This window comes from Pseudomonas sp. PB101 (assembly GCF_009764265.1).
In the GTDB taxonomy this organism is placed as follows: Bacteria; Pseudomonadota; Gammaproteobacteria; order Pseudomonadales; family Pseudomonadaceae; genus Aquipseudomonas.
This window is the reverse complement of record NZ_RWIR01000067.1, coordinates 1-57,671: the sequence shown is the minus strand read 5'-3', so window position 1 is coordinate 57,671 and position 57,671 is coordinate 1. Positions and strand designations below refer to the sequence as shown.

Here is a 57,671-nt window from a genome sequence, read left to right as displayed (position 1 = left end):
TGACGCTCATGCGCGGTGAAGTGCTGGCATTGACCGGCGAGAACGGTGCAGGCAAAAGCACGCTGTCGAAGATCATTGGCGGACTGGTGACGCCGACCACCGGCCGGATGCAGTTTCAGGGGCAGGACTATCAACCGGGTAGCCGGGCTCAGGCTGAGGCGCTGGGTGTCCGCATGGTCATGCAGGAACTCAATCTGCTGCCGACCCTGTCGGTGGCGGAAAACCTGTTCCTGCACAACCTGCCCAACAATGCCGGCTGGATCAGTCGCAAGCAGTTGCGCAAGGCGGCCATCGCGGCCATGGCCCAGGTCGGGCTCGACGCCATTGACCCGGACACCCTGGTCGGCGAACTGGGCATCGGTCATCAGCAAATGGTGGAGATCGCCCGCAACCTGATCGGCGATTGTCATGTGCTGATTCTCGACGAGCCGACGGCGATGCTCACTGCGCGCGAAGTCGAAATGCTGTTCGAACAGATCACCCGCCTGCAGGCTCGCGGCGTATCGATCATCTACATCTCCCATCGCCTCGAAGAACTGGCGCGGGTCGCGCAGCGCATTGCCGTGTTGCGCGACGGCAACCTGGTCTGTGTCGAGCCGATGGCCAACTACAACAGTGAGCAACTGGTTACCTTGATGGTTGGTCGCGAGCTCGGCGAACACATCGATATGGGCGCTCGCGCGATCGGCGCGCCGGTGTTGACGGTCAAGGGGCTGAGCCGTGCCGACAAGGTTCGCGACGTGTCGTTCGAAGTCCGTGCTGGCGAGATTTTCGGCATTTCCGGTCTGATCGGCGCGGGTCGCACCGAATTGCTGCGCCTGATCTTCGGCGCCGATATCGCCGACAGCGGCACGATTGCCCTGGGCTCGCCGGCGCAAGTCGTCAGCATCCGTTCACCGGTGGATGCAGTGGGTCACGGCATCGCGATGATCACCGAGGACCGCAAGGGCGAAGGCCTTTTGTTGACCCAGTCGATCGGGGCCAATATTGCCTTGGGCAACATGCCCGGCATCTCCAGCGGCGGTTTCGTCGACAACCGGGAGGAGGGCGCCCTGGCCCAGCGTCAGATCGACGCCATGCGCATTCGCAGTTCCGGGCCGGTCCAGTTGGTGTCCGAGCTGTCCGGTGGCAATCAGCAGAAAGTCGTCATCGGTCGTTGGCTGGAGCGCGACTGCTCGGTGCTGCTGTTCGACGAGCCGACCCGCGGCATCGACATCGGCGCCAAGTTCGATATCTACAACCTGCTCGGTGAGTTGACCCGCAAGGGCAAGGCGCTGGTGGTGGTCTCCAGTGACCTGCGCGAGCTGATGCTGATCTGCGACCGGATCGGCGTGCTGTCGGCAGGCAGCCTGATCGATACGTTCGAGCGTGACCGCTGGACCCAGGATGAGTTGCTCGCCGCTGCTTTTGCCGGCTACCAAAAACGTGATGCGCAGCTCTTTGAAGCCGCGCCTAGGGATCTTCCATGAAAACCGCTTCTTCCGCCGGCCTGCGCAGTGGCAACTTCTACGGCCTGGGCACCTATCTGGGCCTGGCCGGTGCCTTGTTGGCGATGATCGTGCTGTTCTCGGTGCTGAGCAGTCACTTCCTGTCCTACGACACGTTCAGCACCCTGGCCAACCAGATTCCGGACCTGATGGTGCTGGCGGTCGGCATGACCTTTGTGTTGATCATCGGCGGCATCGACCTGTCGGTGGGTTCGGTGCTGGCGCTGGCGGCGTCGACCGTGAGCGTGGCGATTCTCGGCTGGGGCTGGAGTGTCCTGCCGGCGGCGCTGCTGGGCATGGCCGTCGCGGCGTTGGCCGGTACCGTCACCGGTTCGATCACGGTGGCGTGGCGGATCCCGTCGTTCATCGTGTCCCTGGGCGTGCTGGAAATGGCGCGCGGGGTGGCGTATCAGATGACCGGTTCGCGTACGGCCTACATCGGCGATGCGTTCGCCTGGCTGTCCAATCCGATCGCCTTGGGCATTTCACCGTCATTCATCATTGCCTTGCTGATCATTTTCATCGCCCAGGCCGTGTTGACCCGCACGGTGTTCGGTCGCTACCTGATCGGTATCGGCACCAACGAGGAGGCCGTGCGACTGGCGGGGATCAATCCCAAGCCATACAAAATCCTGGTGTTCAGCCTGATGGGATTGCTGGCCGGTGTGGCTGCGTTGTTCCAGATTTCTCGCCTGGAAGCCGCCGACCCGAATGCCGGTTCCGGCCTTGAGCTGCAGGTGATCGCCGCCGTGGTGATCGGCGGCACCAGCCTGATGGGTGGCCGCGGTTCGGTGATCAGCACGTTTTTTGGCGTCCTGATCATTTCCGTGTTGGCCGCGGGGCTGGCGCAGATCGGGGCGAGCGAACCGACCAAGCGCATCATTACCGGCGCGGTGATCGTGGTGGCGGTGGTGCTGGACACTTATCGCAGTCAACGCGCAAGCCGGCGGACCTGAGTCATGGCGACGATCAAAGATGTGGCAGCCCTTGCTGGCATCTCCTACACGACGGTTTCCCATGTGGTGAACAAGACCCGCCCGGTCAGTGAAGAAGTGCGGATCAAGGTCGAGGCGGCGATCAAGACCCTCGACTACGTCCCCAGCGCCGTGGCCCGTTCACTCAAGGCCAAGACCACCGCGACCATCGGCCTGTTGGTGCCCAACAGCCTCAACCCGTATTTCGCTGAACTGGCCCGGGGCATCGAGGATTACTGCGAGCGAAACGGTTACTGCGTGATCCTGTGCAACTCCGACGACAACCCGGACAAACAGCGCAGCTACCTGCGTGTGCTGCTGGAAAAACGCATCGACGGCCTGATCGTCGCCTCGGCCGGCGGCGACAGTGGCCTGGTACAAGGTCTGAAGGGCGTCCGTACGCCCATGGTGATCGTCGACCGCGGGCTGGACGGTGTCGACGCGGACCTGGTGCGCATCGACCATGAGTACGGCGCGTATCTGGCGACCCGGCACCTGCTGGAGCTGGGGCACCGGGACATCGCCACGATCAGCGGGCCGGAAAACACCAGTGTGGCGCAGATGCGTCTGGCGGGTTATCGCCGGGCGTTGAAGGAGGCGGGCATCGACGTCTCTTCCGAGCGCATGCTGGAAAGCGATTTCACCAGCACCGGCGGCTACAGCGCTGCCGCGATTCTGCTGGAAGGCAATCCGCCCACCGCTATTTTTGCCGCCAACGACATGATCGGCATCGGCGTGCTGCGGGCCGCCGCCGAGCGCAATATTCGCGTACCGAGCGAGTTGTCGGTGATCGGCTTCGACGATATCCAGATGAGTCGGTATGTCTACCCATCGTTGACCACGGTCGGGCAATCGATCCTGCAACTCGGCGAAATGGCCGCTGAAGTGCTTTTGCGGCGAATCGCCACGCCGGGCCTGGCGACCGATCAGCGCATCGTGACGCCGAGTATCGTCATACGTGAATCGACGGCGCCGCTGGCCGGCGTGTTTGCCCAGTTCCGCTGAAAACAGATAGCCAGCGTCCAAACAGAATCGTGAGTAGCAATGTATGTCAGCAAAAGTAGTGGTAATAGGCAGCTTGAACATGGACCTGGTAACCCGGGCGCCACGCTTGCCCAAGGGCGGTGAAACGCTGATCGGTCAGTCGTTTACCACTGTTTCCGGCGGCAAGGGCGCCAATCAGGCCGTGGCTGCGGCGCGACTGGGAGCCCGGGTGTCGATGATCGGCTGCGTGGGCAGCGACGCTTATGGCGAGGCGCTGCGCGGGGCGCTGCTGGCCGAACGGATTGATTGCCAGGCGGTGAGCACCGTTGACGGCTCCAGCGGCGTGGCGTTGATTGTGGTCGACGACAGCAGTCAGAACGCCATCGTGATCGTCCCCGGCGCCAACGGTGCATTGACCGCTGAAGCCATTGACCGTTTTGATTCGTTGATACAGGCGGCGGACGTACTCATCTGTCAGCTGGAAGTGCCCGATGCTTCCGTCGGCCATGCGCTCAAGCGCGGTCGCGAACTGGGCAAGAAGGTCATCCTCAATCCGGCACCGGCCAGCCGCCCGCTGCCACCGGACTGGTATGCGTCGATCGATTACCTGATTCCCAACGAGAGTGAGGCATCGGCCCTGACGGGGTTGGTGGTGGACTCCCTGGAAACCGCACAAGCCGCAGCGACCCGGCTGATTGCCATGGGTGCCGGCAAGGTGATCATCACCCTCGGTGCGCAAGGCTCGCTGTTTGCCGATGGCCAGCGCTTCGAGCATTTTCCTGCGCCCGTGGTAAAGGCTGTCGACACCACGGCGGCGGGCGATACCTTCGTCGGAGGTTTCGCTGCAGCGCTGGCCGGGGGTGAAGATGAAGTGCAGGCAATCCGTTTCGGGCAGGTGGCTGCGGCGCTGTCGGTCACCCGTGCCGGTGCGCAACCGTCGATTCCCGTTTTGAGCGAAGTGCAGGCGTTTAAAACCCCATGAAAAAGACACCCTTGCTCAACGTCGCGTTGTCGCGGCTGATTGCCTCATTGGGGCATGGCGACATGGTCGTCATCGGGGACGCCGGTTTGCCGGTTCCTCCAGGCGTTGAATTGATCGACCTGGCCTTGACCCATGGCGTCCCGGATTTTGTCAGCACCTTGAAGGTGGTGCTCAGCGAGATGCAGGTCGAAAGCCATGTGCTGGCGCAGGAAATCTTCGATAAAAAGCCCTCGGCCCTGACTGCACTGGATGAGCTGGACGGTGACGGCGCACTGGGTCGGCGTGAGGTGCTCACCCACGAACAGTTCAAGGTACTGAGCCGACAAGCGAGGGCGATCGTTCGTACAGGCGAGTGCCAACCGTACTGCAACATTGTGCTGGTCGCCGGCGTAACGTTTTGACTGGCTATCCGCGTTTTGATGTCCCATGCACAAGGAGTGCGCGATGTATCGCTATGCCCAGAAACTGCACCAACTACTCCGGAGTCTGCTGATTTTGTCCCTGATTACCGCAACGAGTGCCCAGGCAGCACAAAAGATCGACCTGATCATCGATACCGATCCAGGGGCTGATGACGTCGTCGCCCTGTTGTTCGCCCTGGCATCGCCGGATGAGCTGAATGTTCGCGCGCTGACTACCGTTGCCGGCAACGTTCGCCTGGACAAGACCTCGCGCAATGCGCGGCTGGCCCGGGAGTGGGCGGGGCGCGAAGAGGTTCCTGTCTATGCGGGGGCGCCGCGACCCCTGATGCGCACACCCATCTACGCCGAGGACATTCATGGCAAGGAAGGGTTGTCGGGCATTGCCGTGCATGAGCCCAGGAAGGGGCTGACGAAGGGCAGCGCTATCACCTATCTGATCGATACCCTGAAATCTGCCGAGCCCCACAGCATTACCATCGCCATGCTTGGCCCGCAGACCAACCTGGCCCTGGCGCTGATCCAGGAGCCGGGTATCGTCCAGGGCATCAAGGAAGTGGTGGTCATGGGTGGCGCGCACTTCAATGGCGGCAACATCACGCCGGTGGCCGAGTTCAACCTGTTCGCCGACCCGCAAGCGGCCGAAGTGGTGCTCAAGAGCGGTGTGAAGCTGACCTACCTGCCTCTGGATGTGACCCACAAGATCCTTACCAGCGAAGCGCGCCTACAACAGATTGCCGCGCTCAATAACAATGCCAGCCGGTTGGTGAGCGACATTCTCAATGAGTACATCAAGGGCGACATGGAGCACTACGGCATTCCAGGTGGTCCGGTGCATGACGCCACGGTGGTCGCTTACCTGCTCAAGCCGCAATTGTTCAGCGGTCGTTCGGTCAACGTGGTGGTCGACAGCCGCGAAGGACCGACCTTTGGACAAACCATCGTCGACTGGTACGACGGCTTGAATGCGCCAAAGAACGCCTTTTGGGTGGAAAGCGGCGACGCCCAGGGCTTCTTCGACCTGTTGACCGAGCGTCTGGCCCGACTGAAATAAGCGTCAGGCGCCCGCGTGCGGGGTTTACTCCCGCGCGCTGACGGCTTCGGCCTTTTGATCCGACAGATGTTTTTCGAAAATCTGCTCGATGAACGATTGCGCGGCTTCGGTTCCAATATCCCTGACCAGCAGGTCGATACCGATGATGGCCAGTTCTTCCGTGCTGCCTGGACTGTAGGAGCTGTGGCCGTCCTGCCACTTGGCCTTGATGTCGGCGTCGATGCTTACGGTGGTCATGATGGCACTCGTGCGGTCGGGGAGATCGGAGTGCCGAGTTAACCATTTTGCGGGGCTTTTGACACGCCGACTTAGGCAGCAAAGGAGCGCTATGCGACACTTGGTCCCTGACGAATATTCAAGGAATGCGCTGTGCAGATCGATTTGAGCTCTCCAGATGGCCTGACCCTCGAGGCTGTGCGTCAGTTACTGGCCGGCGCCAGTGACGATGAGCACACTCAGTTGCGAGTCACCAAGGCAGGCATTGCCTATATTTCCTCGGGTGTCGTGGGCGGTACGGATATCGACGGCTTGTTGTTTCGTCTCGAAACCTGGGCCAAGGGCTCCGGTTATGTCGGGCGTGTCGCGGCCAGCGATGAGGTCTGGGTCATGCAGATTTTCAACGCCCTGAAAGAGAACTGGCCCAATCCGCCCTACGACTATATCGACGTCTATTGAGCGCCGTTCATATTCAGTCACGATTCAGTGGTCAGGGGGAGGGCGGCGTTCAGGCAAAATCGCGGATCGTGCGGATGCCGGGCAGGGCGCCAGCACTGCCTGTGAAACCAAACGCCAGTCTGGTAGTCGCACGATCTCTGCTTAATTATTGAATAAGGAGGCTTCATGCCTTGGAAGCTCGCGTCATTGGGTACTTTGCTGGCCGTTGCCACGCTGGCCGGTTGCAGCACTACCCCTACGGAGTCGGCAACCCCTGATGTTGCGACGACTGACACGGGGCACAGCCGCTGTGAAGCAAAGGCTGCCGAGTTCACCCTCGGCAAACAGGCATCGCCGCAACTGCTGGAGCAGGCGCGTAGCCGTGCAGGAGCGCAAAGCGCACGGTTCCTGCTGCCAACCGATATGGTGACGCTGGAGTACCGTTCCGATCGCCTGAACCTGAACACCGATGCCAACAAGGTGGTCACCCGCGTCAACTGTGGCTGATCCCGGGCTTTTGTTTCACCCATAAAAAACCCCGTCACATGGACGGGGTTTTTTTAGCGCGCCGGGAAATTACTCTGGGCGAACTTGAGCAGCTTGCATACCCTTTTGGCCTTTCTCAGCCACGAAGGAAACAGTCTGGCCTTCTTTCAGGCTTTTGAAACCGTCGCTTTCGATAGCTTTGAAGTGTACGAACAGGTCGTCACCGCCACCTTGAGGAGTGATGAAGCCGAAGCCTTTTTCATCGTTGAACCATTTAACGGTGCCGGTTTGGCGATTAGACATGGTGTATCTCCAAGAAACATATATTTTCAGTAGTACTGTGCTGCTCAGGCCAACTGGGCACACCCGGGTATCATAGTCGAAATGTTCGGTTTGGGAGCCCCCCGGGCGCGTTGTTTGCCGATCAGTCGTGGTTTCTTTATCTCTTGAAATGGCTGGAAGCCCCGTTTTATAAGGCTCTCAGCCGAAAGTAAAGACGATAAAAAAAGCTGTAAAACCTGCATCAATTGTACGAAATGACCCGTTTTGGGCGCTTTTTAACAGTATTTCAGGGGCTCAAAGCGCGGGGCCGGGCTTATTTTTGCTCTTTGTTGGTGGCCTTGCAGGCGGCAATTTTCCCCATTGCCTCCTTCTGCAACGCTTGACTGGCAGTACCATTCATCAACGCCGAAATATCGGCGGCAGGGTACGATTTGATGGCATCGGCACCGCAGGCGCAGTGGGATTTCGCTGCTGGCGTGCCAATCTTCTCGGCAGCGGCAGGCACGCACTGAGCCATGTATTTCTCTCGTTCGCCTTTCGGCCATTCTGCATGGGCGGCCAGCGGCAGCAGGAGAATGACGGGGGTGACTACTGCGAACAAACGATTCAGACGCATGCTGAGATACTCCTTGTGGGTCAAATATCTTGATATCTGAGGGCGACAGTGCGCTTCAAGTTCAGCACTGTTGCATAAAAACAGCCAATTTACCCTGCGGCAAAACCTGCGCACCTTGGCAACCGTTCATCTGTGCTAGCATGCGTGGCTCGAGCGTTTGCGGGCTCCGACGGACCTTCAGTCCCGGAAGCGGCAGATGCACGATTAACCCTGATTTGAATCCCAGTCACTCTGGTTCGGTTTTCCGGTTGGCCGCAAGGCTCCTGCCGCTGTAAGGCAGGCGTTCGTCATTGAATGGCCTGGACCGGATCTTGTACTGGCTCATCCCAACCCACGTGACCTTTGGTAGGGGTCACCACTAGGAGAGGAGGCGCCATGCCAACTATTACTCTTCCCGACGGCAGTCAACGTTCATTCGATCACCCGGTTTCCGTAGCCGAGGTCGCCGCATCCATTGGTGCAGGCCTGGCCAAGGCCACCGTTGCCGGTAAGGTCAATGGCAAGCTGGTCGACGCCAGCGACATCATCGACAGCGACGCGTCGCTGCAAATCATCACGCCAAAGGATGAAGAGGGGCTGGAGATCATTCGCCACTCTTGCGCCCACCTGGTTGGCCACGCGGTCAAGCAGCTGTACCCGACTGCCAAAATGGTGATCGGTCCGGTCATCGATGAAGGTTTTTATTACGACATCGCCTTCGAGCGTCCTTTCACTCCGGACGACCTGGCCGCCATCGAACAGCGCATGCAGCAGCTGATCGAAAAAGATTACGACGTGATCAAGAAAGTCACTCCGCGCGCCGAAGTGATCGAAGTGTTCAAGGCCCGTGGCGAAGACTACAAGTTGCGCCTGGTCGAGGACATGCCGAACGAGCAGGCCATGGGCCTGTACTATCACGAAGAATACGTCGACATGTGCCGCGGTCCGCACGTGCCGAACACGCGCTTCCTGAAATCCTTCAAGCTGACCAAGCTGTCCGGCGCCTACTGGCGTGGCGATGCCAAGAACGAGCAGTTGCAGCGCGTCTACGGCACCGCATGGGCGGACAAGAAGCAACTGGCCGCTTATATCCAGCGCATTGAAGAAGCCGAAAAGCGCGACCACCGCAAGATCGGCAAGCGCCTGGGCCTGTTCCACACCCAGGAAGAGTCGCCGGGCATGGTGTTCTGGCACCCGAACGGCTGGACTTTGTACCAGGTGCTCGAGCAGTACATGCGCAAGGTTCAGCGCGACAACGGCTATCTCGAAATCAAGACGCCGCAAGTCGTTGACCGCAGCCTGTGGGAGAAATCCGGGCACTGGGCCAACTACGCCGACAACATGTTCACCACTCAGTCGGAAAACCGCGACTACGCGATCAAGCCGATGAACTGCCCTTGCCATGTGCAGGTGTTCAACCAGGGCCTGAAAAGCTACCGCGAGTTGCCGATGCGCCTGGCCGAATTCGGTGCCTGCCACCGTAACGAGCCTTCGGGTGCCTTGCACGGCATCATGCGCGTGCGTGCATTCACTCAGGACGATGCCCACATCTTCTGCACCGAAGAGCAGATGCAGGCCGAGTCCGCAGCGTTTATCAAGCTGACCATGGACGTTTATGCCGACTTCGGCTTTAAAGACGTCGAGATGAAGCTGTCCACTCGTCCGGAAAAACGCGTCGGTTCCGACGAGCTGTGGGATCGCGCCGAAGCAGCACTGGCCGCAGCCCTTGATAGTGCGGGCCTGCCGTACGATCTGCAGCCGGGTGAGGGCGCCTTCTACGGTCCGAAGATCGAATTCTCGCTGAAAGATTGTCTTGGTCGGGTCTGGCAGTGTGGTACCCTGCAGCTCGATTTTAACCTGCCAGTACGTCTGGGAGCCGAATACGTCTCCGAAGACAACAGTCGCAAGCACCCGGTGATGTTGCACCGGGCGATCCTCGGGTCCTTCGAACGTTTCGTCGGAATCCTGATCGAGCACTACGAGGGTGCATTCCCGGCGTGGCTTGCTCCGACCCAGGCAGTGGTGATGAATATCACCGACAAACAAGCGGATTTCGCCGCCGAGGTTGAAAAAACCCTCAACGAAAGCGGATTCCGTGCCAAGTCTGACTTGAGAAATGAAAAAATCGGCTTTAAAATCCGCGAGCATACTTTGCTCAAGGTTCCTTATCTCTTGGTTATCGGAGATCGGGAAGTCGAGATGCAGACTGTCGCTGTGCGTACTCGTGAAGGTGCTGACCTGGGCTCGATGCCCGTCGCCCAGTTCGCTGAGTTTCTCGCGCAAGCGGTTTCCCGGCGTGGTCGCCCAGATTCGGAGTAATTATTATTAAGCGTGAAATGAGACAAGATAAACGAGCTGCACCGAAAGCCCCGATCAACGAGAATATCTCGGCCCGCGAGGTTCGGTTAATTGGTGCTGAAGGTGAACAGCTTGGGATTGTGTCAATTGAAGACGCGCTTCTTAAGGCTGAAGAGGCCAAGCTGGATCTGGTGGAGATTTCCGCCGATGCAGTACCACCTGTTTGCAAACTGATGGACTACGGCAAATCGATCTTCGAAAAGAAGAAACAGGTTGCTGCGGCCAAGAAAAACCAGAAGCAGATCCAGGTTAAAGAAATCAAGTTTCGTCCAGGGACGGAGGAAGGGGATTACCAGGTAAAACTGCGCAACCTGGTACGTTTCCTGAGTGATGGGGACAGGGCCAAGGTATCCTTGCGATTCCGCGGCCGTGAGATGGCCCACCAGGAGCTGGGGATGGAACTCCTCAAGCGAGTTGAAGGTGACTTGCTCGAGTACGGTTCGGTCGAACAGCATCCTAAGATGGAAGGACGCCAGCTGATCATGGTCATCGCCCCGAAAAAGAAGAAGTAATCAACAGGGCACGGCAGGCCTTCTGATTATGTTTATCAACTGAATGCGGAGTATCCGAACATGCCAAAAATGAAGACCAAAAGTGGTGCTGCTAAGCGGTTTCTGAAAACTGCTAACGGTATCAAGCACAAGCACGCTTTCAAGAGCCACATCCTGACTAAAATGTCGACCAAGCGTAAGCGTCAACTGCGCGGTAGCAGCTTGCTGCATCCGTCTGACGTGGCAAAAGTCGAGCGCATGCTGCGCCTTCGTTAATTTTAGTCAAGAATAGAGGAAGTAACTCATGGCTCGTGTAAAGCGTGGCGTCATTGCCCGTAAGCGTCACAAAAAAATTCTGAAACTTGCTAAAGGCTACTACGGCGCACGCTCCCGCGTATTCCGTGTTGCCAAGCAAGCGGTAATCAAGGCAGGCCAATACGCCTACCGTGACCGTCGTCAGAAAAAACGTCAGTTCCGCGCTCTGTGGATCGCTCGTATCAACGCTGGTGCTCGTATCAACGGTCTGTCCTACAGCCGTTTCATCGCCGGCCTGAAAAAAGCGTCCATCGAGATCGACCGTAAGGTTCTGGCTGATCTGGCAGTGAACGAAAAAGCGGCGTTTGCTGCGATTGTCGAGAAAGCTAAAGCCACCTTGGCTTAAGTACCCCCGACAGTCACCCGGCCTCGCATCTGTGGGGCCAGGTGTTAAACGTCATAAATAGGGGAAGAGCCTTCAAGCTCTTCCCCTATTTTGTATCTGGAGTCTGTACATGGAAAACCTGGATGCGCTCGTCTCTCAAGCTCTAGAGGCTGTGCAAAGCGCTGAAGATATCAATGCCCTGGAGCAAATCCGGGTTCACTACCTTGGCAAGAAGGGTGAATTGACTCAGGTGATGAAGACCCTGGGGAATTTGCCGGCAGAAGAGCGTCCGCAAGTCGGTGCGCTGATCAACGTTGCCAAGGAGCGTGTCACAGAAGTCCTCAATGCGCGCAAGGCATTGTTTGAAGAAGCCGATCTGGCTGCCAAACTCTCCGCCGAGTCCATTGACGTGACCCTGCCTGGCCGTGGTCAGACCTCCGGTGGTCTGCATCCGGTTACCCGCACTCTGGAACGCGTCGAACAGTTCTTCACCCGCATTGGCTACGGCATCTCCGAAGGCCCTGAGGTCGAAGACGACTATCACAACTTCGAAGCGCTCAACATCCCAGGCCATCACCCGGCCCGGTCGATGCATGACACCTTCTATTTCAATGCGAACATGTTGTTGCGCACCCATACCTCGCCGGTACAGGTCCGCACCATGGAGTCCAAGCAGCCGCCGATCCGCATCGTCTGCCCAGGCCGCGTATACCGCAGCGACTCCGATATCACCCACTCGCCGATGTTCCACCAGGTCGAAGGCCTGCTGGTCGATCGCGACATCAATTTCGCCGACCTCAAAGGCACCATCGAAGAGTTCCTGCGGGTGTTCTTCGAAAAAGAACTGGCTGTGCGTTTCCGTCCTTCGTACTTCCCGTTCACCGAGCCATCCGCTGAAGTCGACATGGAATGCGTGATGTGCAGCGGTAAAGGCTGCCGCGTCTGCAAGCAGACCGGCTGGCTGGAAGTGATGGGCTGCGGCATGGTTCACCCGAACGTGTTGCGCATGTCCGGGATCGACCCGGAAGAGTTCTCGGGCTTTGCCTTCGGCATGGGCGTTGAGCGTCTGGCCATGCTGCGTTACGGCGTGAACGACTTGCGTCTGTTCTTCGACAACGACTTGCGGTTCCTCGCGCAATTTCGCTAGTCGTAACGAATTCTTAGGAGAGCAGGATGAAATTCAGTGAACAATGGCTGCGTGGCTGGGTTAGCCCGCAGGTAAGTCGCGACGAGCTGGTTGCTCGTCTGTCGATGGCCGGTCTTGAGGTCGATAGCGTTACGCCGGCCGCCGGTGTTTTCAGTGGCGTGGTGGTTGGCGAGGTGCTGAGCACCGAGCAGCACCCGGACGCCGACAAGCTGCGCGTGTGCCAGGTCAGCAACGGCTCGGAAACCTTCCAGGTGGTTTGCGGTGCGCCAAATGTGCGCCCGGGCCTGAAGATTCCTTTCGCCATGATCGGCGCCGAGCTGCCAGGCGACTTCAAGATCAAGAAGGCCAAGCTGCGTGGCGTCGAGTCCAACGGCATGCTGTGCTCGCAATCCGAGCTGCAGGTCGGTGAAGGCAACGACGGTCTGATGGAACTGCCGGCCGATGCGCCAGTGGGCGAAGATTTCCGCGTTTATCTGGATCTGGAAGACGCCAGCATCGAGGTCGACCTGACCCCGAACCGTGGTGACTGCCTGTCCCTGGCCGGTCTGGCCCGTGAAGTCGGCGCGCTGTACGCCGCTCCAGTGGTCCGTCCGGTGGTGGCTTCGGTGCCTGCCGCGCACGACGAAGTGCGTTCGGTAGAAGTGCTGGCACCGGCCGCGTGCCCACGTTATCTGGGTCGTGTGATTCGTAACGTCGACCTGTCCAAGCCGACGCCGCTGTGGATGGTTGAGCGCCTGCGCCGTGCAGACGTACGCAGCATCGACGCTGCCGTCGACATCACCAACTACGTGATGCTGGAGCTGGGTCAGCCACTGCACGCTTTCGATCTCGCCGAAATCAATGGTGGCATCCGCGTACGCATGGCTGAAGACGGCGAGAAGCTGGTGCTGCTCGACGGTCAGGAAGTCAGCCTGCGTAGCGATACCCTGGTGATTGCCGACCACTCCCGTGCACTGGCCATCGCCGGCGTCATGGGTGGCGAGCACAGCGGTGTGTCCGCGACCACCCGCGACGTGTTCCTGGAAAGCGCCTTCTTCGACCAGATCGCCGTAGCCGGCAAGGCCCGTTCCTATGGCCTGCACACCGATGCATCGCATCGCTATGAGCGTGGCGTGGATTGGCAGCTGGCCCGCGAAGCCATGGAGCGCGCGACTGGCTTGCTGCTGGACATCACCGGTGGTGAAGCGGGTCCGATCATCGAGACCGTCAGCGAACAGCATCTGCCGAAAATTGCTCCGGTCACCCTGCGTGCCCAGCGCATTACCCAGATGCTGGGCATGGAAATGGATTCGGCTGAAGTGGAGCGTCTGCTCAACGCTTTGGGCCTGGCCATTACTGCCGACGGGGCAGGGCAGTGGCGTGTAGAAGTGCCAAGCCATCGCTTCGATATCAGCCTGGAAGTCGACCTCATCGAAGAACTGGCACGCCTGTACGGCTACAACCGCTTGCCGGTTCGTTACCCGCAAGCGCGCCTGGCGCCGCAAGCCAAGGCAGAGGCGCGTAGCGATCTGCCAGAACTGCGCCGCCTGCTGGTTGCCCGTGGTTATCAGGAAGCGATTACCTACAGCTTCATCGATCCGAAACAGTTCGAACTGTTCAATCCGGGTGTTGAGCCGTTGCTGCTCGCCAACCCGATCTCCAACGACATGGCGGCCATGCGTTCGTCCTTGTGGCCGGGCCTGGTCAAGGCGCTTCAGCACAACCTGAATCGCCAGCAGGATCGCGTCCGTCTGTTCGAAAGCGGCCTGCGTTTCGTTGGCCAGCTTGAAGGCCTGAAACAAGAGCCGATGCTGGCCGGTGTGGTTTGCGGCAGCCGCCTGCCGGAAGGCTGGGCGCAAGGTCGCGACACCGTCGACTTCTTCGACGTCAAGGCTGACGTGGAAGCGGTGCTCGGCTTCGCCGGTGCCCTGGATGCATTCACTTTCGTACCGGGCAAACATCCGGCGCTGCACCCGGGTCAAACCGCGCGCATCGAACGTGACGGTCGTCTGGTCGGCTTCATTGGCGCGATCCACCCCGAATTGTCGAAAACCCTCGGTCTCGACCGTCCGGTCTTCGTTTTCGAGTTGGTTCTGGCTGAAGTGGCGTCGGGCAAAATGCCGAAATTCCACGAGTTATCGCGCTTTCCTGAAGTGCGTCGTGACCTTGCACTGATTGCGCACAAAGACGTTGCAGCCACGGCTGTACTGGACGTAATCCGTGAAAATGCAGGCGAATGGCTGACAGACCTCAGGCTATTTGACGTGTATCAGGGTAAAGGCATTGATCCTGATAGAAAAAGCCTTGCAGTCGGCTTGACCTGGCAGCATCCATCGCGCACTCTTAATGACGATGAGGTGAATACCGCAACGCAAAACATCCTCACCTCGCTCGAACAAAGGTTGAACGCCACGTTAAGGAAGTGACGTATGGGGGCTCTGACGAAAGCTGAGATGGCGGAACGTCTGTATGAAGAGCTGGGCCTGAACAAACGGGAGGCCAAGGAATTGGTCGAACTGTTTTTTGAAGAAATCAGGCACGCTCTTGAAGACAACGAACAAGTCAAATTGTCCGGTTTCGGCAATTTCGACCTTCGGGACAAACGCCAGCGGCCTGGCCGCAATCCGAAAACGGGGGAAGAAATCCCGATCACGGCTCGCCGTGTGGTCACCTTTCGTCCAGGGCAGAAGTTGAAGGCCCGAGTTGAGGCTTATGCTGGAACCAAGTCATAACGACGAGCTCCCCGTCATCCCGGGCAAACGCTACTTCACCATTGGTGAAGTCAGCGAGCTGTGTGCGGTAAAACCACACGTGCTGCGCTACTGGGAGCAGGAGTTTCCTCAGCTCAACCCTGTCAAACGCCGCGGAAACCGCCGGTATTATCAGCGCCAGGACGTGCTGATGATCCGGCAGATCCGCGCGCTTCTTTACGATCAGGGGTTCACCATCGGCGGAGCGCGCCTGCGCTTGTCCGGTGATGAAGCCAAAGACGACACAACCCAATACAAACAAATGATCCGCCAGATGATCGCCGAGCTCGAAGATGTGCTGGTGGTACTCAAGAAATAAATTCCTGCTTTTAAATACTTCCAGTTTTCAAAAGCTTGCGATATATTCTTGAGCGTTCCTCGAGGTGAGGAACAAGTTACACGCCTAGTCGGGGCGTAGCGCAGTCCGGTAGCGCACTAGCATGGGGTGCTAGGGGTCGAGTGTTCGAATCACTCCGTCCCGACCATATAATTCAAGGGGTTGCGAGATTTATTCTCGCGACCCCTTTTTGTTTTCAGGCGTTTTTACCCCTACAAAACCACTGGCTCTGGGTGGAATCCTCACCTCTTCCGGAGGAGATGGACGCAAGATTTCTGTGTGTCAATGCCCCCCGCAAACCGAACGAAAGCCCACCCCCCCATTGAGGGTAGCCACCGCAACCGTAGCGCTCGGTAAGCTATTGCCGATGCGCGGTATACGGATTTTTTGCGAACGGAGTGGCAATGAAAAACAACAAAAACCTACAGGCGCCCCCGGAGCGTCCGGCTATCGGCATGCCTCGCGTACTGCGTGCGCAGCAGCCGGATCGCGAGGCTCGTGCGTTCTTGCGCCTGGCTAACATTTCCAGCAGCCTGCGTCCGGCGGAGGATTACTCGTTGCCCAGGCTGCGCCAGGGCTGGCGATTGGCGGCGCTTGCGCTGGGGCGCAATCCGCCGGTGAGATCAGTGACTGAACAAATGATCGACGGGCCGGGCGGCGCAATCGCTTTGCGCATCTTCAAACCTGACAATGCCACGCAACCGCAGCCTGCATTCATGTGGTTTTTCGGCGGTGGTTTCATCATTGGCGATCTGGATACAGCCGATGGAATCTGCCGCAGCATTGCTCTGGCGGCCAACTGCATAGTGATCGCCGTGCGCTATCGTCTCGCGCCGGAACACGATTTGTCTGCGGGCCGTGCTGATGCGCTCGCCGCGCTTGAGTGGGTGGCTAAAAATGGCGAGCAACTAGGGGTCGATACGACTCGCCTGGCCATCGGTGGCGATTCTGCAGGCGGCAATCTCTGTGCGGCTGTCGCCCAGGAAAGCCTGCGCCGCGGCGGCCCGGTACTGAGCCTGCAAGTGCTGGTTTACCCGGCGACCGAGTTGGTGGACAGATTCCCTTCCTACGTGGAGAACGCTTACGGGCGTACGCTCCTGACCGATCATGCGATGCAATGGATCGAGCGAACCCTGGCCCCTTCGCTCGACACCCTGGACTTGCTTGACCCTTGGTATTCGCCACGCCGCAACCCCGATATGCACGACCTGGCGCCGGCCGTTATCGTCAGTGCCGGTTTCGACCCGATCCGCGACGATGGCCTGGACTATGCCGCGCGCCTGCGCGCTGATGATGTGCCGGTGGAACTATTGCACTACAGGGGCCAGTTCCATGGATTCCTCAATTTCGATTCGGTCAACGGTGCCAGCCGCGATGCGCTGCAGCGCATCGGCGATGCACTGAAGGGGGCATTCGCGCGACAACCGGCTGCGGACAGGACGATTGAAATCGCCGACAGACTGCCGCGCAAGCACTCGCGTCTGCGTTGCACTGCCGATGAACTGGCGACTTCTACGCTGACCACCTGGGTCGTGACCGAACGGTGGGGCATCGTCTTGTTACGCCTGCTGTCGCCAAAGGCGAGCAAAGTCTGCGGCCTGTTGATCAAACCCTGGTTCTTGCCCACCGCGATGATGCGGCGCAAAGCCATTTCCGGTCTTGATCGAATGGCTGCGCGGCAAACCTGGCCAACAGAAAAAAACTGCATTGTGAATCCTTGATCGAGGAAAACGTCATGGCATTACCTGATCCGTTCAAACTGTATCGTGAAGCTATCACCCGGTTCGAAAACGGCGTCAATGCCTTGGCCGCACGTCATTTGGATTCAAGGGAAGTGGGTCTCGTGATCGATCAGTATGCGAGGGTCTCGCTCGGCTTGCAGCACCTGTCGCAGACATCGCTCGAGCGTCTGTACAAGCATCTGGACGTTCCCAGCCGTGGCGAAGTCGACGCCCTTGCCGCCTCTCTGCGGCGGGTCGAGGACAAGCTCGACCAATTGCTTCCAGCTGCCACCTGCACGCAAATTGCACCTCGCCCCCCACGCACACGACGTCAACGAGCCGAACCATTACCGGCACCCCGCAAAGCGGTCTCCAAAAGAGAAAAAAAGGAAGGGAGCAAAGATGCCTCAGCCGAATGACAACAAGGTCTGCGACTTGCCGTTGGCTAACAGGCTGCGCTCCGAGCTCTGCATGATGGTCAAGCGCGGTCTCAAGGGCCTCGAGTATCTCGGCACGCCGCCGCCGGCCGTAGGCCTGTCGCCCAAGACCCTGCTGCACCGTCGCGGCACCTTGTGCCTCTACCATTATCACGCCACAGCGGACGAGATTTACCGCGTGCCGCTGTTGTTCGTCATGGCGACGACCAGCAAGGCTGCCATTTTCGACCTGACAAAGGGGCAGAGCCTGATCGAGTTTCTGCTCGCCCGGGGGTACGACGTCTATGTCATGGACTGGATCGCGCCGAGCCGGGAAGAGTCTCACCTGAAGCTCGAACACTATGTGCTCGACTTCATTCCCGATTGCATCCGCCGAGTACAAAAAGACACGGGCGTGGAAGACGTCACGCTGATCGGCTATTGCATGGGCGGTGTCCTGGCGACGCTTTACGCCGCACTGCATCCCGGTGGCCCGCTGAAAAACCTGGTCTGTTTCACCACGCCCATCGACTGGACGAAGATGCCCCTGGCCAAACAACGGCACATCAACATCGAGCGCTTGATCGATGCGACCGGCCTTGTCCCGCCAGAGACCATCATCAAGGCGATCGAGCTGCATCGCCCCGCAGGCCGAATTGCCGGCCAGGCTCGTCTTTGGGACAACATGTGGAACGACGACTACGTCAGGGGCTACCGCATGATGGCGCGTTTCAACGACGAGACCTTGCCGCTTCCCGGTGAGTACTTGCGGCAGCTTCATCTGGAGCTGGGGCAAAGAAACTCATTGTACGAAGGCGGCATGCGCATCGGTGGCCAGGAGGTTGATCTGAAAAATATCGAAGTCTCGCTGCTGCACGTCATCGCGCAATACGACTCCCTGGTGCCGCCGGACTGCGCGCAGCCCCTGGTGGCTCGCGTGGGTTCGCGTGACAAGGAAGAACTGATGCTGCCGGGCGGTCATGTCAGCCTGGTGGCGGGGCCGGCCGCGGTGAAGCGGATGTGGCCCAGGCTCGAGCAATGGTTGGGCGAGCGTTCAGTATGAACCCCCGAGGCAAGGGCAGCGCACGCGTGAAATTGTGAGGCGGATGCCTGCAGCTGGCCAGATTGTGGAGCGCGTGGGCGGGGAGGGGGGGTAATTCCCCCCTTCAGGGAGTGGGGCGGTTGTGGTGCCGTGCGCCTAGTGTCTTGGGTCGCAGCGAACAGTCTCCCTATAACAAAAGAGAACCCTGAGATGCCCGGACCTTTGGCAGGTGTGAAAGTAGTTGAAATGAATGCGATCGGCCCTGCGCCGTTCGCCGCCATGATGCTGGCGGACATGGGCGCGGAAGTCATTCGCGTCGACCGTCATACGGCCGGCTTTCTCAATGCCGATGGCAGCCTGCTCGGGCGCGGACGCCGCAGCATTGCGATTGATCCGCGTAAACCCGGCGCCACTGAAGTGTTGTTGCAACTGATCGACGGCGCCGACGTGCTGATCGAAGGCTTCCGTCCCGGCGTGATGGAGCGCCTTGGCCTGGGGCCGGAGGTCTGCCTTGAACGTAATCCGAGGTTGATCTACGGGCGCATGACCGGTTGGGGCCAGACGGGGCCACTGGCACATGCGGCAGGGCATGACCTAAATTACATTGCGCTGTCTGGCGTACTCAACGCCATGGGCCATGCCGACCGGCCACCGACTCCGCCGCTGCATCTGGTGGGCGACATGGGGGGCGGGGCGATGTTTTTGCTCACAGGCATTCTGGCCGGGCTGTTCGAGGCGCAGAAATCCGGCCTGGGGCAGATCGTGGACGCAGCCATCTGTGACGGCGCGACGTTGCTCGGCAGCATGTATTACGACTGGCGCCATCAGGGGCAGTGGGACGACCAGCGCCAGAGCAACATGCTCGATGGCGGCGCGCCTTTCTATGGTTGCTACACCTGCGCCGACGGAAAATTCGTGTCTATTGGCAGCATCGAACCGCAGTTCTATCAATTGTTGCTGGAGCTGTGTGGTATCGACGATGCGGATTTCAAGCAGCAATGGCAGAAGCAGGACTGGCCGGTGCTTCGCCAGAAGCTCGAGGCGCTGTTCATGACTCGAACCCGCGATGCCTGGAGCCAACTGCTGGAAGGTACGGATGTGTGCTTTGCTCCCGTGCTGGATTTCAGCGAAGCCTTTACCCACCCGCACAACCGCGCTCGTGGCCTGTTCATGGAAACCGCCGGCGTATTGCACCCGGCACCCGCTCCCCGCTTGAGTCGTACACCCGTGGAGGCGGGAAGGGTCGTAAAGAACGGCGAAAACACCCTCGAAATCCTTGAGCAACTCGGTTTCAGCAGTGGGCAGATCGATGAACTGCGCAACGTCGGCGCGATTGTTTGAGGGCGAATGCCGATTGCCTGCCAAGCCCCCCTTCCGTGGGGGGGGAGGTCACACCGATCATTCTTCTACCGTGGCTGCCAGTGGGTTAGCCGAGCTGTTCTTTCCCACTTTCAGCCGAATGTGAGGAGTAGATCAGTGGACATTCAATTCACCCCTGCCGAATTGGCTTTCCGAGAGGAAGTGCGGGCATTTTTACGTGACAGATTGCCGGCCGATATCGCCGCGCGTGGCCGCCACGGCAAGCGTTTCAACAAAGAAGACCAGGTCACCTGGATGCGCCTGCTCAATGAGCGGGGATGGTTGGCCGCCAGTTGGCCTGTGGAGTATGGCGGTACGGGTTGGGGCGCGGTGGAGAAACACATTTTCGATGAGGAATGTTCCGCATTCGGCGCTCCTTGGGTCGTACCGTTTGGCGTCAACATGGTCGCCCCGGTGATCATCAAGTTCGGTACGCCTGAACAAAAGGCGCGCTTCCTGCCACGCATTCTCAGCACCGAGGACTGGTGGTGCCAGGGCTATTCCGAGCCGGGCGCCGGTTCTGACCTGGCCGCTGTCAAGACCCGCGCCGTACGTGATGGCGACCACTACGTGGTCAATGGCCAGAAGACCTGGACCACCCTGGCCCATTATGCCGACTGGATCTTTTGCCTGGTGCGCACCGACCCTGAGGCCCAACAACAGCGCGGCATCAGTTTCCTGTTGATCGACATGAAGTCCCCGGGCATTACCGTTCGCCCGATCATCACCCTCGATGGTGAGCATGAAGTCAACGAAGTGTTCTTCGACAACGTACGCGTGCCGGTGGAAAACCTGGTCGGTGAGGAGAACAAGGGCTGGACCTGCGCCAAGTACTTGCTCACCCACGAGCGCACCAGCATTGCCGGCATCGGCCAGGCCAAGCAGATGCTGGCGCGGCTCAAGCGCATCGCCAGCCAGGAACAGCGCGACGGCCTGCCATTGATCGATGACATCCAGTTGCGCATGCAGATCGTCGAGCTGGAAATCCAGCTGATGGCTATCGAAATGAGCAACCTGCGCATTGTTGCCGCCGCCCGGGACGGCGGGGTGCCGGGCACTGAAAGCTCGTTCCTGAAGATCAAGGGCAGTGAAATCCGCCAGGCCATCACGTACCTGATGAGCAAGGTCCTGGGCCCCTATGCCATGCCCTTCGTGGAAGAGGAGCTGGGCTATGGCAAGCAGGCAGACCTGTACCGCGACTACAGCACCACGCCTGCCAGCCAATATCTGGATATGCGCAAGACTTCGGTCTACGGCGGTTCCAACGAAATCCAGAAGAACATCATCGCCAAGATGATTCTAGAGCTGTAAGGGGAATAGCGATCATGGACTTCAAACTATCCGAAGAGCAGCAAATGCTGCAGGACACCGCCGCTCGCCTGGTGCGTGATAACTATGCGTTCGAAGCGCGCGAGCAATTCGCCAAGAGCGAGCTGGGCTACAGCGTTGCCTTCTGGCGGCAGTTGGGGGAGTTGGGCCTGACCGCGGTGCCATTCGCCGAGGACTTGGGTGGCTTTGATGGCAGCGGCGTGGAGACGCTGCTGATCATGACCGAACTGGGGCGTGGTCTGTGTCTGGAACCCTACCTTCATTCGGTCATCTTCGCCGGTGGTCTGCTGACCCAGTCAGGCACTGACGAGCAACGCAACGAATTGCTGCCGGCGGTTGCCAGTGGGCAATTGCAATTGGCGGTGGCCGTCGATGAGCCGACCAGTCATTACCAGTTGCACGATGTACGCACCCGCGCCGACGCCGAGGATGGAGGCTGGCGTCTCAACGGGCGTAAATCGGTGGTGGTCGCCGGGCATAGCGCCGGGTTGATTGTCGTGTCTGCGCGAACCGCAGGCAGCGATCGTGACGAAACCGGCATCAGCCTGTTCCTGCTCGATCCGCGTGCGCCGGGAGTCAGCCGCCGCGCCTATCCGACCATGGATGGCCGCAATGCGTGCGAACTGTACCTGGACGATGTTTTCGTCAGTGCTGCCAGTGTGCTCGGTGAGCCCGGCCAGGCTCTGGCCGCGCTGCGTTATCAGCAGGGCCGGGCGATCGCTGCGCAGTGCGCCGAAGCCGTGGGCAGCATGGAAGCGGTGTGCGACCTGACCCTCGATTATCTCAAGACCCGCCAGCAGTTCGGCCAGGTGATCGGCAAGTTCCAGGCGCTTCAACACCGCATGGTGGACATGCGCATCGAACTGGACCAGGCCACCTCCATGGCCATCCTTGCCGCGTGTGCAGCCGATGCGCCAGACAGTGACCAGCGCAGCCGAACGCTGGCGGCCGCCAAGGTCTTGATCGTGCGCGCCGCCCGTTTTATCGCCGAGCAGGGTATTCAGCTGCACGGTGGCATCGGCTTGACCTGGGAATATGTGCTGTCGCACCACGCCAAGCACTTGCTGATGCTCAGCCATCAGTTCGGCAACGATGACCACCACCTCAAGGCCTACAGCCGGTTGCTGCAGGTCGACTGAGAAACGACGGCAATGTCCGTATTGATTTTCCCCTATCAGGGCCTTCGGGCCCTTTTTTTCGGGAAAAGCGGCCGTTACGGGCGAACCGTGTATCACCAAAAGGGGAAGAAATTGAGCCGTAGCATTTCCACACTGACGGGCATGGGTTGCAGACTTGATGGCGGCATGTTGTTCGGAAATACGCCGCGCGTGCTCTGGGCGGACTGGATGAAGCCCGCTCACGACAACACAGTAGAGATTTCTGCGCGGGTACTGTTGGTGCAAGAGCAAGGCAAAAACATCCTGGTCATGGCCGGAGCTGAAAATCTTCTGGCGCCGCTTGCGCGCAACTGCGGTTGCCAACCGCAGACACCGGGTTTGCTGGAAAGCCTGGCGCGGCGCGGGCTGAAAGAAGGCGACATCGATTCGGTAGTGTTGACACATGTGCATGCGCACCTCTCCAGGGACATGAGTGAACGGGTCAGGGAGGGCGATATGCCGCGCCTGTTGTTCCCGCGAGCGCGGTATGTGTGCGGCGAGCGACATTGGCACCGCGCACGCCGCCCGCACCCGCGGGATCGGGAAATGTTCGTCGCACCTTTGGTGCATGGGCTGGAGAGCAGTGGGCGTTTGACCCTGGTCGATAGCACTCGATGTGAGTCACTCGGCGATGACTGGTGTTTTCACATAAACGATGGATTTACCCCGGGTCAGCTGTTGCCGGAAATTCAGCTGCCAGGAGGTCCGGTGGTTTTCTGCGGTGACCTGATTCCCGGGACGCATTGGCTTGATCTTGAGGTGACCAGTGGCCGGGATCGCAACGCTGAGCGTGTGATCGACGAGAAGGAGCATCTGCTCGACCACCTGGTCGCTCTTGGTGGGCGCCTGTTCTTTGCTCGCGACCTGGAGGTGGCGATGGTCAAGGTCATGCGTGATCGCCGATCCCGCTATATCCCCTTTGATCAATACCGCACGTTGAACCGTTTCGAAGGCTAGAACCCTTCAGCTTCGTTCGCACGCCCCCCTCATCGCTTAATTATCCATCCCCCCCTAATTCCCCCTCCAGCGGGTGGGCGAGATGACCGGTCCTGCTCTTAGGATCGAATCGCTCTAAACAAAAAAACTACAAGAAAACACCGAGGAAGACCTACACGTGGATATCGCCATCAGAGCGACCTTCAGTTCGTTTCTGCCGCCTTCTTGGTTCGCCGCAGAAGCCCGCTCGCGTCGTACTTTTTCGCACAATTGGAGTGCCGCATGACAAAAACAATAATGCACGGTGGCTTTCGCCCCCATCTGCTGGCGGCTGCCGTTGCTATCGGCGTGAGCACCCAGGCCAATGCAGTCAATTTCGAAATCGGGGAAATCAAGGGGCAGTTCGATACATCGCTGTCGCTTGGCGCCAGTTGGGCTGTGCGTGGGCCCGATCCGGACTTTATTTCCAACTTCAACTCGCAGGGTGTGCGCGGTAATTCTTCGTCGCGCCTGTCGGACGACAATCGCCTGAACTTCAAGAAGGGCGAAACCTTCTCGAAGCTGTTCAAGGGCATCCATGATCTGGAGTTGAAGTACGGCGACAGCGGCATTTTCGTGCGCGGCAAGTACTGGTACGACTTCGAGCTGATGGATGAGCATCGTCCTTTCTATGACATTGATGACCATGGCCGCAATGACCTGGCCAAGGCCTCCGGTGCCGAGTTCCTCGACGCCTTTGTCTATCACAGCTACAACATCGGCGAGCTGCCGGGCAACGTGCGTCTGGGCAAGCAGGTGGTGAGCTGGGGCGAGAGTACCTTCATCGGCAACAGCATCAACTCGATCAACCCGATCGACGTGGCGGCCTTGCGGCGCCCGGGTGCCGAGGTCAAGGAAGGTCTGATTCCGGTCAACATGTTCTACATGTCGCAGAACATCACCGACAACTTCAGTGCCGAGGCGTTCTATCAGCTGGAGTGGGAAAGTACGGTCGTCGACAACTGCGGCACTTTCTTCGGCGCCGACCCGCTGGCCAAAGGCTGCTATGACCGTCAAGTCGGTGCCGGGCTGGACCTGGCGCCCGGCGTGGCCAACAACACGGCCAATCCGCCGGGCTTCGCCAACAACACCGACGATGCCTACACCCCGCGGGTAAAGGACAACGAAGCCCGTGACGGCGGTCAGTATGGCCTGGCCCTGCGCTGGTTCGTACCGGAGCTCAATGACACCGAGTTCGGTGCTTACGCGATGAACTATCACAGCCGCAGCCCGTATCTGAGCACCTTGCGCTCGACCGTGGCATTCAACGCCGCCAACCCGATCCCGGCACTGCGCGCCTCACGGTATTTCGTTGACTACCCGGAAGACATCCGCCTCTATGGCCTTAGTTTCCAGACCAACGTCGACGGCACGTCACTAGGTGGCGAAGTCAGTTTCCGGCCAAACATGCCGCTGCAGCTCAATAACACCGACCTGGCGGGTGCAACCACGGGTAACCCGGTAGCGCTGTTGAATCGTATCGGTTATGCCAACACCACCCCAGGTGGTGTGATCAATGGCTACAAACGCATGCCGGTGCTACAGGCCCAGATGTCGGCCACCCAGTTTTTCGAGCAGGTCATGGGAGCCAGTCGCCTGACCCTGGTCGGTGAAGTGGGCTACAACCGCATCAACGGCCTGGGCGAGTCCGATGGCACCGATCTGCGCTTCGGTCGCAGCGGGATTTTCGGTGTTGGCGTTCAGCCAGGGGCGGCCAATACAGCGTGCCTGAACAAGACCACCAACCCGCAGCAGGAATGCAACGACAAGGGCTTCTACACCGCCGAGTCCTGGGGCTACCGCGCTCGCGCCCGCCTGGACTATCCGAACGTGTTCGCCGGTATCAACCTGGCGCCGAACCTGGCCTGGTCCCACGACGTCAACGGCAACGGTCCGAACTTCGAGGAAGGCCTGAAGGCCATCAGCCTCGGCGTGGATGCTGATTACAAAAACACCTACACCGCCAGCCTCAGTTACACCGATTTCTTCGGTGGCGATTTCAATACCAACGGTGATCGGGACTTCGTCGCGCTCAGCGTCGGTGTGAACTTCTAACAAGAAGACAGTCGAGAGAAAGCAGACATGAAAACAACAACCATGATGCACATAGGCGCGCTCGCGCTGACACTGCTGGCCGGCCAGGTGATGGCCGCGGTTTCTCAGGAAGAGGCCGCAAAACTGGGTACCACCCTGACCCCGCTCGGGGCGCAGAAGGAAGGCAATGCCGATGGTAGCATTCCGGCCTGGACGGGTGGCTTGAAGCCCGGCGCGGCACCGGTCAGCCATCGGTTCCTGGGCGATCCATTTGCGGGTGAAAAACCGCTATTCACCATCACTCCGGCGAACGCTGCGCAATACCAAGACAAGCTCAGTGCGGGACAATTGGCGATGCTCAAACGCTATCCCGACACCTACAGGATTCCGGTCTACAAGACCCACCGCACAGCCGCTGCCCCGCAGGAGATCTACGACGCCGCGAAGAAAAGTGCGTTGAACACCCAGCCGGTCGACGGCGGTAATGGATTGACCAATTTCAGCGAATCTCGCAACTTCGCATTCCCGATTCCGAAGAACGGCGTCGAGGTGCTCTGGAACCATCTGACGCGCTATCGTGGCCTCAACCAGCGGCGCCAGTCGATCCAGGCGACGCCGCAGGTCGATGGGTCGTTCACCGTCGTCGAGTTCCAGGACGAAATGGCATTCCCGCAATACATGACCGGTGAAGACAAGGCAGGCAGTGAGAATATCTTCGCCTACTACATACAGCGCGTGACCGCGCCGGCACGCCTGGCCGGTAACGTCGTGCTGCTGCATGAGACCATCGATCAGGTCAAGGAGCCGCGTCTGGCCTGGGTCTACAACGCCGGTCAGCGTCGCGTTCGCCGCGCCCCGCAGATTGCCTACGATGGACCGGGTACCGCGTCCGACGGCATGCGCACTTCGGACAACGGCGACCTGTTCAACGGTGCCCCGGATCGCTACGACTGGAAGCTGATCGGCAAGAAGGAGATGTACATTCCTTACAACAACTACCGCCTGGCTTCGCCCTCGCTGAAATACGCCGACATTCTCAAGGCCGGGCACATCAATCAGGACTTGACCCGCTATGAGTTGCACCGGGTGTGGGAAGTGGAAGGCACCCTGAAACCGGGTGAGCGTCACATCTACGCCAAGCGTCACATGTACTTCGACGAAGACACCTGGCAATTGGCAGAAGTCGACCATTACGACGGTCGTGGCCAGTTGTGGCGTGTCGGTGAAGGCATGGCGATGAACGACTACGAACAAGGCGCCGGGATTTACGCAGGTCAGGTGCTGTATGACCTGGTTGCCGGTCGCTACCTGGCCATGGCATTGGGTAACGAGTTCAAGGAAGGGATCGAGTACGGCGTCCAGCCGAAACTGGCCGACTACACTCCGGCGGCCTTGCGCAACGCAGGTATTCGCTGATCCTTTGACGCCACGCATCGCCCTGTTTTCAGGGTGATGAGTGTGCTCAAGAACACCGTTCCTGTAGGAGCGAGCCTGCTCGCGAAGAATTCAAGAGCGCCGCGTTTAGCTAGTTAACACGCGTTATCGTTAACGTCCATCGCGAGCAAGCTCGCTCCTGCAACGTCTCTTATTGTTCTGCCCGTTGTCTCAACGCAGTCAATGCCTCATAGCGAGACGACACACCCAGCTTGGTGTAGATGTTCTTGAAGTTCCACTTGATGGTTTCCTGACTGAGATTCAGGGTCTGTGCAATGCGTTTGTTGGGCATCGACTGCTCCAGCAAACTGATGATTTCCAGCTCCCGCTTGGTAAACAGCGAAGATTCCCCCGCCGCCGAATCTTTCATTGCACGTGACGATGCAGGGCCAGTGCTGGCGCAGTTCAACGGCACGGCCGCCAACCGATTGCGGTAGCTGTCCAGGACCGGATCGTCACGACAATCCAGATTGGCCAGCAGGGTCAGCAGGGAAGGGCCTTCATCCAGCAGGGTGCGCACCAGGCCCAGCCGATAGCTTTCACCGACGACTTCACGCAACAGCACGGTGGTTTCTGCCGGGCGTCCAAGATCATTCAGCGCAACGGCACGCAACAGGACCGACTGGATTCGCCACTTGCCTCGACAGTAGCGACTGGCGAACTGCTCGACGATGTCCAGGGCCAGGAGGGCGCGATCCGGCTCTTGCCTGGCCAGGCAGATGCGCGCACGCGAAAGGGCCGCGAGGGCACTGATTTCCTGCGCAAGCGGCGTGTCGCCCGAATGACGATGGGTCAACGCGTCGAGGCCGGCTCTCTGGCTTTCGCACTGGCGCCAATCGCCGTTGCCAAGCAGGAAGCGTATTTGCTCGGTCAGGTTATGGGCCAGCGCGCGATCGAATCCTCGAGCACGAAACTCCATCGCCATCTTGGCCAGGTAAGTCAGCGCACTGGCCGTGGACTCCTGCAGGTAGTTCATGCGAGCGACACTGATCATCGCGGAGATGGTCACCGATGGCGGAGCGAATCGCAAAAGATCAAGACGATTGCTCAAGGCTTCGCGTACATCGTCAATGCGATCCATCTCGTAGTGCGCTTCGGCGACCGCCACCGCACAGGTGCATGCGCTGACTGAACGACGACCGTGATTGCGCTCGGCCAGGAGTAGAACATCAATGAGATGCCGTGAAGCCTCCATGACGTTTCCATTGAGTAATACCCCATGGGCAATGGTGGCGACGATCATCAGCGCCAACTCGTCATGGCTGGTGCGCAGCGTTTCGCATTCGGGGCTATTGAGGTACTCCCAGGCTTGTTGCTGATGGCCGAGGTAGACCAGGCAGTTGATGTACAGACAAACACGCATCCGCTCATTGAACGGGTGTGCGAAGCTGCGCGCCGGCAAGCCCTCAACGAGCTGGCTGCAACGTGCCAGGTCATCATGTTGCAAAGCGACCGCTGCTTTGGCCAGATCGATTTGTGGCTTCCACTTTGTCTTGGTCGCCGGACTCTTTTCGAGCACATCGATCCATGTTTCCGCTTTGCTGGTCAGCATCGTCAACAAGCAGCCCCAGGCACCTTGAAGCAGTACCTTGGGGTGCTGTGTCAATTGTTCCAGAGGCACACAGTCGAGCCAGCGCATGAACTGACCCAGATGACTCAGGCTGTGGTAGGTCGGCTGCTTTCGCTCCAGCAGCCAAACCAGCTCCTCAAGGTCTTCGCTGAGTACCGCATGACGAGTCGCTTCGCTCACCATTCCGGCGTGTTCGAACCAATGCGCCGCACGCAGGTGCAGTCGGGGCAGGTCGGCATCCGACGCGGTCAAGCGTTGTTGCAGGTATTCGGCGAATAGCGGATGCAACCGGTACCACTGCTGCTGGCTCTCCATGTCGACAGGCAGGATGAACAGGTTGCGGGTCTCGATGCTGGCAATCAGTTCGGCGGCTTGCGATGCCTGGCTGACATGCTCGGCTACCTGTGCATTGAAGCGGCGCAGAATCGAGATTTTCTCGAGAAATCCGATGATCTCCGTGGGTAACCCGTTCACCACGTCTTCGGCCAGGTAATCGCGCAAATCGCTGTTGCCGGGAAGCAGTCGATGGATCTTCGCTTCATTGCGCGGGTTGGCCTTGAGCGAGATGGACATCAATTGCAGGCCAATGGGCCAGCCATCCGTGTTGTCGTGAATGGAGTGCGCCAGCTCCATATCGATACCTTCGTCCAGATAGGCCTTGAGGAAGGCCAGGGACTCGTTGAAATCAAAACCAAGCTCGGTGGCGTTGATCTCACAGAGCTCGGCCATCGCTCGTAGTCGGCCGAGCTTCAGATTGGGATTCATCCGTGAGGCCAGGACAATGTGAAGCTGTGCCGGAGCACCATCCACTATCAGTTGAATCAGGCGGGAAATGCGTGGATCGGTGGCGAAATGGAAATCATCGATCATCAAGTACAGCGCACTGCTGACCCGCGCCAAGGTGTTGATCATCACCGACGCCAGCGCGAGCAAGCCGTCCAGTGACTCGCGCTCGATCAACAGCAAGAGATCGTCCTCCAGGGGGACACCGGCATTCTGCAGGGTGCAGATGAGATTGGCGCAGAACGACTCCAGGACGCCATCCTCCTGGGCGAGGGAGAGCCATACGACAATGCTGCCGTCCTTGATCAGCCCTTGTCGCCACTGCGCCATCAGTGTGGTCTTGCCGAACCCCGCGCTGCCATTGATCAGGGTCAGGCGGCAATCCCGAGCCGCTTGCAGGCGGGCCAGCAGCGTCTCCCGCAGCACGGCGTGACTGCTGATGCGTGGCGGTGAGAAGCGGGTAGTAATGGGCGGGGAACTCGGAAGCATGGCTAATCCAGTCTGCTGCGGATTTCAAAGGCTTTGGAAAGATTTTAGGCCGATTACAGCACGTTTATGCAATGACTAAATTACTCGCCGGGGCAAGCGCAATCGGGCGAAGACAGGGGGGGCCACCCCAATCCCCCCCGCAGGACGCGGGTACAGCCTGCAGATGATTTCGTAACGATGACAGCCTGGATTGCTCGGGATATCGAGCAAAGCGAGAAGCCGCAGTGGGCTGAATTTTTTATGGAGAATGTGATGTCGCACAAACCGTACGTTGCCGGGGTTGGCATGATCCCGTTCCTGAAGCCAGGGGCCAGTGGGTCGTATATCGAAATGGGCGCTGAAGCCACTCGCCAGGCATTGAAAGACGCAGGACTGGACTATCACCTGGTTCAACAGGCTTATGTCGGATATGTCTATGGCGATTCCACCTGCGGCCAATCGGCACTCTACGAAGTGGGCATGAGCGGCGTACCGGTAGTGAACGTCAACAACAACTGCTCCACGGGTTCCACTGCCCTGTACCTGGCTCGCCAGGCCGTGGAAAGCGGGGCGGTGGAATGCGCCTTGGCCCTGGGCTTCGAGCAAATGCAACCCGGCGCCCTGGGGGCGGTGTTTACCGATCGTCCGGCCTGCATGGGCAAGCACCTTCAGGTCTCGGACGAACTGACCGCTGACGCTGGCGCGATCGGCGTTCCGATGACGCTGCGCCAGTTTGGTGGTGCGGGGCGTGAACACATGCAGCGTTATGGCACCGAGATGAGCACCTTTGCCGCGATTCGCGCCAAGGCCAGCCGTCATGCCGCCAACAACCCGCTCGCGCTGTTCCGTAAAATCGTCACCACCGAAGATGTGATGAACGATCAAGTGCTCTGGCCGGGTGTGATGACGCGCCTGATGGCTTGCCCGCCCACCTGTGGCGCAGCCGCTGCGATCATCTGTAGCGAAGCGTTCGCCAGGAAACATGGTCTGCGCACTGACGTGATGATCATGGCGCAATCGATGACCACTGATCGAGGGGTTTCCTTCGAACCAGCATCGATGATCCAGACGGTCGGTTTCGACATGACCCGGCGTGCCGCTCACGAGGTGTACGAGAAGGCGGGTGTCGGGCCGCAGGATATCCTGGTTGCCGAAATGCATGACTGCTTTGCCCAGAATGAGCTACTGACCTACGAAGCCTTGGGTCTGTGCCCGGTAGGCGGCGCCGAAAAATTCGTGCTCGATGGCGATAACACCTACGGCGGGCGTGTGGTGACCAACCCATCCGGCGGGCTGCTCTCCAAGGGCCACCCGCTGGGGGCCACAGGTCTGGCTCAGTGCTATGAACTGACACACCAGCTGCGCGGAACCGCTGACAAGCGTCAGGTCGAAGGCGTGAATCTCGCCCTGCAACACAACCTCGGCCTGGGTGGTGCCTGCGTCGTCACGCTCTACGGCCGCGCTTGATGGCGTTCGCGTGCGCACGTAAGGCGCACGCGTTTTTTGCACCGAACGCAGTGAATCAGCATGGCGTACTTCCTGTATTAAACTATCGGTCTGCACTTGAAGAAGATTGTCTCCGGAACTCAGTCGATGGCTATGCCACCCCAAGATCCCAAGCGCCACCTGTCAGTCGATCGGGTGCCCCAACTCATCCCTGACACCAAGGTCATTCCACCTCGCGGTGCACGCCAGCTCATGCCCCGCGCGACACTGATGAGCCGCCTGATGGAGGCCCGTCGGCAGCGCTGTATCGCTATCCAGGGGCCTGCCGGAAGCGGCAAGACCAGCACCTTGCTGGCCTGGCGCCGGGAATTGATAGCGATCGATTTCGACGTCGCCTGGCTGTCACTGACTGGCGAGGATAATGAGCCGGCGCGACTGGCCAATTGCTTGTTGGCCAGCGTTGCCGAGGTCGACGTCGCGCTTGCACGAGAAGCCGCTTTGTTGCTCGGGGAAGGTGGTGGCGAGTTGGCGCTCGAACACTGGGTCATCGTCCTGCTTCAGTCTGTGGCTCGACACGGCTCTGAGCTGGTGGTGATGATCGATGATGTGCATCACCTCAATGATGCAGATAACTTCAAGGTGCTGGGTTGGCTGCTTGACTATGCACCGCCGAACCTTCACCTGGTGCTCGGCACGCGCAGCGCGTTACCGGCATCGCTTCCGCTTGCGCGTCTGCGCACCCAGGGTCAGCTGAGCGAGTATGACTTGCGGGACTTGCGTTTCAGTGTCGAAGAGTCAGAACGATACTTGCGACAGTTTGGCGAGATCAGCACTCACGATGCCGAGGCCCTGCATGACTTGACCGACGGTTGGGTGGCTGGCCTGCAATTGTTCGCGATCGACTTGAAATCCAGGCACGGCAGCAACTTCAATCGCATGCAGGTACGAGGCGCCGGGGCCTTTGCGCAGTACTTCGAGCAGGAGGTGTTGATCCACTTGCCACTAGAAGACCGGCAGTTGCTCACGCATTCTTCGATCTGCAATCGCTTCACCGCCCCCTTGTGCGCCAGGCTTGTTGGCAAGCCGCACGCGATTGCCGGGATGATGAGCCAGTTGACCCGCCTCGACAGCGATAACCTGTTCATCACCCAGATCAAGAGCCACGACAGGGAAACCTGGTACCGCCTCCACCCGTTGTTGCGCGAGGTACTGCGCGAGCACCTGAGCCGTCAGCCCGAGGAGGAACAGAAAAAACTCCATGCCGTGGCGCGCGACTGGCTGCTCGAACAAGGACATATCGACGAGGCGGTGCGCCACGCCGTACTGGCCGGCGATTTTCAGATTGCGGCCGATATTGTCGAAGCCTGCGCGCACGAATTGATGGCGCGTGGTTCCCTCAGTCAATTGCCCAACCTTCTGCGCCGGCTGCCCATGGAACAGATGCGCGAGCGCTATAGCCTGCAACTGGTGATGGCGCAGTTACAACTGCATGCGCATAACTTCGCAGAGGGGCAAGAGATACTTGACCGGCTGGAGGCGCAACAGCACCGGCTGAATGTTCAACAGCGTCAAGGCCTGCTGGTCACGCGTGGCACGCTGGCCATGCAGCGTGACCTGACCGAGGCGGCATGGTGCTTCGCTCCGGAACTGGAAGCGATACCTGACGATGCCGACGATCTGATATTGACCGGTCGCGCCTCCATTCTTGCCTGGTTGTATTTGTTCAGCGGAGATCACGAGCGGGTGCGCGCAATCATCCAGCACAGCGATCGCCCGAATACCTCGCCGCGCCGGACCCTCGTTGGCCGATGCATCTACGGCATGAGCCTGGTGCATGAGGGACGCATCAGTGAAGCGGAAAATATCTTTCGCAACACCCTGGAAGCTGCAAAATCGCACGGCAGCAGTGCCGCGGTCGCTGGCCATGCGGCTGCCGCTTTCCTGGCCAGCCTGTTGTACGAACAACACAATCTGGCCGATGTCTGCCATTTGCTTGAGCCTCGCCTCGACATCCTTGAGCGGATCTCCATGCCCAACATCGTCTTGCACAGTCTTCTGTCGCTGAGCCGCGCTTGTTGGCTCAAGGGCGAGCAAACCCGGGCCATGCTCTATCTGGATCGCTTGAAAGACTACGCACAGCGCTACGACCTGGGCCGTCTGCTCGCCTGGACACTGTACGTGCGTATGCGTTGGTGTCTCGAAAAACTCCATACTTCGCAGGCCGAAGCCCTTTTGAGCGAGCTTCAGGAACTTGCCGACAAGCAGGCCGGCATCCATCGCGGTACGCCACTGATCATCCGGCTTTTGGCCATGCGGGCGGCGATCGAATTGAGTTTGTATCAGCGCGAATTCAGTGTCGCGATCGAGCAAATCGCACGGCTGATCGATGAGTGTGAAACGGCCACGCATTGGCAGTGGGTGGCCATCGCGCGGCTCCAACTGTCCATCGCTGAAAAGGGGCGAGGACGTGACGAGCAAGCGCTCGAACAATTGATTGAAGTCTTGCGTCTGGGACACCGCCTGGGCCTGGTGCGCAGTCTGCTCGATGTAGCGCCACAACTGCCTCGAATGCTGAACGATTTGCTGCAAGCCAATGCGCTTGATCCGGTGCTTGCGTTTTATGCTCAGCGCCTGATCGCAGCGGGCAGGCCGGCAGAAAAAGCCGGGCGCACAGTGATTTCATCGGTTGCGAACTTGAGTGAGCGGGAGACTGAGGTCGTGCAGCTGATGGCACAAGCCATGACCAACAAGAAAATTGCCCGCACCCTTGGCGTGTCACCGGAAACGGTGAAATGGCACATCAAGAATCTGTTCGCCAAGCTCGACGCCACCGGCAGGGAAGAAGCGATTGCCAAATGGCGCGACCTGAATACCTTGTAGGAGCAGCCGGTCGACGCTCCTACAGGTATCGAACGTCAGTTGACGTTGCTCAGACGGTTTTCCCAGAACGGTTTGCGCAGTTCGTTTTTCAGTACCTTGCCGACGCTGGACATCGGCAAGGAAGCGCGAAACTCGATGCTGCGGGGCACCTTGTAGCCGGCAATCATTTTCCGACAATGGGCAACCACTTCATCTTCGGCAACGCTGGCACCAGGCTTGAGGATGATCACCGCATGCACTGTCTCCCCCCATTTAGCGCAGGGAATACCAATCACAGCCGCTTGGGCAATGGCCGGGTGGCTGACAAGGGCGTTCTCGACTTCGGCGGTGAAGATGTTCTCGCCACCGCTGACGATCATGTCCTTGAGACGGTCGCAGATGTAGATGAAGCCATCGTCGTCCATGTAGCCGCCGTCACCGGTATGCATCCAGCCGCCGCGAAGCGCTTCGGCGGTGGCTTCCGGTTTGTTCCAGTAACCCAGCATGACGTTGGGGCCACGCACCAGGATTTCGCCGACCGTGCCACGGGGCACTTCGCGATCCTCGGTATCGGCAATGCGGATTTCCACGCAGCTGATGGGCAGCCCGGCTGAGTACATCTTGCCGCTGCGCTGATGTTCCTCGCTGTGGTACTCGGCGCCCAGCATGGTGATGCCGGGGGCCATTTCGGTCATGCCATAGCCTTGCGCGAACTGGGCTGCTGGGAAGGTCTGACGGGCACGCGCGAGCAGGACAGGAGTAATCGGCGAGGCGCCGTAGGTGATTTCCCGAAGCGAGCTCAGGTCCAGTGCCGCATGGGTTGGGTTTGCCTGGTGCCAGTCGAGGATCATCTGCAGCATGGTCGGCGCTAGAAAGGTGTCGGTGGCTTGCTCCCGGCTGATCTGTTCGATGACCTCTTGCGCTTTGAAGGCGGGCAGCACGATATGCATGCCACCGCTGAGGAACAGCACGACCATCGCAGCCAGGTCGGCCAGATGGAACATTGGCATGGCATGCAGGTAGCGCGTCTGTGCGCCGTAGCCCACACGATCCTGGTTGGCGAGGGCGGAGATGCCGATGTTGTTATGGCTGAGCATCACGCCCTTGGGGAAACCGGTGGTGCCGCCGGTGTAGAAGATTCCGAGAAGGGAATCGCCACAACGGTGCGCGTCTTCCACCGGCTCATTCTCGGCGATCAGGGCCTCGTAGTTGAGCATGCCCTCGGGCGTTTCACCGTCGCCGGCATAAATCACCAAGCGGATGCTCTTGGCCTCGACAGCCACCTGGGTCCCCAGTTTCTGGAAGGCGTCATCGACGATCAGCACGCAGGTTTGCGAGTCATCCAGGGAGTAGACGATTTCTGCTGCGCTCCAGCGGATGTTGACCGGATTGAGCACGGCATCGGCCCACGGTACTGCCTGGTAGTACTCGATGTAGCGCTGGGAGTTGAGCGAGAGCATCGCTACACGCTCGCCACTGGCCACGCCCAGGCGTTTGAGCGCGCCAGCCAGCCGAGCAACGCGATCACCCAACTGGGCGAAAGTCACACTGCGGCCCTGATAACGAATTGCCGTGGCATTGGGGCGCTGCTGCCGATGGCGCTGCAGCCCTTGGGTCATGTACATCAAAACCTCCAATATTGTTTTTGTAGGGAGTCCACTTGCGAGGTGGTCTGCAGGCCGTGATCTCATTGTCCGGGCATTCTTCCAACCGTGGGAGGGAAGAGTGCCCGGGGAGACGAACGGCCGTCAGAGGTTGCCGTAGCCACCGCCGCAGACCAGGGCCTGGCCGGTGACGTAGTTGGCTTCCGGCAGGCACAGCATCACCACCGAACCGGCCGCTTCTTCGGCCGTGCCGGGGCGTCCCAGGGGAATGGCAGAGCTGGCGGTATCGATGCGTTCCTGTTGAACGCCGACCTTTATTTCACGACCTTCAATGTTGATGGTCTTGCTCTCGTCGCCAGCCAGCGCCTGGGTCAGTCGGGTATCGATGAAACCAAATGCCACGGCGTTGACATTGACCTTCAGGCGCCCCCACTCCTTGGCCAGGGTCTTGGTCATGCCAATGGTCCCGGCCTTGGCGGCGGAGTAGTTGGACTGACCGGCGTTACCGCCAGCGGCCACGGAGGAAATGTTGACGATTTTGCGGAACACTTCGCGGCCTTCGGCGGCGTCTTTCTTGGCTTGGGCGCTGATGATCGGCTGGGCCGCACGCAGAATGCGGAACGGTGCGGTCAGGTGGCAGTCGATGATCGCGTACCACTGTTCGTCGGTCATTTTCTGGATGACGTTGTCCCAGGTGTATCCGGCGTTGTTGATGATGATGTCGATGCCACCGTAGCTCTGCACGGCGGTCTGTACGAAACGCTCAGCGAAATCGGCGGCAGTCACGCTGCCGACGCAAGCAACGGCTTCACCACCGGCCTGGCGAATTTCAGCCACGACTTCTTCGGCCGGTGCCGAGTCCAGATCGTTGATCACCACTTTGGCGCCATAGGCAGCCAGTTGCAGAGCAACGCTACGACCGATACCACGACCGGAACCGGTGACCAGGGCGACTTTACCTTCAAGCTTTTTCATTGGATTGTTCCTTGGGCTGTGGGTTGAACTATCAGGCGAGGGCGACAACGGCTTCGCCGGCCAGCTTCTCTTCGCCGTACTGATTGGCGCAGCGAAGCGCCAGGCGCACACGCTGCTCGCCGGCATCGATGAACTTCTCGACGACCTTGCCGGTACAGGTCGGGATGTGGCCGAGATGAGTGATTCCAGTGAAACGAACCGATAGGCTGCGCACCTGGCTTTGCGGCACCCAGGCGGTCAGCAGGCGACCGAAGTACGCCGCGGACAACATGCCGTGGGCGAACACATCATCCATCCGCGACTTGCGGGCGAAGTCGAGGTCGACGTGGATCGGGTTGTGATCACCTGAAGCGCCGCAGTACAAGGCGAGGGTGGTGCGGTTGACCGGCTGCAGCTTGAGCAGCGGGATCTCGTCACCGACCTGGATATCGGAAAATCGAACGCTCATGACGACTCCTTAGCGCTGCACAAGAGAGGAGCGGATATCGGCGATGTGCTCGCCATCCTGATTGGTTACTCGTGCCTCCATGACCACGAATTGCAGGGCGCCACCTTTCTTTTCGTAGAGGTCGGAGATGAAGCCGTGGAACGTCAGCACGTCTCCCGCGTAGGCCATCGAGTGATAGACGAAGGACTGCTCGGCGTGAAGAACCCGGCCAAGGTCGAAGCCGACCAGGTTGAGCAGTTCCACCACATCGCGGCCTTCGCTTTCCAGACACTTGAGGAAAGTGGGCGGGACCGGCAATGACTTATGGCCGGCGGCCTTCGCGGCGGCTTCGTCGGTATAGACCGGATCGGTTTCGCCGATGGCCTTGGCGAAGAAGCGCAGGCGACCCTTTTCAACGTCGACGCTGTACGCGCCGATTTTGTGCCCGATCAGATTTTTGTCTGCCATGTTCACTTGGCTCCTATGTGAAAACGCGCCTGAACAGGGCGATCAGTTTTTACCAAACAGCGTGACGACACAGGCGCCGCCCAGACCCAGGTTGTGTTGCATGGCGATTTGCACACCGTCCACCTGGCGCTTGTCGGCGGTGCCGCGCAGCTGATGGGTCAGCTCATAGCATTGGGCAAGGCCGGTTGCGCCCAGCGGGTGGCCCTTGGAAAGCAGACCGCCGGAGGGGTTGGTCACGACCTGGCCGCCGTAGGTGTTGTCGCCATCGAGGATGAAACGTTCAGCCTCGCCGACCGGGCATAAACCCAGGGCTTCATAGGTCAGCAGTTCGTTGTGGGCGAAGCAGTCGTGCAGCTCGACCACGCGGATATCCTCAGGGCCGATACCGGCTTGTTCGTAGACCTGGTTGGCAGCCGCCTGAGCCATGTGAAAACCGGCGAAGCTGATCATCGACGGTGGATCGAAAGACACAACCGAGTCCGTGGTCATCGACTGGGCGAGGATCGCCACGTCAGTGCGCAGGCCGTGTTTTTTGGCGAAGGCTTCGCTGCAGACAATCGCAGCAGCGCCACCGCAGGTTGGCGGGCATGCCATCAGGCGGGTCATGACGCCGGGCCAGATGACTTTGTCGTTCATCACTTCTTCGGTGGTCACCACATTTTTGAACAGCGCCAGCGGGTTGTTGGCCGCGTGGCGGCTGGCCTTGGCGCGGATCGCGGCGAAGGCCTCCATCGAGGTGCCGTAGCGTTGCATGTGCTCGCGACCGGCGCCGCCGAAACCACGCAAGGCTTGAGGGATGTCCGCGGCATCGGCGGTCAGCGATTCGAGTACGTGCAGGAAGCGTGCGCGGGGGCGGGGACGGTCATCCCAATGGGACCTCAGCGCGCCGGCCTGCATCTGCTCGAAGCCCAACGCCAGGGCGCACTCGACCTGACCGCTGGCCACGGCGGCGCGGGCGAGATACAGGGCAGTAGAACCGGTGGAGCAGTTGTTGTTGACGTTGACCACCGGAATACCGGTCAGGCCGACCTCGTAGAGGGCGGTCTGGCCACTGGTGGAGTCGCCGAACACGTAGCCGGTGAAGGCCATCTGGATCTTGTCGTAGCCAATCCCCGCGTCCTTCAGCGCAAGGCGCAAGGCCTCGGCACCCATTTCGGTGTAAGTCGGGCTTGCGCCCGGCTTGCTGAATGGAATCATGCCGACGCCGGCAACGATAACTTTTCCGCTCATGTCTTTGGTCTCGGTAGAAGAGGAGGAGATTTACAGCTTGCGAGCGATCAGGTCGCGCTGGACTTCGTTGGTGCCACCGAAGACCCGGGATATGCGCAGGTCGACAAAGGCGCGGGCAATCGGATACTCGAGCATGTAGCCGTAACCACCGTGCAACTGGACCATGTCATCCAGGTGCTTCCACAGGGTCTCGGTGGCGAACAGCTTGGCGATGGCGGCCTCTTCCACGGTCAACTTGCGGCGCATGTGCTCGCTGATGTAGTAGTCGATCATGGTGCGTACCGCGACTGAGGCGGCCTTGGCATCGGCGAGTTTGAATTTGGTGTTCTGGAAATCCCACACCGAGTGGCCGAAGGCCTTGCGCTCCTTGACGTACTCGATGGTCAGGTCAAGCAGACGCTCCAGGTGAATGGCGGCATAGATGGCGATACCCAGCCGTTCCTGTGGCAGCTCCTGCATCATGTAGGCGAAGCCTTTGCCTTCCTCGCCCAGCAGGTTGCCGACGGGTACGCGCACATCGTCGAAAAACATCTCCGCGGTGTCGGAAGCGCGCTGGCCGACCTTGTCGAGCTTGCGGCCTCGACGGAAGCCTTCGCGACTGGTTTCCACCATGATCAGGCTGATTCCCTTGGAACCCGCCGTCAGGTCGGTCCGACAGGCCAGCAGGACCATGTCGCAGTTCAGGCCATTGCTAATAAAGGTCTTGCTGCCATTGATGACGTATTCGTCGCCATCACGGATTGCGGTGGTGCGTGCAGCTTTCAGGTCACTGCCGCTGCCCGGCTCGGTCATGCCGAGGGCGAGGATGGTTTCGCCACTGCAGATGCTCGGCAGCCAGCGATGCTTTTGCTCTTCGGTACCGAAACGCACGATGTACATCGCAATGATGTCCGAGTGCAGGCCGAAACTGACGCCAGACACGCCGGCTCGGTGCATTTCTTCATTGATGACTGTCGCGTGGCCGAAGTCTCCGCCGCCACCGCCATACACCGCAGGGACCATGGAGCACAACAAACCTTCGCGGCCGGCCTTGAGCCAGGTCTGACGGTCGACCTTGCCGGCCTCGTCCCATTCGGCCTGACGTGGCACGCATTCGCGGTCGAAGAAGCGGCGGGCGGTTTCGCGGAACATTTCATGGTCTTCGCGAAAGATGGATCGTTGAATGTGCATTACGGACTCCAGTGTCTGTAAAAGGATCGGCAGGCGACTCCTGGGGGGGTGAGCCATGTGTCCGAGGGACTGGAGGAATGCTGCCGGGGCGGCTGTCGCGGTATCCCTCCCCACGGTGGGGGGGGATGAAAGTTGCGGGAATTCACGGTGGTGGCTTACCGACTGGCTATCGGCGGTGACCTACTCATCGTGGGGGGGGGAGTGAGTGACCGGGGCTTCGTAGGCTCTGCGTCGCAGGTGTTGCTCCAGCGCGTTTAGCGCCTTGGCACCGAGTTCATTCCTTCAAGGAGTTGCACAATGAGAAGCATAACAATCACAAAGCTTCGCCTCGCACGGTTGGGCGCGGGCCTGGCACTGGCAGGTGTGTCTGTCATGGCGGCTGCCCAGTCTGCCCCGCCGATGAACCCTTATCTGGCCCAGACCTTCAGCAACCAGGCCCATTGGAACAGCGCGCAGACAGACAGCACCGAGATTGCGGTGCCGCGTGGTTCCTACGAGCTGACACCGGAGTCGGTGACGTACCTGCCCAGCGATGCGGGCGGCATGCCGCATTTCGTCGACAAGGTCGGTGACACCATGGTCACGTGGTGGTGGTCCGGCCTTGGCTTGCGCAAGTACAACAAGGTCGATGGCAAGCTGGTTGAAGTGGCGCGCAGCGAAATGCCGCTGAAGTTGCCCGATTTCGAAAAGGTCAGCGACGATCAACGTTTGAAGCAGACTCAGGATGTCAAACGATTGCTCGACAACAAGGACGAGCAGGGTTTGCTCGACTATATGCGCGGGCAGCCGAACCGAATGATCAGCAGCATCAACGATCAGTTGCGTGGCGGCGCCCTCTATTCGATGTTGACCCGCGAAGATGCCTTCATCGGTGCCGGTGGCCGGCAGATTTTCCGTGTCGACCAACTCGATCCGAAAAAGCCTGACTCGGGCATGGGCACACCGCTGGTGCGTGTGCTGCCGGAATCGCTGTACGACAACGAAAAGGTCAAGCGTGGCACCGATTTTCCGGTCGATTTCAACTTCGGCATGGGCATGACCTTCAATGGCTATCTGGTGCTCAACACCGTCGGCGGCAAGGTCATCACCCTCGACCCGAAAACCCTCGAGATCGTCGACACCTACGCCGTCGATGGCGCGGACGAATTGTTCCTCAATGGCTTTGCCAATGGCGATGAGGCGGGTGGCGGGGCGGTCTATGTCGCTTCAAACCAGAACATGTACCGCCTGGTGGTCGATGCCAAGGGCAAGATTCACAGCGACGAAGCCAGTGGTGCCTGGAAAGCGGCCTATGACCGTGGCATCCGTATCTCCGCCTTGAAAGTCGCTGACGGTACGGGGTCGACACCGACGCTGATGGGCTTCGGGCCGGACGAAGACAAACTCGTGGTGATCACCGACGGCGCGCAGAAAATGCGCCTGGTGGCCTTCTGGCGCGACCAGTTGCCGGCTGGCTGGAAGCAGAAACCCGGCACGCTGTCGGCACGCATCGCTGACCAGCAGCAAGTGGACATGGGCGCCGACGTGGAAACCGTGCAGTCCGAGCAATCGGTGTCGACCTATGGCGACTATGCCTTCGTGGTCAACAACATCATCAGCAAGGATGCCCCTTACCTGGCGCGTGACAACTACTACGTGAGCATGCTCAACGGCGCCACGCGTCCGGGGCCGAAAGGTGTTGCCATGCTGAAGTGGGACCAGAAGAGCGACGCGTGGAAACAGTTGTGGATGCGCAACGACGTATCGTCGATATCGACGGTGCCGATGATCAGTGGCGGCGGCCGGATGGCGATCATTGATGGTTACTTCACCCGCGACTGGAACGACCGTTACCACATCGGCATGGACCTCGACAGCGGCGACACCGTGTTGAAGATCCATACCGGCAGCGATCCGCGTTTCAACGGCATGTACTCGGCGATCAAGGTCAACGAATCCGGTGCGATTCAGTACGGCATGGCCTTCGGCCTGGTCCGTCTGGACACCACCAGGATGAAAAAACTCGATTGACCGACAGCGGCGCGGGGCCCGTGTCCCGCGCCGACCTGCAGGGTCGCAACAACCCACAATGAGAAGGTAAACCCTCCAATGAGCAAGATCGAACAACCCGAAGTGGTGCGCATGCGTGGAATCCTCGCCATGCAGCGCACGGCTTATCTGTCGAATGACATCTGGACCGCCGAGCAACGCTGTGAATTGTTCGATCGTCTGATCGGCATGCTGGTCGAGTACAAGCAGGAAATCGTTGAGGCGACGGCGGCCGACTTCGGTCATCGCAGCCACGACCTGACGCGCATCATCGACTTGTTGGGCCCGCTGTCGTCTTTGAAGAAAACCAGGGCCAGGATTGCTGAGTGGATGCAACCCGAGCAGCGCGCCGCCGACCGTGGCGAGGCCTGGATTCAGTATCAGCCGCTGGGCGTGGTGGGTATTGTTACTGCCTGGAATTTTCCGGTGGGCATGGTCATCCAGGGGTTGGCCAGTGCGCTTTCCGCCGGTAACCGGGCGATGGTCAAAGTCTCGGAATTGAACCCCGGGTGTTCCGAGTTGATGCAACGGATGTTCAGCGCCACCTTCGCCGAGGACGAGATCGCCATCGTCACCGGCGACGCGCAGGTTGGCCAGGCGTTCTGCAGTTTGCCGTTCGACCATCTGCTGTTCACTGGAGCGAGCAGCGTTGGCAAGCATGTGATGCGTGCCGCTGCCGAGAACCTGGTGCCGGTCACTCTGGAGCTGGGTGGAAAGTCTCCAGCCATCGTTTCCCGTTCCGCTGACCTCAAGGCAGCGGCGAGCAAGATCATGGCGGGCAAGCTATTGAATGCCGGCCAGGTCTGCCTTGCGCCGGATCACGTGTTTGTTCCCGAAGAGTCGATGGAGGAATTCATCGAACATGCCAAGGCGGCGGTCGCCAAATGTTATCCGAGCCTCAAGGACAATCCGGATTACACCTCGGTCATCAACACCCGCCACTACGAACGCCTGCTGGGCTACCTTGAGGAGGCCCGTGCGGCTGGCGTCGAGTTGATCGAGTTGAATCCGGCCCAGGAGGATTTCGCCGATCAGCCACATCACAAGATGATCCCGACCTTGCTGTGCGATCCGGGTGACGAACTGAAGATCATGCAGGACGAGATTTTCGGGCCGCTGTTGCCGATCAAGCCTTACAAGGACATGCGTGAGGTGGTTGCCTACATCAACGCTCATCCGCGTCCGCTGGGGCTGTACTACTTCGGCAGCGATGCGGCCGAGGAAAAATTTGTCCTTGAACGCACCGTTTCGGGTGGAGTGACGATCAATAACGTGGCCCTGCACGCCAGTGTCGATAGTCTGCCTTTCGGCGGGGTTGGCAACAGCGGTATGGGCAGTTACCTGGGGCACCAGGGCTTTGTCACCTTCAGTCATCCGAAGCCGGTACTGCGCGCCGCAGACGGACCGGACATCACCCGGCCACCCTTCACCGAGCAGGTGCGGCAGATGGTGGATGCGATGATCAAGCGATAGTCTGGATGGATAGCGCCCACAGGTGAGAACCGGTGGGCGCTTTTTTATTGCCGCGATTTAATCGCAGGGCGAGGTCAGCAGGGTCTTGATCAGTCGAAGCAGTTGCTTATGCAGCAGCGCCGAGTCAGCCGTCGATGGATCGAGCAGCAACTGGAGCATCATGCCGCGCATCGTGCCAATCAGCACGGTGGCAGCTGTCAACGGATCGTTGTCGGCATGGATCTCGCCATTGCCGATGCCGATTTCGATCTGTTTGGCGAGGGTCATCCGTACGGAGTTGTTGTACTCGGCCAGTATCGCTGCGGATTCCGACTCCACCGTCACGCCCTCTGCCATCAAGGCGAGCAAAGCGCGGGCGTTGGTCCATTCGGCGTCGTCGCGCAGGAAGTACGCATCGATGTAGCCGAGCAAGGTGTCCAGTCCCGGCTCGCGTCGGGGCGCCTTGTCCTCGACGACATCCATGAACCTGGTATTCACGAACCCGGCCAAAGCCCGTAGCAGGCCAGCCTTGGTACCGAAGTGATGCGCTGCCAGGCCGCGACTGTAACCGGCTTGCAGACCGACCTCGGCCAGGGTGAGGCCAATCCAGCCTTTGCGCGCGACGATCTGGCGTGCCGCCTCCAACATGCAGTGTTCCGCCTGGGCGCGCATTTCCACCTTGGATCGACGGGTGGTGTTGGGGGGGCTTTGGTCGGGAGTGTCCATAGGCGAATGATCAATTACCGGTGAATTCAGGAACGCGACGCTCGCGCATCGCCTTGTTGCCCTCGGCAAAATCGCTGGTGAGGACCTGCCACTCTTGCTCGGTGGCCTCGCGGTCGATGATTGCATCCACTGAGTCTGCCAGGCCGGCACGTAGCGTCTGGCGGCTCGACATGACGGCAAGGGGTGCGCTCAGGGCGATGTCTTCAGCCAGGGCGCGAGCAGCCTGACGTTCTTCGCCAGGCGCCGCAAGTACATCCGCCAGGCCGATACGGACGGCTTCTGCGCCATCGATACGACGGCCGGTGGCGATCAACAGAGACGCCATCTGGAGGCCAACGACGCGTGGCAGCGTAACAGAAATGCCGAAGCCCTGGTGCATGCCAAGGCGATTGAAATTGGCAGAAAAGCGGGCCTTCTCGCTGGTGACGCGGTAGTCGCCGACCAGTGCCAGGCCCAGGCCTCCACCGATGGCGGCACCCTCTACCACGACGATCAATGGCTTGGCCGTGCGGAACAGGCCCACGGCGTGTTTGTACAGCTGACGAGGACGGATTTTTTCACCGGTCTGCGCCAATCCACTGAAGTCAGCACCTGCACAGAACGTCTTTCCTTCGGCTTGCAGGATAACGACGCGGCAGGTCGGCAACTGGTCCAGATACTCCAGTGCGGCGAGCAGATCCATGATCAGTTCCTGATCGAAGAAGTTCAGCGGCGGACGGCTGAATTCGAGCGTGGCGATGTGTCCTTGCAGTTCAAGGGTCAAGCCACGGCCGGGAGTGAAGGAGGCGAGGGTAGTCATCAGATGCTCCGAATGGGACGGGAAAACAGACTGGATCGATGGCGCTTGATCCCTTTACAGGAATGCTGATAGCTTATTCGCTTGTTGGTCAGCCAACAAGCGACTTTGGTCGCCTGTCCCTAAAATTCAAAGAGCACAAATCATGCAGGCACTCGATATCAGGCCTTGTAGGCTGGACGCCAAGACGCAGGTGTTGCGTGCAGAAGTCCGTACTTTTCTTGCTGAAGAGCTCAAGCACTATTCGCCTGCCGAGCGCGCCAAAGGGCTCGTCGGTCTTGTGCCGGAGTTCACCCGCAAGCTCGGCGAGCGCGGTTGGCTGGGCATGACCTGGCCCAAGCGTTACGGCGGCCACGAGCGCAGTGCGCTGGAACGTTACGTGGTTCTGGAAGAACTGCTGGCAGCAGGTGCGCCGGTTGGCGCGCACTGGGTGGCCGAACGCCAGAGCGGTCCGTTGCTGATCAAGTTTTCTCCGGACGTCTTGGCCCCGCAGATCGTCCCGGGCATCACCCGCGGTGAAACGCTTCTGGCGATCGGCATGAGTGAGCCCGACGTCGGTTCCGATCTGGCGGCTGTGCGCACCCGTGCGGAAAAAACCGATGGCGGCTGGATCGTCAACGGCAGCAAGGTCTGGACCTCGGGCGCTCATCTGGCCCACTACATGATCACGCTGCTGCGCACCGGGCCGAAGGAGGAGGGCAATCGCCGCGCCGGTTTGTCGCAACTGCTCATCGACTTCAAGGCCCCCGGCGTGACCGTCCGCCCGATCTACAACATGCTCGGCGAGCATGACTTCAATGAAGTCTTCCTGGAAAACGTCTTCGTTCCCGATGATTTCGTCATTGGCGAGTTGGGCAATGGCTGGCTGCAGGTCACTGCGGAATTGGCCTTGGAGCGCAGCGGTCCCGAGCGTTACCTGAGTAGCACCCAGCTGTATCTGGCGATGCTCGACGAGGCCGACCCGCAAGACACTCGGCATGCGGTGAGTCTCGGCCGTCTGGCGGCACGCTATGCCACGTTGCGGCAGATGTCGCTGGGTGTCGCCGGCATGCTCGCCCGTGGAGAAAATCCGGCGATCCCGGCGACGGTGGTCAAGGACCAGGGTGCCTTGCTCGAACAGGCCATTCCGGACGTGGCTCACGATCTGTTCGGTGATCAGCGTGAGCCCGGTTCCGATCTCGATCAGGTGATGCGCTTCCTGACTCAGAGTGCGCCGTCCTTTTCGTTGCGTGGCGGTACTCGTGAAATTCTGCGCGGCATTATCGCCGGAGGTCTTGGACTGCGATGAATACAACAATCAATCACCAGGGTGTGGACGACGGCGTCCCTTCAGAAATGCAAACCATGATCGCCGACAGCGTCCAGCGTCTGTTCGCCAAACAAGTCACCCGAGAATTGCTCGAACGCTTTGATGACGGCCACCGGGCCGAGTCGCTATGGCAGATGGTCGTCGACAACGGCTTGCCCGGCGCGCTGGTAGCGGAAGCCGCAGGTGGGAGCGGTGCCAATTGGCTGGACGCCAGCCCGGTTCTGCACGCCATCGGCTATTGGCAGGCGCCTTTGCCCCTGGCTGAAACCATGCTCGGTGCAGCGCTGCTCGCACACGCCGGGATGGAAGTGCCGGAAGGTCCGATCACCCTGGTTCAGGCCGGTCGCCTGGGCGATCTGCGACTGGATAAAGACAGCGCACGCCTCGACGGCCGAGCCGTCAATGTGCCGTGGGCACGCAGTTGTCGCTGGGCCGTCGTTGCCGATGGCCAGCGCCTGGCGCTGGTCGACTTGCGTCAGACGGCCATTACTTTGGCAGCCGGTAGCAATGTTGCCGATGAAGAGCGCGACACGTTGGTTTTCGTCAACGCCAGCTGTCAGGCCATCGGTCAATTACAACTGGCCGATCTGCACGAGCCGGTATGGCATCTCGGTGCATTGGTGCGCGCTTGCACGCTGGTTGGCACGCTTGAAGCGGTCGTCGACAAAGCAGTGATGTATGCCAATGAACGTGTGCAATTCGGCAAGCCGATCGGCAAGCAACAGGTGCTGCAGCAATACCTGGCACAGATGGCCGGTGCCACTGGGGCAGCGCGCATGGCTGTGCAAGTTGCCTTGCGAAGTGCGAGCGAGCTGTTCCTCGGCACAGCCGGAAACCACCACACCCTGGCGTTCGACATCGCCGTAGCCAAGGTGTGTACCGGTGAAGCCGCGACGCTGGCCGCTTCGGTGGCGCATCAGGTGCACGGCGCTATCGGCTTTACCCATGAACACACTCTGCATTTCGCCACGCGTCGCCTTTGGTCCTGGCGAGATGAGTTCGGTAGCGATGCACATTGGGCCAAGGTGCTGGGGCAGGCGGCAATTGCCGCGGGTTCCGAGGGCTTCTGGGCAGGGCTGACCGATCGAAGCTTGTGAAAATCCAGCCTGTTCATCGCCAGGGCAGCCTGAGCGCTTGCGTAACCAAAACAAAAACAACAATTTTCATCGAGGTAAATCATGAAAGCAGCCGTATTTCACACGCCGGGTTCCCCTTTGACCATCGAGGACGTCGGGATCAGCAAACCGGGTCCACGTGAAGTCCTGGTGCGCACTGTCGCTGTAGGTGTCTGTCACTCGGACCTGCATGTCGTCGACGGGATGTATCCGCATCCGGCCCCCGTGGTGCTCGGCCACGAGGCAGCCGGTATCGTCGAACAGGTGGGCTCGGACGTCCGTACTGTCAAGCCGGGTGATCATGTGGTCACGTGCCTGTCGGTCTACTGCGGCCATTGCGCCCATTGCGTCACTGGCCACTTGTCGCTGTGCGTATCGCCGGAAACCCGCCGCGGCAAGGGCGACGAGCCACGCCTGACCTACGTGCAAAAGCCCATGCCGCAATTTGCCAACCTGTCGGCCTACGCTGAACAGATGCTGGTTCATGAACATGCGCTGGTCGCCATCCGCCGTGACATGCCGCTCGACCGCGCCGCGCTGCTCGGTTGCGCTGTTACTACAGGCACCGGCGCGGTGTTCAACACCGCCAAAGTGCGCCCGGGCGAAACCGTGGCGGTACTGGGGTGTGGCGGCATCGGCCTGGCTGCGATCAATGGTGCGGTACTGGCCGGTGCCGGCCGCATCATTGCCATCGACATGCTTGATTCGAAGCTGGAACTGGCCAGGCAGTTTGGCGCCACCGATGTCATCAATGCGAAGAATGGCGATACGGTGCAACAGGTCATCGAGCTGACCAGAGGCGGCGTCGATCACTCATTCGAGTGTATCGGCCTCAAGCAGACGGCCGAGCAGGCATTCGGCATGCTCAAACGCGGTGGCTGCGCGACGATCATCGGCATGATGAAACCGGGAACCAAGCTTGAGCTCGACCCTTTCCAGCTTCTGCAGGCCCGCCGCATCCAAGGGTCGATCATGGGTTCGAACCGTTTTCCGGTCGATCTGCCGAGCCTGACCGATTTCTATATGCAGGGTCGGCTCAAACTCGACGAGATGATTTCTCAACGCATCAAACTCGAAGACATCAATATCGCCTTCGACGAGATGCGTCGCGGCGAGCTGGCGCGTTCGGTGATTGTCTTCGACCAGTGAGTGTCGGGTGAATGGTCCGGCGGGGTTGCGCGCTGACGCGGTAAGCCCTGGCCCCGACCGGCAATGCACAACAGGATGAGAAGAGGATAGCCATGCTTGGCGACATCAAAATCGTAGAAATCTGCGGCATCGGTCCCGGGCCGTTTTGTGCCATGCACCTGGCCGATCTGGGAGCGCAAGTCATCGCTGTCGAGCGTGTCGAGGCTGTCTCTGTTACAGGCGAAAAGAACGCTTCGAAAAACGCGATGAATCGTGGAAAGCGCTCGGTGGTAGCCGACCTGAAAACACCCGAGGGGCGCGAGACCGTATTGAAGCTGATCGAAAGCGCGGACGCGCTGATCGAAGGCATGCGCCCGGGTGTGATGGAACGTCTCGGGTTGGGGCCGGAGGTTCTGCTGGCGCGCAATCCGACGCTGGTTTACGGGCGCATGACGGGCTGGGGTCAGAATGGCCCGATGGCTCGGGCGGCAGGTCATGACAACAACTACATCTCGCTGTCAGGGGCGATGTATTACTGCGGGACTGAGGGCGAAGCGCCGTCTTCGCCCATCACACTCATCGGCGACATTGGCGGTGGGGCCCTTTATCTGGCAATCGGCTTGCTGGCGGGCATTCTCAATGCGCGCACTACGGGTAAAGGCACCGTGGTCGATGCTGCCATCGTCGATGGATCGGCGCACATGATGCAGCTGTTGATGTCCATGGCACCCCGTGGCGGAATCCAGGAGCAGCGGGGCAAGAGCATGCATGACAGCTCCCATTTCTATGGCACTTACCGTTGCGCGGATGGCCATTACATTTCCCTGGGGGCCATGGAGCCACAGTTCTATACGCTACTCCTGGAAAAGCTGGAGCTGGTCGACGACCCTCGCTTCACCCGGCAATGGGACATCAGTCGTTGGGGAGAAATGCGTTCGGCCTTCGAGACAGTCTTCAGCAGCCGTACACGCGAGCAATGGCGTGAGCTGCTCGAGGGGACGGACGTGTGCTTCGCTCCGGTGCTCAGCCCGCAGGAGTCATCCGGACATCCTCACATGGTCAATAGGGATGTGTACTTCGAGCGCGACGGCATGTTGCAGGCTCACCCTGCACCGCGTTTCGATGGGCAGGTAGTCAGGCCGGGAACAATACCGAAGCGTGGCGAACATACCGAACAAGTCAGGGTGGCGCTTGAATCCAATAGCCAGGGTCTTTGGTTATGAAACATCGCTGGCAGGCATTCGCCACAGCCCGAGCGCTGCGTGTACTTTGATTTATATCTCGTAACTTCAAGTCGTTTGAGCGAGTGCACTCATAATGCCCACAATAATAATAACCTATCGAGGTTTTGCATGACTGTATTGACCGCTGCTGCTCCTCTTGAGTTTGTGAATGCCGATCGCTTGTACCGCAAAGTCACTGTCCGGCTTCTGCCGTTCCTTTTTATTTGTTATGTCGTCAACTATATCGATCGCGCAAATATCGGCTATGCCAAGTTGCAGTTTACTCAGGATCTGGGTTTCTCTGACGCGGTGTATGGCTTGGGCGCCGGACTCTTTTACATCAGCTACTTATTGTTCGAAGTGCCAAGTAACCTGTATCTGCAAAAGATCGGAGCACGTGCAACGCTTACCCGCATCATGATCATCTGGGGCATCGCTTCAGGAATGACGTGCCTGGTAACTACACCAACGCAACTGTATGTAGCACGCTTTGTCCTCGGCGCTGCCGAAGCCGGCTTCTTCCCCGGTGTTGTTTTGTATCTCAGCTATTGGTTCCCGGCAGCGCGGCGCGGACGCATCAGCTCGATCCTGTTAATGGCGGTAGCCACCGCTGGTTTGCTTGGCGGCCTGGTGTCGGGGTGGATCATGCACGAGGCCGATGGATTGTACGGCCTGCGTGGCTGGCAGGCGTTGTTCATCATCGAAGCAATCCCGGCGGTGTTGCTCGGTCTGACAGTGTTTTGGGTGCTCGACGATACGCCGCAAAAAGCCAAATGGTTGTCGCCGGCCGAACGCGAGCTAATACGTCAGGATCTGGAAAGCGATCAGGCAGCCAAGACTACTAGCGGGCATTCCGGTTTGTTCAGCGCCCTGCGCGATAGGCGAGTTTATCTTTTGGCACTGGTCTATTGTGCGGTTTGCGCAGGTTCTGGAGTGATCAGCATCTGGGGGCCGTCGATAATCAAAAGCGCCGGGGTGACTGATCTCAAACACGTCGGCATCTTGATGATGCTCCCGTTTGCAACGGCGACCATCGTCATGTATTTGGTTGGGCTCAACTCCGATCGCATGTTGGAACGTCGTTGGCATGTGGTCGTGCCGTCCGTCGCGGCTGCGGTTGCCTTTTTCGTGCTCAGCCTGCCAGATCTCGGCGCACCGGTAACCGTTGTGATGTTGTGCGTGGCTACGGCAGGCGTGTACTCGGCCTCGTCAATTTTCTGGGTTATCCCGCCCACTTATCTTGGCAAGAATACCGCAGCAACCGGGATCGCCTTTATCAGCAGTGTCGGCGCAGGGGTTGCGGGCTTCGGTGCCGCGGCGTTGCTGGGTTGGATTAAGACAGAAACGGGTAGTTTGAGTGCTGGCTTGTTGTCAGTCGGCGCTCTCATCATTCTAGGGTGCTGGCTTTTAATCGTTTGCATGCCTATTCATTTACTTGGGCTCAAGCGCGCATGACGTCTTTGACGCTCCGCTATAGATGCCTCTGGCCATCAACGGGGAGCGCATCGTTGTTTCGTGATCGTTGACTGAGGGAAAGGATCTGCATATACAGTCCGTTCTTTCAATTTTGTTTCGGTAAGTCATGAGCGAAGAACGAGATATTCCCGAGCCTGAGCACGATCACCTGCTCGATCATGAGTTTCATGATGACGAGTCATGGGTCGAAGACGATGCCCAGGCAGTTTTTGACGAAGAAGACGCAGAGGATGATGACGTTGATTTTCTGGATCAGATCGATCAAGAGGACTGACACGGCAAAATCCAACGGTTTCATGGCATGGCTGTTCAGTTCGAATCGCACGCAGCGGGCATGCACTTCAGGCGTAAACTGAACATGGTGCAGCAGGCATGGAAATGCGCTGCACCCGGAGGTGATGTCATGCGCTCAACAGCCGTCTGCACCTCGATCGCACTGCTCGCACTGTTTATGGTGCCACTTGCCAACGCAGCGCCGGTCGAAGTCGTCTTCAAGGACCCCGAAAAATTCAGCGATGCCAGCCTGGACAGTCCGGGTTATGAACGTGGCGCCGATCCTTATGTCATGAAGGAACTGCGCAGCTATATCCAGAAGCTTGGTGAGCGGTACCTGCCAGCCGACCAGCAGTTGCAGATTGAAATACGCAACATTGACCTGGCCGGTCGTTTCGAACCCTGGCGACTGAATGCCTATGAGGTGCGCTTCATGCGCGAAATTACCTGGCCGAGCATCGATCTGCACTACGTGCTCAAACAAAACGGCCAGACCGTGAGCCAGGCTGACGCGAGGGTCATGGATCAGTCCTACCTCCAGCGTCCGGGGCGTGCCGGCAGAAGTGACAGGCTCTACTCCGAGAAGGCCATGCTCTCGGACTGGTTCCGGAGACAATTTGCCGGGCAGCACCAGAGCGGGTTGAATTGAACCAGGCTGCGCTCTGAATCGACCGTTCGGCTGAAATGAAAAAACTCTTCTTCAGGCTCGCACCTGGCGTGCCGGGGCAGGATCATCTGGCAGGGGCATGCCGGCTTCTCCTTTGTTCAGGACGAGGCAGCAGGCAGCAAAAAGCCCGCTCAATGGCGGGCTTTTCACGGGGGGTCAAATCCTTTTGTTCGTTCAATCTGCGCTCCACGATGTGAGAATTTCGTGAAAAGCATGTCACTGAGACGAGAAAAGCCGCAGCACTACCGGCGCTTAACGCCGATCCAGCCAAACCGTCTGTGCATTACAGAATTCGCGCACCCCGAAATGCGAGAGCTCGCGGCCAAAGCCACTTTTCTTCACGCCACCAAAACTGACACGCGGATCGCTGGCGCTGTAGCCATTGATGAACACACCGCCGGTTTCAAGTTCGCCGGCCATCTGTTGGGCGAGTTCGCCATTGCGCGTATAGATAGTGGCAGTGAGGCCGAACTCGCTGTCATTGGCCAGCTCCAGCGCGTGGGCTGCGTCCCGGGCTGTGATGATCGAGGCCACGGGGCCAAACAGTTCCTGTCTGAATGATGTCATCTGGTCGGTCACGTCGCCGAGTACGGTCGGCTCATAGTAGTTGCCGGGTCCTTCGGCCTTCTTCCCGCCCATCAACAATGTTGCGCCTTCTTCCAGTGTGTCGCGCACCTGTTGATCCAGTTCATCGCGCAGATCGAAGCGAGCCATCGGGCCGATATAAGTAGTGGGGGCCAGTGGATCGCCGACGACCAGTTGTCGGGTGGCCTCGACGAACTTGCGGGTAAATGCCTCGACAACGCCTTGCTCGACAATCAGGCGTTTGGCGGCGGCGCAGACTTGTCCGGTGTTTTGATAGCGCCCGATCATGGCGGCTTTTACCGCCTCATCGAGATCCGCGTCGTCGAGCACGATAAACGGGTCGGAGCCGCCCAGCTCCAATACGCATTTCTTCAGTGCTGCTCCGGCCTGAGCGCCGATCGCCATGCCTGCACGGACGCTGCCGGTGAGGGTGACGGCTGCGATACGTGGATCGGCGATCGCTTTGGATACGCCCTCGGGCGTGACGTTGATGACCTCGAAAACACCCTCGGGAAAGTCCGCTTGCTTGAAGGCTTCGAGCAGCAAATATGCGCTGCCCATGACGTTTGGCGCGTGCTTGAGCACATAGGTATTGCCCGCAAGCAGCGTGGGGACCGCGCCGCGCAGCACCTGCCAGATGGGGAAGTTCCACGGCATGACGGCGAGAATCGGGCCGAGGGGGCGATATTCGATGCGTGCCTTGCCGCCTTCAACCTGGGTCGGTTCGGGGCTCAGCATGGCGGGGCCGTGTTCGGCGTACCACTCGCAGAGCTGCGCGCATTTTTCAACTTCGCCGCGTGCCTGGGCAATCGGCTTGCCCATTTCCAGGGTGATCATGTTTGCCATGGCTGCGGCGCTATTGCGCAAAGCCTGGGCAAGATTGATCAAAAGCTGCGCGCGTTGCTCAACCGGTTTGCTGCGCCAGGCACGGAATCCGGTCGTGGCCCGCGTCAGTGTGGCCTGCAATGCCGAATCGGATTCGAAAGGGTACTGGCCGATCTGCTCGCCCGTGGTGGGGTTGATCGAAATGGCATGGGTAAGGCTGGATACGTGGGTCATGGCACCGTCCTGCAAGGTGGGAATGTGCTCAGGTTATGGTGGTATATGTTTTCTGGAAACTGAATAATAATGAGCATAACGTTCACGTTTGGAGAATGACTTGGATCTGGTTCAGCTCGAAATCTTCAAGGCTGTCGCCGAGCACGGCAGCATCAGCGTGGCCGCCCAGCATATCCACCGGGTGCCATCGAATCTCACCACCAGGATCAAGCAGCTTGAGCTGGACTTGGGGGTGGACCTGTTTATCCGCGAGAAGAGTCGCCTGCGCCTGTCGCCAGCCGGCTGGAGCTTCCTGGATTACGCTCGACGTATTCTCGACCTGGTTCAGGAGGCGCGCGCCACGGTGGCGGGCGAAGAGCCTCAAGGCGCATTCGCCTTGGGATCATTGGAAAGTACGGCAGCCGTACGTATTCCAGAGCTGTTGGCCGCCTACAACCAGAAGCACGCCAAGGTCGAACTGGACCTGTCCACCGGCCCCTCGGGGACGATGATCGACGGGGTGCTGTCGGGGCGGCTGGCCGCGGCATTTGTCGATGGGCCGGTGTTGCATCCGGCACTGGAGGGGGTGCCGGCATTCGAGGAAGAAATGGTCCTGATCGCACCACTCAACCATGAGCCGATTCATCGGGCCAAGGATGTGAATGGCGAAAACATCTATGCCTTTCGCTCCAACTGCTCCTATCGCCATCATTTCGAAAGCTGGTTCGCCAATGGCGCGGCGGTGCCCGGCAAGATCTTCGAAATGGAGTCCTATCACGGCATGCTGGCCTGCGTCAGCGCGGGTGCGGGCCTGGCGTTGATGCCCCGCAGCATGCTCGAAAGCATGCCGGGGTGCACGACGGTCAGTGTCTGGCCATTGTCGGAATCTTTCCGTTATTTGCGCACCTGGCTGGTATGGCGCAGGGGGACGGTGTCGCAGAGCCTGACGATGTTTGTGCGTTTGCTTGAGGAACGCGGTGTCGTGTTGATCGATAAATAGTGGAAAGTTAACGGTCCGGGCTGAAAAACCGGATAATGGCGGCCAAATTGTTTAGCTCGTTATTCTGGTAATCGCACATGGAAATCAAGGTCAACTTTCTCGACAACCTTCGACTGGAGGCCAAGTTCGACGACTTCACGGTGATTGCCGACCAGCCGATTCGCTACAAGGGCGATGGCTCGGCACCGGGGCCGTTCGACTATTTCCTGGCTTCGTCCGCGTTGTGTGCGGCGTACTTCGTGAAGTTGTATTGCGAGACTCGCAATATCCCCACCGAAAATATCCGCCTGTCGCAGAACAACATCGTTGACCCGGAAAACCGCTACAACCAGATTTTCAAGATTCAGGTCGAATTGCCAGCGGACATCTCCGCCAAGGACCGTCAGGGGATCTTGCGTTCCATCGACCGTTGCACGGTAAAGAAGGTGGTGCAAACCGGGCCTGAGTTCGTGATTGAAGAGGTCGACAACCTCGACGCCGATGCCCAGGCATTGCTGATGCCGCACTCGACTGGCGAAGCTGGCACCTACATCGTGGGCAAGGACCTGCCGCTGGAGCAAACCATCGCCAACATGTCGGGCATCCTGGCCGACCTGGGCATGAAGATTGAAATCGCTTCGTGGCGCAATATCGTTCCCAATGTGTGGTCGCTGCACATCCGCGATGCGCATTCGCCAATGTGTTTTACCAACGGTAAAGGCGCGACCAAGGAAGGTGCGCTGGCATCGGCACTGGGCGAGTTCATCGAGCGGCTCAACTGCAACTTCTTCTACAACGATCAATTCTGGGGCGAGGACATCGCCAATGCGGCGTTTGTGCATTACCCGGACGAGCGCTGGTTCAAGCCTGGCCCGAAGGACGAGCTGCCGACTGAAATCCTCGACGAGTACTGCCTGAAGGTCTACGACCGGGAAGGCGAGTTGCGTGGTTCGCACCTGTACGACACCAACTCCGGCAACACCCAGCGCGGCATTTGTTCGCTGCCGTTTGTGCGCCAGTCGGACAATGAGGTGGTGTACTTCCCATCCAACCTGATCGAAAACCTGTTCCTGAGCAATGGCATGAGCGCCGGCAACACGCTGGCCGAAGCGCAGGTGCAGTGCCTGTCGGAAATCTTCGAGCGCGCGGTCAAGCGCGAAATCCTCGAAGGCGAAATGGCCCTGCCGGATGTACCGCAGGAAGTGCTGGCGAAATACCCGGGCATCCTGGCCGGTATCCAGGCCCTGGAAGAGCAGGGCTTCCCGGTGCTGGTCAAGGACGCATCGCTGGGCGGGGAGTTCCCGGTGATGTGCGTGACCTTGATGAACCCGCGTACCGGTGGCGTGTTTGCCTCGTTCGGCGCGCACCCGAGCCTGGAAGTGGCGCTGGAGCGCAGCCTGACAGAGCTGCTGCAAGGTCGCAGCTTCGAAGGCCTGAACGATCTGCCTCAGCCGACCTTCGAAGGTCAGGCGGTGACTGAGCCGAACAACTTCGTTGAGCACTTCATCGATTCCAGCGGCGTGGTTTCGTGGCGTTTCTTCAGTGCCAAGGCGGACTTCGAATTCGTTGAGTGGGATTTCTCCGGTCAAGGGGAAAACTCCAATGCCGAAGAGGCCGCGACCTTGTTCGGAATTCTCGAAGACATGGGCAAAGAAGTGTACATGGCGGTCTATGAGCACATCGGTGCCAAGGCCTGCCGCATCCTGGTGCCGGACTACTCGGAAATCTACCCGGTCGAAGATTTGATCTGGGATAACACCAACAAGGCGCTGCAGTTCCGCGCCGACATCCTCAATCTGCACAACCTGAGCAAAGTCGGCCTGAGAACGCTGGCCAAGGGCTTGGAAAACAGCGAGCTGGATGACTACACCGACATCACCACCTTGATCGGCATCGAGTTCGACGACAACACGCCTTGGGGCAAGTTGACGATCCTGGAACTGAGGCTGCTGATTTATCTCGCCTTGCAGAAGTTTGATCAGGCGAAGGATCTGGTGGAAGCCTTTTTGCAATACAACGACAACACCGTCGAACGCGGCTTGTTTTATCAAGCGGTCAACGTAGTGCTGGAAATGCAGCTGGACGATGATCTGGAACTGAGCGACTACGAATTCAACTTCCGCCGGATGTTTGGTAACGAGCGGATGGACGCGGCGATTGGGTCGGTGGATGGCAGTGTACGTTTCTACGGGCTGACGCCGACGAGCATGAAACTGGAAGGCCTCGACAGGCACCTTCGCCTGATCGACAGCTATAAGAAGCTGCACATGGCGCGGGCGAGGGTGGCGGCTTTGTCCAGCTGACAGCGATAACAAAAAAGCACCTTGAGTGCTTTTTTGTTTTTTGGCGGTCGGTGATGACCCGGGCAGTGGCTGCCATTGAGGAAGCCCTTCTATATAGAGGGAGCATTTTTCTCCTTCTTCTGGGCGTTTTGGCCCTTTCTGCAAGTCATTGATAGAAAAGCTGAATCAGTGCTTGACGGCAGATATCAGGTGTCTATAATTCGCCCCACTTCCGGCGCAGTCGAAACGGAAAACTCCTTGGTAAACAATGAGTTACGTAGATTTCGACAGCAGGTGCTTCAGGTCATCGAAGCCAAAAGGAAGTTGAAAAAGAGGTGTTGACAGCAGCGTGTAACGCTGTAGAATTCGCCTCCCGCTGACGAGAGATCTGAAGCGCAAGTGGTTGAAGTTGTTAAGGATTCCTTGAAAACTTCTGAAAAAAATCACTTGACAGCAAATGAGGCTGCTGTAGAATGCGCGCCTCGGTTGAGACGAAAGATCTTAACCA

Annotated in this window: 51 protein-coding genes and 1 tRNA gene (1 of these 52 running past the window's edge); 39 read left to right on the top strand and 13 right to left on the bottom strand. The window is 59.3% G+C overall.

Going from position 1 to position 57,671, the window contains the following annotated elements:
- The 6 genes in view from EI969_RS20470 to EI969_RS20445 are tightly spaced (at most 43 nt apart) and all read left to right on the top strand, a layout consistent with a single transcriptional unit that may run on beyond the window.
- On the top strand, positions 1-1,469 hold the 3' portion of the coding sequence (locus tag EI969_RS20470; protein ID WP_160389378.1) for a sugar ABC transporter ATP-binding protein. The gene continues 85 nt to the left of window position 1, outside the view; only the last 1,469 of its 1,554 coding nucleotides appear in the window; its start codon lies off the left edge, out of view; the stop codon is at positions 1,467-1,469.
- Positions 1,466-2,443 carry an ABC transporter permease gene (locus tag EI969_RS20465; protein ID WP_160389377.1) on the top strand — a complete coding sequence of 326 codons (978 nt, stop codon included), beginning with the start codon at positions 1,466-1,468 and terminating at the stop codon, positions 2,441-2,443. The genes EI969_RS20470 and EI969_RS20465 overlap by 4 nt, the downstream gene beginning before the upstream one ends.
- A 3-nt stretch (positions 2,444-2,446) precedes the next feature.
- Positions 2,447-3,466 (top strand): LacI family DNA-binding transcriptional regulator, encoded by a 1,020-nt coding sequence (locus tag EI969_RS20460; protein ID WP_160389376.1) that lies wholly within the window; start codon positions 2,447-2,449, stop codon positions 3,464-3,466.
- A 43-nt stretch (positions 3,467-3,509) separates the two neighbouring features.
- Positions 3,510-4,427 (top strand): ribokinase, encoded by a 918-nt coding sequence (rbsK, locus tag EI969_RS20455; RefSeq protein WP_160389375.1) that lies wholly within the window; start codon positions 3,510-3,512, stop codon positions 4,425-4,427.
- Positions 4,424-4,828 (top strand): D-ribose pyranase, encoded by a 405-nt coding sequence (gene rbsD, locus EI969_RS20450; RefSeq protein WP_160389374.1) that lies wholly within the window; start codon positions 4,424-4,426, stop codon positions 4,826-4,828. Before rbsK ends, rbsD begins: the two co-directional genes overlap by 4 nt.
- 43 nt (positions 4,829-4,871) lie before the next feature.
- Positions 4,872-5,900, top strand: a complete 1,029-nt coding sequence (locus tag EI969_RS20445; protein WP_160389373.1) for a nucleoside hydrolase — start codon at positions 4,872-4,874, stop codon at positions 5,898-5,900.
- A gap of 24 nt (positions 5,901-5,924) precedes the next feature.
- Here EI969_RS20445 and EI969_RS20440 read toward each other — a convergent pair whose 3' ends face one another.
- A complete protein-coding gene (locus EI969_RS20440) occupies positions 5,925-6,137 on the bottom strand; it encodes a hypothetical protein (protein WP_160389372.1) in 213 nt (70 codons plus the stop codon).
- A 132-nt stretch (positions 6,138-6,269) separates the two neighbouring features.
- On the opposite strand from EI969_RS20440, the gene EI969_RS20435 reads away from it, so the two are divergent.
- The gene (locus EI969_RS20435) at positions 6,270-6,575 is read left to right on the top strand and encodes a hypothetical protein (protein ID WP_160389371.1); all 306 of its coding nucleotides are present in this window, start codon (positions 6,270-6,272) and stop codon (positions 6,573-6,575) included.
- 165 nt (positions 6,576-6,740) lie between these two features.
- Positions 6,741-7,061 carry an I78 family peptidase inhibitor gene (locus EI969_RS20430; RefSeq protein WP_160389370.1) on the top strand — a complete coding sequence of 107 codons (321 nt, stop codon included), beginning with the start codon at positions 6,741-6,743 and terminating at the stop codon, positions 7,059-7,061.
- Positions 7,062-7,130: 69 nt separating this feature from the next.
- On the opposite strand, the gene EI969_RS20425 is transcribed toward EI969_RS20430, so the two are convergent.
- Complete coding sequence (locus EI969_RS20425) at positions 7,131-7,343, bottom strand: cold-shock protein (RefSeq protein WP_003179963.1); 213 nt, start codon at positions 7,341-7,343, stop codon at positions 7,131-7,133.
- Between the two features lie 292 nt (positions 7,344-7,635).
- Positions 7,636-7,938, bottom strand: a complete 303-nt coding sequence (locus EI969_RS20420) for a hypothetical protein (RefSeq protein ID WP_160389369.1) — start codon at positions 7,936-7,938, stop codon at positions 7,636-7,638.
- A gap of 375 nt (positions 7,939-8,313) precedes the next feature.
- Between EI969_RS20420 and thrS the strand changes: the two genes are divergently transcribed.
- From thrS to EI969_RS20330, 18 genes are all read left to right on the top strand, one after another.
- Positions 8,314-10,236, top strand: a complete 1,923-nt coding sequence (gene thrS / locus EI969_RS20415; RefSeq protein ID WP_110656646.1) for a threonine--tRNA ligase — start codon at positions 8,314-8,316, stop codon at positions 10,234-10,236.
- On the top strand, positions 10,236-10,787 hold the full coding sequence (gene infC, locus EI969_RS20410; RefSeq protein WP_172668659.1) for a translation initiation factor IF-3: 552 nt from the start codon (positions 10,236-10,238) through the stop codon (positions 10,785-10,787). The genes thrS and infC overlap by 1 nt, the downstream gene beginning before the upstream one ends.
- A gap of 60 nt (positions 10,788-10,847) precedes the next feature.
- The gene (gene rpmI / locus EI969_RS20405; RefSeq protein ID WP_002553160.1) at positions 10,848-11,042 is read left to right on the top strand and encodes a 50S ribosomal protein L35; all 195 of its coding nucleotides are present in this window, start codon (positions 10,848-10,850) and stop codon (positions 11,040-11,042) included.
- A 28-nt stretch (positions 11,043-11,070) separates the two neighbouring features.
- The gene (rplT, locus tag EI969_RS20400; RefSeq protein WP_007905879.1) at positions 11,071-11,427 is read left to right on the top strand and encodes a 50S ribosomal protein L20; all 357 of its coding nucleotides are present in this window, start codon (positions 11,071-11,073) and stop codon (positions 11,425-11,427) included.
- 109 nt (positions 11,428-11,536) lie between these two features.
- On the top strand, positions 11,537-12,553 hold the full coding sequence (gene pheS / locus EI969_RS20395) for a phenylalanine--tRNA ligase subunit alpha (protein WP_160389368.1): 1,017 nt from the start codon (positions 11,537-11,539) through the stop codon (positions 12,551-12,553).
- Positions 12,554-12,579: 26 nt separating this feature from the next.
- Positions 12,580-14,958, top strand: coding sequence for a phenylalanine--tRNA ligase subunit beta (gene pheT, locus EI969_RS20390; RefSeq protein ID WP_160389367.1), 2,379 nt, complete (start codon positions 12,580-12,582; stop codon positions 14,956-14,958).
- Between the two features lie 3 nt (positions 14,959-14,961).
- Positions 14,962-15,264 carry an integration host factor subunit alpha gene (gene ihfA / locus EI969_RS20385; protein ID WP_002553164.1) on the top strand — a complete coding sequence of 101 codons (303 nt, stop codon included), beginning with the start codon at positions 14,962-14,964 and terminating at the stop codon, positions 15,262-15,264.
- Positions 15,245-15,601, top strand: a complete 357-nt coding sequence (locus tag EI969_RS20380; RefSeq protein WP_003179985.1) for a MerR family transcriptional regulator — start codon at positions 15,245-15,247, stop codon at positions 15,599-15,601. Before ihfA ends, EI969_RS20380 begins: the two co-directional genes overlap by 20 nt.
- 89 nt (positions 15,602-15,690) lie before the next feature.
- A tRNA-Pro gene (locus EI969_RS20375) sits at positions 15,691-15,767 on the top strand.
- Positions 15,768-16,023: 256 nt separating this feature from the next.
- A complete protein-coding gene (locus EI969_RS20370; RefSeq protein ID WP_160389366.1) occupies positions 16,024-17,340 on the top strand; it encodes an alpha/beta hydrolase in 1,317 nt (438 codons plus the stop codon).
- A gap of 14 nt (positions 17,341-17,354) precedes the next feature.
- Positions 17,355-17,759, top strand: a complete 405-nt coding sequence (locus EI969_RS20365; RefSeq protein WP_160389365.1) for a hypothetical protein — start codon at positions 17,355-17,357, stop codon at positions 17,757-17,759.
- Positions 17,743-18,819 (top strand): alpha/beta fold hydrolase, encoded by a 1,077-nt coding sequence (locus tag EI969_RS20360; protein ID WP_256678340.1) that lies wholly within the window; start codon positions 17,743-17,745, stop codon positions 18,817-18,819. The genes EI969_RS20365 and EI969_RS20360 overlap by 17 nt, the downstream gene beginning before the upstream one ends.
- Before the next feature lie 189 nt (positions 18,820-19,008).
- A complete protein-coding gene (locus tag EI969_RS20355) occupies positions 19,009-20,139 on the top strand; it encodes a CaiB/BaiF CoA-transferase family protein (protein ID WP_160389364.1) in 1,131 nt (376 codons plus the stop codon).
- A gap of 135 nt (positions 20,140-20,274) precedes the next feature.
- The gene (locus EI969_RS20350; protein ID WP_160389363.1) at positions 20,275-21,468 is read left to right on the top strand and encodes an acyl-CoA dehydrogenase family protein; all 1,194 of its coding nucleotides are present in this window, start codon (positions 20,275-20,277) and stop codon (positions 21,466-21,468) included.
- 14 nt (positions 21,469-21,482) lie between these two features.
- Positions 21,483-22,625, top strand: coding sequence for an acyl-CoA dehydrogenase family protein (locus EI969_RS20345; protein ID WP_160389362.1), 1,143 nt, complete (start codon positions 21,483-21,485; stop codon positions 22,623-22,625).
- 12 nt (positions 22,626-22,637) lie between these two features.
- Positions 22,638-23,600, top strand: coding sequence for an MBL fold metallo-hydrolase (locus EI969_RS20340; RefSeq protein WP_305989809.1), 963 nt, complete (start codon positions 22,638-22,640; stop codon positions 23,598-23,600).
- A 261-nt stretch (positions 23,601-23,861) separates the two neighbouring features.
- Positions 23,862-25,673: a DUF1302 domain-containing protein gene (locus EI969_RS20335; protein ID WP_160389361.1), complete on the top strand. Its 1,812-nt coding sequence runs from the start codon at positions 23,862-23,864 to the stop codon at positions 25,671-25,673.
- Between the two features lie 27 nt (positions 25,674-25,700).
- Positions 25,701-27,068 (top strand): DUF1329 domain-containing protein, encoded by a 1,368-nt coding sequence (locus EI969_RS20330; RefSeq protein WP_160389360.1) that lies wholly within the window; start codon positions 25,701-25,703, stop codon positions 27,066-27,068.
- A 169-nt stretch (positions 27,069-27,237) separates the two neighbouring features.
- Here EI969_RS20330 and EI969_RS20325 read toward each other — a convergent pair whose 3' ends face one another.
- Positions 27,238-29,928, bottom strand: a complete 2,691-nt coding sequence (locus EI969_RS20325; protein ID WP_160389359.1) for a LuxR C-terminal-related transcriptional regulator — start codon at positions 29,926-29,928, stop codon at positions 27,238-27,240.
- A 252-nt stretch (positions 29,929-30,180) separates the two neighbouring features.
- On the opposite strand from EI969_RS20325, the gene EI969_RS20320 reads away from it, so the two are divergent.
- A complete protein-coding gene (locus tag EI969_RS20320; protein WP_160389358.1) occupies positions 30,181-31,374 on the top strand; it encodes a lipid-transfer protein in 1,194 nt (397 codons plus the stop codon).
- Positions 31,375-31,500: 126 nt separating this feature from the next.
- Complete coding sequence (locus EI969_RS20315; protein WP_160389357.1) at positions 31,501-34,233, top strand: LuxR C-terminal-related transcriptional regulator; 2,733 nt, start codon at positions 31,501-31,503, stop codon at positions 34,231-34,233.
- A gap of 35 nt (positions 34,234-34,268) precedes the next feature.
- Here the strand turns inward: EI969_RS20315 and EI969_RS20310 are convergent, their stop codons facing one another.
- The 6 genes from EI969_RS20310 to EI969_RS20285 all read right to left on the bottom strand — a co-directional run bounded on the left by EI969_RS20310 (position 34,269) and on the right by EI969_RS20285 (position 40,086).
- Complete coding sequence (locus EI969_RS20310) at positions 34,269-35,837, bottom strand: long-chain-fatty-acid--CoA ligase (protein ID WP_160389356.1); 1,569 nt, start codon at positions 35,835-35,837, stop codon at positions 34,269-34,271.
- A gap of 123 nt (positions 35,838-35,960) precedes the next feature.
- On the bottom strand, positions 35,961-36,791 hold the full coding sequence (locus tag EI969_RS20305; protein WP_160389355.1) for an SDR family NAD(P)-dependent oxidoreductase: 831 nt from the start codon (positions 36,789-36,791) through the stop codon (positions 35,961-35,963).
- Positions 36,792-36,822: 31 nt separating this feature from the next.
- Positions 36,823-37,239, bottom strand: coding sequence for a MaoC family dehydratase (locus EI969_RS20300; RefSeq protein ID WP_160389354.1), 417 nt, complete (start codon positions 37,237-37,239; stop codon positions 36,823-36,825).
- A gap of 9 nt (positions 37,240-37,248) precedes the next feature.
- A complete protein-coding gene (locus EI969_RS20295; RefSeq protein WP_160389353.1) occupies positions 37,249-37,686 on the bottom strand; it encodes a MaoC family dehydratase N-terminal domain-containing protein in 438 nt (145 codons plus the stop codon).
- A gap of 42 nt (positions 37,687-37,728) precedes the next feature.
- Positions 37,729-38,916, bottom strand: coding sequence for a lipid-transfer protein (locus EI969_RS20290; protein ID WP_160389352.1), 1,188 nt, complete (start codon positions 38,914-38,916; stop codon positions 37,729-37,731).
- Positions 38,917-38,946: 30 nt separating this feature from the next.
- Positions 38,947-40,086 (bottom strand): acyl-CoA dehydrogenase family protein, encoded by a 1,140-nt coding sequence (locus EI969_RS20285; protein WP_160389351.1) that lies wholly within the window; start codon positions 40,084-40,086, stop codon positions 38,947-38,949.
- A 372-nt stretch (positions 40,087-40,458) separates the two neighbouring features.
- Here EI969_RS20285 and EI969_RS20280 point away from each other — a divergent pair, with 372 nt between their 5' ends.
- Positions 40,459-42,096 (top strand): hypothetical protein, encoded by a 1,638-nt coding sequence (locus EI969_RS20280; protein WP_218575241.1) that lies wholly within the window; start codon positions 40,459-40,461, stop codon positions 42,094-42,096.
- Positions 42,097-42,174: 78 nt separating this feature from the next.
- Positions 42,175-43,587 carry a coniferyl aldehyde dehydrogenase gene (locus EI969_RS20275; RefSeq protein WP_160389350.1) on the top strand — a complete coding sequence of 471 codons (1,413 nt, stop codon included), beginning with the start codon at positions 42,175-42,177 and terminating at the stop codon, positions 43,585-43,587.
- A 57-nt stretch (positions 43,588-43,644) separates the two neighbouring features.
- On the opposite strand, the gene EI969_RS20270 is transcribed toward EI969_RS20275, so the two are convergent.
- Positions 43,645-44,292, bottom strand: a complete 648-nt coding sequence (locus EI969_RS20270; protein WP_160389349.1) for a TetR/AcrR family transcriptional regulator — start codon at positions 44,290-44,292, stop codon at positions 43,645-43,647.
- A 10-nt stretch (positions 44,293-44,302) separates the two neighbouring features.
- Positions 44,303-45,091: an enoyl-CoA hydratase/isomerase family protein gene (locus EI969_RS20265; protein ID WP_160389348.1), complete on the bottom strand. Its 789-nt coding sequence runs from the start codon at positions 45,089-45,091 to the stop codon at positions 44,303-44,305.
- 142 nt (positions 45,092-45,233) lie between these two features.
- Between EI969_RS20265 and EI969_RS20260 the strand changes: the two genes are divergently transcribed.
- From EI969_RS20260 to EI969_RS20235, 7 genes are all read left to right on the top strand, one after another.
- The gene (locus EI969_RS20260; RefSeq protein ID WP_160389347.1) at positions 45,234-46,376 is read left to right on the top strand and encodes an acyl-CoA dehydrogenase family protein; all 1,143 of its coding nucleotides are present in this window, start codon (positions 45,234-45,236) and stop codon (positions 46,374-46,376) included.
- Complete coding sequence (locus tag EI969_RS20255) at positions 46,373-47,494, top strand: acyl-CoA dehydrogenase family protein (protein WP_160389346.1); 1,122 nt, start codon at positions 46,373-46,375, stop codon at positions 47,492-47,494. Before EI969_RS20260 ends, EI969_RS20255 begins: the two co-directional genes overlap by 4 nt.
- 81 nt (positions 47,495-47,575) lie before the next feature.
- Positions 47,576-48,661: a Zn-dependent alcohol dehydrogenase gene (locus EI969_RS20250; RefSeq protein WP_160389345.1), complete on the top strand. Its 1,086-nt coding sequence runs from the start codon at positions 47,576-47,578 to the stop codon at positions 48,659-48,661.
- 92 nt (positions 48,662-48,753) lie between these two features.
- Positions 48,754-49,863 (top strand): CaiB/BaiF CoA-transferase family protein, encoded by a 1,110-nt coding sequence (locus EI969_RS20245; protein WP_160389344.1) that lies wholly within the window; start codon positions 48,754-48,756, stop codon positions 49,861-49,863.
- A gap of 129 nt (positions 49,864-49,992) precedes the next feature.
- Positions 49,993-51,318 carry an MFS transporter gene (locus tag EI969_RS20240; protein WP_160389343.1) on the top strand — a complete coding sequence of 442 codons (1,326 nt, stop codon included), beginning with the start codon at positions 49,993-49,995 and terminating at the stop codon, positions 51,316-51,318.
- 127 nt (positions 51,319-51,445) lie between these two features.
- Complete coding sequence (locus EI969_RS30290) at positions 51,446-51,613, top strand: hypothetical protein (RefSeq protein WP_178120758.1); 168 nt, start codon at positions 51,446-51,448, stop codon at positions 51,611-51,613.
- Between the two features lie 129 nt (positions 51,614-51,742).
- A complete protein-coding gene (locus tag EI969_RS20235; RefSeq protein WP_160389432.1) occupies positions 51,743-52,261 on the top strand; it encodes a DUF3016 domain-containing protein in 519 nt (172 codons plus the stop codon).
- A gap of 270 nt (positions 52,262-52,531) precedes the next feature.
- Here EI969_RS20235 and EI969_RS20230 read toward each other — a convergent pair whose 3' ends face one another.
- Positions 52,532-53,923, bottom strand: coding sequence for an aldehyde dehydrogenase family protein (locus EI969_RS20230; protein ID WP_160389342.1), 1,392 nt, complete (start codon positions 53,921-53,923; stop codon positions 52,532-52,534).
- A gap of 100 nt (positions 53,924-54,023) precedes the next feature.
- On the opposite strand from EI969_RS20230, the gene EI969_RS20225 reads away from it, so the two are divergent.
- Positions 54,024-54,902 (top strand): LysR family transcriptional regulator, encoded by an 879-nt coding sequence (locus EI969_RS20225; RefSeq protein ID WP_150715224.1) that lies wholly within the window; start codon positions 54,024-54,026, stop codon positions 54,900-54,902.
- 77 nt (positions 54,903-54,979) lie between these two features.
- Positions 54,980-57,184, top strand: a complete 2,205-nt coding sequence (locus EI969_RS20220; protein ID WP_160389341.1) for an OsmC domain/YcaO domain-containing protein — start codon at positions 54,980-54,982, stop codon at positions 57,182-57,184.
- Positions 57,185-57,671 lie beyond the last annotated feature (487 nt).

Coding starts and splice junctions, on each gene's coding strand:
- EI969_RS20465 (WP_160389377.1), top strand. CDS start 1,466: ATGAAAACCGCTTCTTCCGCCGGCCTGCGCAGTGGCAACTTCTACGGC.
- EI969_RS20460 (WP_160389376.1), top strand. CDS start 2,447: ATGGCGACGATCAAAGATGTGGCAGCCCTTGCTGGCATCTCCTACACG.
- rbsK (WP_160389375.1), top strand. CDS start 3,510: ATGTCAGCAAAAGTAGTGGTAATAGGCAGCTTGAACATGGACCTGGTA.
- rbsD (WP_160389374.1), top strand. CDS start 4,424: ATGAAAAAGACACCCTTGCTCAACGTCGCGTTGTCGCGGCTGATTGCC.
- EI969_RS20445 (WP_160389373.1), top strand. CDS start 4,872: ATGTATCGCTATGCCCAGAAACTGCACCAACTACTCCGGAGTCTGCTG.
- EI969_RS20440 (WP_160389372.1), bottom strand. CDS start 6,137: ATGACCACCGTAAGCATCGACGCCGACATCAAGGCCAAGTGGCAGGAC.
- EI969_RS20430 (WP_160389370.1), top strand. CDS start 6,741: ATGCCTTGGAAGCTCGCGTCATTGGGTACTTTGCTGGCCGTTGCCACG.
- EI969_RS20425 (WP_003179963.1), bottom strand. CDS start 7,343: ATGTCTAATCGCCAAACCGGCACCGTTAAATGGTTCAACGATGAAAAA.
- EI969_RS20420 (WP_160389369.1), bottom strand. CDS start 7,938: ATGCGTCTGAATCGTTTGTTCGCAGTAGTCACCCCCGTCATTCTCCTG.
- thrS (WP_110656646.1), top strand. CDS start 8,314: ATGCCAACTATTACTCTTCCCGACGGCAGTCAACGTTCATTCGATCAC.
- rpmI (WP_002553160.1), top strand. CDS start 10,848: ATGCCAAAAATGAAGACCAAAAGTGGTGCTGCTAAGCGGTTTCTGAAA.
- rplT (WP_007905879.1), top strand. CDS start 11,071: ATGGCTCGTGTAAAGCGTGGCGTCATTGCCCGTAAGCGTCACAAAAAA.
- pheS (WP_160389368.1), top strand. CDS start 11,537: ATGGAAAACCTGGATGCGCTCGTCTCTCAAGCTCTAGAGGCTGTGCAA.
- pheT (WP_160389367.1), top strand. CDS start 12,580: ATGAAATTCAGTGAACAATGGCTGCGTGGCTGGGTTAGCCCGCAGGTA.
- ihfA (WP_002553164.1), top strand. CDS start 14,962: ATGGGGGCTCTGACGAAAGCTGAGATGGCGGAACGTCTGTATGAAGAG.
- EI969_RS20380 (WP_003179985.1), top strand. CDS start 15,245: ATGCTGGAACCAAGTCATAACGACGAGCTCCCCGTCATCCCGGGCAAA.
- EI969_RS20370 (WP_160389366.1), top strand. CDS start 16,024: ATGAAAAACAACAAAAACCTACAGGCGCCCCCGGAGCGTCCGGCTATC.
- EI969_RS20365 (WP_160389365.1), top strand. CDS start 17,355: ATGGCATTACCTGATCCGTTCAAACTGTATCGTGAAGCTATCACCCGG.
- EI969_RS20360 (WP_256678340.1), top strand. CDS start 17,743: ATGCCTCAGCCGAATGACAACAAGGTCTGCGACTTGCCGTTGGCTAAC.
- EI969_RS20355 (WP_160389364.1), top strand. CDS start 19,009: ATGCCCGGACCTTTGGCAGGTGTGAAAGTAGTTGAAATGAATGCGATC.
- EI969_RS20345 (WP_160389362.1), top strand. CDS start 21,483: ATGGACTTCAAACTATCCGAAGAGCAGCAAATGCTGCAGGACACCGCC.
- EI969_RS20340 (WP_305989809.1), top strand. CDS start 22,638: ATGTCCGTATTGATTTTCCCCTATCAGGGCCTTCGGGCCCTTTTTTTC.
- EI969_RS20335 (WP_160389361.1), top strand. CDS start 23,862: ATGACAAAAACAATAATGCACGGTGGCTTTCGCCCCCATCTGCTGGCG.
- EI969_RS20330 (WP_160389360.1), top strand. CDS start 25,701: ATGAAAACAACAACCATGATGCACATAGGCGCGCTCGCGCTGACACTG.
- EI969_RS20325 (WP_160389359.1), bottom strand. CDS start 29,928: ATGCTTCCGAGTTCCCCGCCCATTACTACCCGCTTCTCACCGCCACGC.
- EI969_RS20320 (WP_160389358.1), top strand. CDS start 30,181: ATGTCGCACAAACCGTACGTTGCCGGGGTTGGCATGATCCCGTTCCTG.
- EI969_RS20315 (WP_160389357.1), top strand. CDS start 31,501: ATGGCTATGCCACCCCAAGATCCCAAGCGCCACCTGTCAGTCGATCGG.
- EI969_RS20310 (WP_160389356.1), bottom strand. CDS start 35,837: ATGTACATGACCCAAGGGCTGCAGCGCCATCGGCAGCAGCGCCCCAAT.
- EI969_RS20305 (WP_160389355.1), bottom strand. CDS start 36,791: ATGAAAAAGCTTGAAGGTAAAGTCGCCCTGGTCACCGGTTCCGGTCGT.
- EI969_RS20300 (WP_160389354.1), bottom strand. CDS start 37,239: ATGAGCGTTCGATTTTCCGATATCCAGGTCGGTGACGAGATCCCGCTG.
- EI969_RS20295 (WP_160389353.1), bottom strand. CDS start 37,686: ATGGCAGACAAAAATCTGATCGGGCACAAAATCGGCGCGTACAGCGTC.
- EI969_RS20290 (WP_160389352.1), bottom strand. CDS start 38,916: ATGAGCGGAAAAGTTATCGTTGCCGGCGTCGGCATGATTCCATTCAGC.
- EI969_RS20285 (WP_160389351.1), bottom strand. CDS start 40,086: ATGCACATTCAACGATCCATCTTTCGCGAAGACCATGAAATGTTCCGC.
- EI969_RS20280 (WP_218575241.1), top strand. CDS start 40,459: ATGGCGGCTGCCCAGTCTGCCCCGCCGATGAACCCTTATCTGGCCCAG.
- EI969_RS20275 (WP_160389350.1), top strand. CDS start 42,175: ATGAGCAAGATCGAACAACCCGAAGTGGTGCGCATGCGTGGAATCCTC.
- EI969_RS20270 (WP_160389349.1), bottom strand. CDS start 44,292: ATGGACACTCCCGACCAAAGCCCCCCCAACACCACCCGTCGATCCAAG.
- EI969_RS20265 (WP_160389348.1), bottom strand. CDS start 45,091: ATGACTACCCTCGCCTCCTTCACTCCCGGCCGTGGCTTGACCCTTGAA.
- EI969_RS20260 (WP_160389347.1), top strand. CDS start 45,234: ATGCAGGCACTCGATATCAGGCCTTGTAGGCTGGACGCCAAGACGCAG.
- EI969_RS20255 (WP_160389346.1), top strand. CDS start 46,373: ATGAATACAACAATCAATCACCAGGGTGTGGACGACGGCGTCCCTTCA.
- EI969_RS20250 (WP_160389345.1), top strand. CDS start 47,576: ATGAAAGCAGCCGTATTTCACACGCCGGGTTCCCCTTTGACCATCGAG.
- EI969_RS20245 (WP_160389344.1), top strand. CDS start 48,754: ATGCTTGGCGACATCAAAATCGTAGAAATCTGCGGCATCGGTCCCGGG.
- EI969_RS20240 (WP_160389343.1), top strand. CDS start 49,993: ATGACTGTATTGACCGCTGCTGCTCCTCTTGAGTTTGTGAATGCCGAT.
- EI969_RS30290 (WP_178120758.1), top strand. CDS start 51,446: ATGAGCGAAGAACGAGATATTCCCGAGCCTGAGCACGATCACCTGCTC.
- EI969_RS20235 (WP_160389432.1), top strand. CDS start 51,743: ATGCGCTCAACAGCCGTCTGCACCTCGATCGCACTGCTCGCACTGTTT.
- EI969_RS20230 (WP_160389342.1), bottom strand. CDS start 53,923: ATGACCCACGTATCCAGCCTTACCCATGCCATTTCGATCAACCCCACC.
- EI969_RS20220 (WP_160389341.1), top strand. CDS start 54,980: ATGGAAATCAAGGTCAACTTTCTCGACAACCTTCGACTGGAGGCCAAG.